Annotated in this window: 45 protein-coding genes and 1 CRISPR repeat array (1 of these 46 running past the window's edge); of the genes, 22 read left to right on the top strand and 23 right to left on the bottom strand. The window is 41.4% G+C overall.

The annotated features are described in order from the left end of the window. The 7 genes from ACEW80_RS14820 to ACEW80_RS14790 form a co-directional block, all read right to left on the bottom strand. Positions 1-2,075, bottom strand: the 5' portion of a protein-coding gene (locus ACEW80_RS14820) for a beta-propeller fold lactonase family protein (RefSeq protein ID WP_373527320.1). Its footprint begins 352 nt before the window's first position; the window shows 2,075 of its 2,427 coding nt (coding positions 1-2,075); its start codon is at positions 2,073-2,075; the stop codon falls past the left edge of the window. A gap of 214 nt (positions 2,076-2,289) precedes the next feature. Continuing rightward, positions 2,290-2,814, bottom strand: a complete 525-nt coding sequence (locus tag ACEW80_RS14815; RefSeq protein ID WP_373527319.1) for a tetratricopeptide repeat protein — start codon at positions 2,812-2,814, stop codon at positions 2,290-2,292. Positions 2,815-2,890: 76 nt separating this feature from the next. Continuing rightward, positions 2,891-3,697 carry a transporter substrate-binding domain-containing protein gene (locus tag ACEW80_RS14810; protein ID WP_373527318.1) on the bottom strand — a complete coding sequence of 269 codons (807 nt, stop codon included), beginning with the start codon at positions 3,695-3,697 and terminating at the stop codon, positions 2,891-2,893. A gap of 12 nt (positions 3,698-3,709) precedes the next feature. Continuing rightward, the gene (rplT, locus tag ACEW80_RS14805; protein WP_373527317.1) at positions 3,710-4,066 is read right to left on the bottom strand and encodes a 50S ribosomal protein L20; all 357 of its coding nucleotides are present in this window, start codon (positions 4,064-4,066) and stop codon (positions 3,710-3,712) included. An 18-nt stretch (positions 4,067-4,084) separates the two neighbouring features. After that, positions 4,085-4,282 carry a 50S ribosomal protein L35 gene (rpmI, locus tag ACEW80_RS14800; RefSeq protein WP_373527316.1) on the bottom strand — a complete coding sequence of 66 codons (198 nt, stop codon included), beginning with the start codon at positions 4,280-4,282 and terminating at the stop codon, positions 4,085-4,087. Between the two features lie 203 nt (positions 4,283-4,485). After that, entirely contained in the window at positions 4,486-5,259 is a 774-nt protein-coding gene (locus ACEW80_RS14795) for a hypothetical protein (protein WP_373527315.1), read from the bottom strand. 197 nt (positions 5,260-5,456) lie between these two features. Then, positions 5,457-5,864 carry a hypothetical protein gene (locus ACEW80_RS14790; protein WP_373527347.1) on the bottom strand — a complete coding sequence of 136 codons (408 nt, stop codon included), beginning with the start codon at positions 5,862-5,864 and terminating at the stop codon, positions 5,457-5,459. Positions 5,865-5,931: 67 nt separating this feature from the next. Here ACEW80_RS14790 and ACEW80_RS14785 point away from each other — a divergent pair, with 67 nt between their 5' ends. Next, complete coding sequence (locus ACEW80_RS14785) at positions 5,932-6,597, top strand: class I SAM-dependent methyltransferase (protein ID WP_373527314.1); 666 nt, start codon at positions 5,932-5,934, stop codon at positions 6,595-6,597. A 236-nt stretch (positions 6,598-6,833) separates the two neighbouring features. Here the strand turns inward: ACEW80_RS14785 and ACEW80_RS14780 are convergent, their stop codons facing one another. Next, positions 6,834-8,507: a fasciclin domain-containing protein gene (locus tag ACEW80_RS14780; protein ID WP_373527313.1), complete on the bottom strand. Its 1,674-nt coding sequence runs from the start codon at positions 8,505-8,507 to the stop codon at positions 6,834-6,836. A 472-nt stretch (positions 8,508-8,979) separates the two neighbouring features. Continuing rightward, complete coding sequence (locus tag ACEW80_RS14775; protein ID WP_373527312.1) at positions 8,980-10,005, bottom strand: cyanophycin synthetase; 1,026 nt, start codon at positions 10,003-10,005, stop codon at positions 8,980-8,982. Positions 10,006-10,628: 623 nt separating this feature from the next. Here ACEW80_RS14775 and ACEW80_RS14770 point away from each other — a divergent pair. Beyond that, the gene (locus ACEW80_RS14770; RefSeq protein WP_373527311.1) at positions 10,629-10,865 is read left to right on the top strand and encodes a hypothetical protein; all 237 of its coding nucleotides are present in this window, start codon (positions 10,629-10,631) and stop codon (positions 10,863-10,865) included. A gap of 372 nt (positions 10,866-11,237) precedes the next feature. Here the strand turns inward: ACEW80_RS14770 and ACEW80_RS14765 are convergent, their stop codons facing one another. Further along, positions 11,238-12,374 carry a cob(I)yrinic acid a,c-diamide adenosyltransferase gene (locus ACEW80_RS14765; protein WP_373527310.1) on the bottom strand — a complete coding sequence of 379 codons (1,137 nt, stop codon included), beginning with the start codon at positions 12,372-12,374 and terminating at the stop codon, positions 11,238-11,240. 240 nt (positions 12,375-12,614) lie between these two features. Between ACEW80_RS14765 and fraC the strand changes: the two genes are divergently transcribed. The 3 genes from fraC to ACEW80_RS14750 all read left to right on the top strand — a co-directional run bounded on the left by fraC (position 12,615) and on the right by ACEW80_RS14750 (position 15,034). Beyond that, positions 12,615-13,154 (top strand): filament integrity protein FraC, encoded by a 540-nt coding sequence (gene fraC / locus ACEW80_RS14760; protein WP_373527309.1) that lies wholly within the window; start codon positions 12,615-12,617, stop codon positions 13,152-13,154. A gap of 63 nt (positions 13,155-13,217) precedes the next feature. Further along, the gene (fraD, locus tag ACEW80_RS14755) at positions 13,218-14,225 is read left to right on the top strand and encodes a septal junction protein FraD (protein WP_373527308.1); all 1,008 of its coding nucleotides are present in this window, start codon (positions 13,218-13,220) and stop codon (positions 14,223-14,225) included. A gap of 29 nt (positions 14,226-14,254) precedes the next feature. Further along, positions 14,255-15,034, top strand: coding sequence for an ABC transporter permease (locus ACEW80_RS14750; RefSeq protein ID WP_373527307.1), 780 nt, complete (start codon positions 14,255-14,257; stop codon positions 15,032-15,034). A gap of 31 nt (positions 15,035-15,065) precedes the next feature. Here the strand turns inward: ACEW80_RS14750 and ACEW80_RS14745 are convergent, their stop codons facing one another. The 3 genes from ACEW80_RS14745 to ACEW80_RS14735 form a co-directional block, all read right to left on the bottom strand. Continuing rightward, entirely contained in the window at positions 15,066-15,722 is a 657-nt protein-coding gene (locus ACEW80_RS14745) for a pentapeptide repeat-containing protein (protein WP_373527306.1), read from the bottom strand. A gap of 382 nt (positions 15,723-16,104) precedes the next feature. Next, positions 16,105-16,671, bottom strand: a complete 567-nt coding sequence (gene rimM, locus ACEW80_RS14740; protein ID WP_373527305.1) for a ribosome maturation factor RimM — start codon at positions 16,669-16,671, stop codon at positions 16,105-16,107. Between the two features lie 83 nt (positions 16,672-16,754). After that, complete coding sequence (locus ACEW80_RS14735) at positions 16,755-18,041, bottom strand: valine--pyruvate transaminase (protein ID WP_373527304.1); 1,287 nt, start codon at positions 18,039-18,041, stop codon at positions 16,755-16,757. A 281-nt stretch (positions 18,042-18,322) separates the two neighbouring features. Here ACEW80_RS14735 and ACEW80_RS14730 point away from each other — a divergent pair, with 281 nt between their 5' ends. The 6 genes from ACEW80_RS14730 to ACEW80_RS14705 all read left to right on the top strand — a co-directional run bounded on the left by ACEW80_RS14730 (position 18,323) and on the right by ACEW80_RS14705 (position 25,864). Beyond that, entirely contained in the window at positions 18,323-19,432 is a 1,110-nt protein-coding gene (locus tag ACEW80_RS14730) for an S-(hydroxymethyl)glutathione dehydrogenase/class III alcohol dehydrogenase (protein WP_373527346.1), read from the top strand. Between the two features lie 483 nt (positions 19,433-19,915). Continuing rightward, positions 19,916-20,413, top strand: a complete 498-nt coding sequence (locus ACEW80_RS14725; RefSeq protein ID WP_373527303.1) for a DUF29 domain-containing protein — start codon at positions 19,916-19,918, stop codon at positions 20,411-20,413. 73 nt (positions 20,414-20,486) lie between these two features. Beyond that, complete coding sequence (locus tag ACEW80_RS14720) at positions 20,487-21,074, top strand: Uma2 family endonuclease (protein WP_373527302.1); 588 nt, start codon at positions 20,487-20,489, stop codon at positions 21,072-21,074. A gap of 778 nt (positions 21,075-21,852) precedes the next feature. After that, positions 21,853-22,191 (top strand): hypothetical protein, encoded by a 339-nt coding sequence (locus ACEW80_RS14715; RefSeq protein ID WP_373527301.1) that lies wholly within the window; start codon positions 21,853-21,855, stop codon positions 22,189-22,191. Between the two features lie 321 nt (positions 22,192-22,512). After that, entirely contained in the window at positions 22,513-24,972 is a 2,460-nt protein-coding gene (locus ACEW80_RS14710) for a filamentous hemagglutinin N-terminal domain-containing protein (protein WP_373527300.1), read from the top strand. 103 nt (positions 24,973-25,075) lie between these two features. Then, positions 25,076-25,864, top strand: a complete 789-nt coding sequence (locus tag ACEW80_RS14705) for an Rpn family recombination-promoting nuclease/putative transposase (RefSeq protein ID WP_373527299.1) — start codon at positions 25,076-25,078, stop codon at positions 25,862-25,864. A 74-nt stretch (positions 25,865-25,938) separates the two neighbouring features. Here the strand turns inward: ACEW80_RS14705 and ACEW80_RS14700 are convergent, their stop codons facing one another. Further along, on the bottom strand, positions 25,939-31,629 hold the full coding sequence (locus ACEW80_RS14700; RefSeq protein ID WP_373527298.1) for a translocation/assembly module TamB domain-containing protein: 5,691 nt from the start codon (positions 31,627-31,629) through the stop codon (positions 25,939-25,941). Between the two features lie 265 nt (positions 31,630-31,894). Between ACEW80_RS14700 and ACEW80_RS14695 the strand changes: the two genes are divergently transcribed. From ACEW80_RS14695 to ACEW80_RS14675, 5 genes are all read left to right on the top strand, one after another. Continuing rightward, a complete protein-coding gene (locus ACEW80_RS14695) occupies positions 31,895-32,341 on the top strand; it encodes a DUF3110 domain-containing protein (protein WP_373527297.1) in 447 nt (148 codons plus the stop codon). Between the two features lie 70 nt (positions 32,342-32,411). Beyond that, entirely contained in the window at positions 32,412-33,338 is a 927-nt protein-coding gene (gene murQ / locus ACEW80_RS14690; protein ID WP_373527296.1) for an N-acetylmuramic acid 6-phosphate etherase, read from the top strand. Between the two features lie 534 nt (positions 33,339-33,872). Next, positions 33,873-34,619 (top strand): Crp/Fnr family transcriptional regulator, encoded by a 747-nt coding sequence (locus ACEW80_RS14685; RefSeq protein WP_373527295.1) that lies wholly within the window; start codon positions 33,873-33,875, stop codon positions 34,617-34,619. Between the two features lie 407 nt (positions 34,620-35,026). Then, a complete protein-coding gene (locus ACEW80_RS14680) occupies positions 35,027-35,437 on the top strand; it encodes a response regulator (RefSeq protein WP_373527294.1) in 411 nt (136 codons plus the stop codon). 258 nt (positions 35,438-35,695) lie between these two features. After that, the gene (locus tag ACEW80_RS14675; RefSeq protein WP_373527293.1) at positions 35,696-36,364 is read left to right on the top strand and encodes a peptidoglycan-binding protein; all 669 of its coding nucleotides are present in this window, start codon (positions 35,696-35,698) and stop codon (positions 36,362-36,364) included. 115 nt (positions 36,365-36,479) lie between these two features. Here ACEW80_RS14675 and wecB read toward each other — a convergent pair whose 3' ends face one another. Next, positions 36,480-37,610: a non-hydrolyzing UDP-N-acetylglucosamine 2-epimerase gene (gene wecB, locus ACEW80_RS14670; protein WP_373527292.1), complete on the bottom strand. Its 1,131-nt coding sequence runs from the start codon at positions 37,608-37,610 to the stop codon at positions 36,480-36,482. Between the two features lie 337 nt (positions 37,611-37,947). Further along, positions 37,948-38,322, bottom strand: coding sequence for a hypothetical protein (locus ACEW80_RS14665; protein ID WP_373527291.1), 375 nt, complete (start codon positions 38,320-38,322; stop codon positions 37,948-37,950). Positions 38,323-38,877: 555 nt separating this feature from the next. Here ACEW80_RS14665 and ACEW80_RS14660 point away from each other — a divergent pair. The 3 genes from ACEW80_RS14660 to ACEW80_RS14650 all read left to right on the top strand — a co-directional run bounded on the left by ACEW80_RS14660 (position 38,878) and on the right by ACEW80_RS14650 (position 44,783). Further along, the gene (locus tag ACEW80_RS14660; RefSeq protein WP_373527290.1) at positions 38,878-40,152 is read left to right on the top strand and encodes a type IV pilus twitching motility protein PilT; all 1,275 of its coding nucleotides are present in this window, start codon (positions 38,878-38,880) and stop codon (positions 40,150-40,152) included. Positions 40,153-40,386: 234 nt separating this feature from the next. After that, positions 40,387-41,154: a circadian clock KaiB family protein gene (locus tag ACEW80_RS14655; RefSeq protein ID WP_373527289.1), complete on the top strand. Its 768-nt coding sequence runs from the start codon at positions 40,387-40,389 to the stop codon at positions 41,152-41,154. A gap of 350 nt (positions 41,155-41,504) precedes the next feature. Then, positions 41,505-43,631: a CRISPR direct-repeat array (repeat unit 37 nt; unit sequence ATTGCAATCAACCAAAATCCCTATTAGGGATTGAAAC). Between the two features lie 192 nt (positions 43,632-43,823). Then, the gene (locus ACEW80_RS14650) at positions 43,824-44,783 is read left to right on the top strand and encodes an NAD-dependent epimerase/dehydratase family protein (protein WP_373527288.1); all 960 of its coding nucleotides are present in this window, start codon (positions 43,824-43,826) and stop codon (positions 44,781-44,783) included. A gap of 280 nt (positions 44,784-45,063) precedes the next feature. Here the strand turns inward: ACEW80_RS14650 and ACEW80_RS14645 are convergent, their stop codons facing one another. After that, positions 45,064-45,597: a DUF2085 domain-containing protein gene (locus ACEW80_RS14645; protein ID WP_373527287.1), complete on the bottom strand. Its 534-nt coding sequence runs from the start codon at positions 45,595-45,597 to the stop codon at positions 45,064-45,066. 195 nt (positions 45,598-45,792) lie between these two features. After that, positions 45,793-47,904, bottom strand: a complete 2,112-nt coding sequence (locus tag ACEW80_RS14640) for a bifunctional arginine dihydrolase/ornithine cyclodeaminase (RefSeq protein WP_373527286.1) — start codon at positions 47,902-47,904, stop codon at positions 45,793-45,795. Positions 47,905-48,362: 458 nt separating this feature from the next. On the opposite strand from ACEW80_RS14640, the gene ACEW80_RS14635 reads away from it, so the two are divergent. Both ACEW80_RS14635 and ACEW80_RS14630 read left to right on the top strand, forming a co-directional pair. Beyond that, entirely contained in the window at positions 48,363-49,943 is a 1,581-nt protein-coding gene (locus ACEW80_RS14635; RefSeq protein ID WP_373527285.1) for a glycosyltransferase family 39 protein, read from the top strand. 189 nt (positions 49,944-50,132) lie between these two features. Beyond that, positions 50,133-54,107 (top strand): DUF2157 domain-containing protein, encoded by a 3,975-nt coding sequence (locus ACEW80_RS14630; RefSeq protein ID WP_373527284.1) that lies wholly within the window; start codon positions 50,133-50,135, stop codon positions 54,105-54,107. Between the two features lie 240 nt (positions 54,108-54,347). Here ACEW80_RS14630 and ACEW80_RS14625 read toward each other — a convergent pair whose 3' ends face one another. The 4 genes from ACEW80_RS14625 to ACEW80_RS14610 form a co-directional block, all read right to left on the bottom strand. Then, on the bottom strand, positions 54,348-54,716 hold the full coding sequence (locus ACEW80_RS14625) for a hypothetical protein (RefSeq protein ID WP_373527283.1): 369 nt from the start codon (positions 54,714-54,716) through the stop codon (positions 54,348-54,350). 631 nt (positions 54,717-55,347) lie between these two features. After that, positions 55,348-55,794 carry a type II toxin-antitoxin system VapC family toxin gene (locus ACEW80_RS14620; RefSeq protein WP_373527282.1) on the bottom strand — a complete coding sequence of 149 codons (447 nt, stop codon included), beginning with the start codon at positions 55,792-55,794 and terminating at the stop codon, positions 55,348-55,350. After that, positions 55,791-56,030, bottom strand: a complete 240-nt coding sequence (locus ACEW80_RS14615; protein ID WP_373527281.1) for a hypothetical protein — start codon at positions 56,028-56,030, stop codon at positions 55,791-55,793. The genes ACEW80_RS14620 and ACEW80_RS14615 overlap by 4 nt, the downstream gene beginning before the upstream one ends. Positions 56,031-56,205: 175 nt before the next feature. Beyond that, complete coding sequence (locus ACEW80_RS14610; RefSeq protein WP_373527280.1) at positions 56,206-56,574, bottom strand: hypothetical protein; 369 nt, start codon at positions 56,572-56,574, stop codon at positions 56,206-56,208. Positions 56,575-56,685: 111 nt separating this feature from the next. Here ACEW80_RS14610 and ACEW80_RS14605 point away from each other — a divergent pair, with 111 nt between their 5' ends. Next, the gene (locus ACEW80_RS14605) at positions 56,686-56,886 is read left to right on the top strand and encodes a hypothetical protein (RefSeq protein WP_373527279.1); all 201 of its coding nucleotides are present in this window, start codon (positions 56,686-56,688) and stop codon (positions 56,884-56,886) included. On the opposite strand, the gene ACEW80_RS14600 is transcribed toward ACEW80_RS14605, so the two are convergent. After that, positions 56,873-57,671 (bottom strand): calcium-binding protein (locus tag ACEW80_RS14600; RefSeq protein ID WP_373527278.1); only part of this gene is annotated, 799 nt, incomplete at its 5' end. The genes ACEW80_RS14605 and ACEW80_RS14600 overlap by 14 nt on opposite strands.

Raw genomic sequence — 57,671 nt, 5'->3', positions numbered from 1 at the left:
ATATCTGCTGTGCCATCGCCGTTGGTGTCAATACCACCACTCGCATCAGCTATTTCATAGAAGCCTACATAGTTGTTGAAAGAAGCTTCTCTGTTAACTGTAACCTTAGCTGTTATCGATTGTGTTACACCCCGTAAATCAATCAGTTCGCCTTCGTCCTCTCCTTGCAAACTTGTACCCAAAGGTAAGGCTTGATCTGTGGACTGAACATTCACAACAAAATCCTGGAAGTTGAGAGAAAACCCTCCATCTTCTGCGTTGTTATTTGAGGAAAAAAGGACATTTGATAAGGAGGTTTTTCCAGACAGCACATCCTCACGACTACCCTTGGATACCTCATAGAATCGCAGTTTGGTATCAGAGTCGAATTCTAAGATGTTTGTCAGGTCAGCGGTATTAAAGCCATTGGGCAGATTGCCAAGGACATATGAAATCACCTGGGAGCGCGAAAGAGCCGCTAGGGTATAGCCTTCTGCACCAGGGGCTATGCCGTTAATCTTACCTTGTTCATCGTCAACGAAAAATACACCCAGTTCATTCACCTCTTTGGAGGTGCTGGTTTTAATCTTGATTGAGAGTTTTCCTTTATCACCTTTAATGTTCAGCTTAGTCTTGACAGTAAAGATATCGCCTGTAATTTTTGTTAGTAGAGCAGTCCCATCAGCGATCGCTAGTGTAAACACATCACTAACTTTAGCTCCAGTACTATCTTGAGCAGTGACTTTGATGTTTAAACTACCCACATCCTCACCAGAGGGAGTGCCAATGAAGGTTTTGCTAGCAGTATCGAAGTTCAACCAAGTGGGTAGGAGGTCATCATTTTCCAGGGTTGCAGTGTAAGTCAGGATGTCTTCAACATCTGCATCCGTAAAGGTATCATCTGGAACTTTAAAGTTGAAGACACTATCTTCAGTAACTCCTTGGTCAGCAATTTCTTTTACCAAAACTGGCGCATTGTTGGGAGAGCTATCAAACACTACTACTGCCGAGTCATCATATCCAGCTGCATAGACGAATTTGCTGTCGGGGCTGACTGTGACGGAGTAAGCACCAGCAAGCCCATCAACAACGCCTACGCCATCTTTTTGAACTTTTAAGAAACTCAGCTTGCCTGTTTCTGCATTCCGTGCAAACACTGCTACTGCCGATTCATCTACTCCAGCTGCATAGAGGAATTTACCGTCAGGGCTGACTGTGACGGACTCGGCACCATCAAGCCCATCAACAACACCTACGCCATCTTTTTGAACTTCCACAAAAGTCAGCTGACCGGTAGTAGCATCCCGTGCAAACACTGCTACTGCCGAGTCATTATATCCCGCTGCATAAAGGAATTTACCATCGGGGCTAACGATAAGGGAGTTGACGCCATCAAGCCCATCAACAACACCTACGCCATCTTTTTGAACTTCTACGAAAATCAGCTTGCCGGTGGTAGCATCCCGTACAAACACTGCTACTGCCGAGTCTTCATATCCAGCTGCATAGAGGAATTTACCGTCGGGGCTGACTGTGACGGACTCAGCACCAGCAAGCCCATCAACAACGCCTACACCATCTTGTTGAACTTCCACAAAAGTCAGCTTGCCAGTGGTATCATCCAGCGCAAACACCGCTACCGCCGAATCATCTACTCCAGTTGCATAGAGAAATTTATTGTCGGGGCTAACTGTGACAGAACTGACACCACTAAGCCCATCAATACCAGGCGTATCATCTTTTTGAACTTCCACAAAAGTCAGCTTGCCGGTGCTAGTATCCCGCATAAACACCACTACTGCGGAGTTAAAATATCCAGATGCATAGAGGAATTTTCCGTCGGGGCTGACTGTGACGAAGGTGGGATTAGCAAGCCCATCAACACTGTTTATGCCATCTTGTTGAACTTCCACGAAAGTCAGCTTGCCTGTTTGTGCATCTCGGGCAAACACCTCCACTGCCGAGTCAGAATATCCCGATACATAAAGGAATTTACCGTCGGGGCTGACTGTGACGGAGTTGGCATTAGCAAGCCCATCAACACCCTCTGTGTCATCTTTTTTGAATTCTACGAAATCCAGAATTTTGTCTGCCATGATCTTACTGATTAATACTTACTATTTGCTCGCCCCAAATTATCGGATAAAATCAGTAGTTGGCTTCAGTAAATTTACTGGCTTAATTATTTAGTTAATTTAATAGAGAAGCATAAAAAACCCCAACTAATTTGTTAATAGTTGGGGAATGGGGATTAGGGGGGCAGTTAAGACAAGGAAAATAACCCAATTACAAATGACAAATGACCTTAAATTATGCAGAAACCAAACGGCGTAAAGATTCAGCACGGCGTTTAGCGGTAGAGTTATTTGGAGCAAATTTCAGTACTTCTTCGTAAGTTTGTAATGCCTGAGAAGTTAATTTTTTCTTCTCGTAAGCATGACCGAGATTATTCAATCCTGTCACGTAGTCTGGTTTAGATTTGAGAGCTTCTTTATACTGACGAATCGCTAGGTCATATTGGTCTTGGGTAAAATAAACATAGCCTAGTCCGTTATAAATGGGGGCGATATTTTCTTCTCCCTCTTCTTGGGCAGATTTGAGAGCTTTTTGAAACAGTGCGATCGCTAGAGAATAGAGTTTTTTTTCTGAATAAATACTGGCTAACTCATAATATTCTTGAGTCGTACCCTTTTCTTTTTCTAACTTCTTTCGCAATCTTCCAAAAGAGCCTTCAATCTTGCGAGTTTTGAAAATCTGGCGAAAAACACCCACAGCAACAACTGTGAGTATACCCACCAAGATTGAGAGATAAACAACGACTAGATTATTATCCATTACCTGCAAATACAAATATTAAAAGTTGCTTCTCTATCTATTATCAGTTGTCTTTTGTTATTCACTAAGAACAAACTTACGGTAAACCCCAATATTGAATACGTTGTTGGAGCCAACCTTCTGCTATGTAACGAGCGATCGCTTCATTTACATTTCGTCTTAACTCATCGTACTGCAATCCCTTGGGCATTACTACAGATAAGGGTTCAGTTGATAGTTTGATTGGCAGTAGCCGATATTGGGGATATTGTTGCACCCAACCGCTCAAAACGCTAGCATCTGCGGCAAAGGCTACGGCGGCACTACTTTCTATTTGCTCTCGCGCTTCTTCATAAGAATCCACTCCTACTAACTCGGCGTTTGGCACATAGTACCGCACTTTAGCAATGGTGCTGGAGTTATTCAGTACGGCAATTTTTTGTTTTGCCAAATTACTCAACTTTTGTACAGAGGCATCTTTTGTAACTAATACAGTGCTATCCAAGTAGTAGGGAACACTGAAATTAACTATGCGGGTGCGTGAAGAAGTTGCTGTCACCCTAGCGATCGCCAAATCAACTTTCTTATCTAAGACTACAGATAAGCGATCGCGATTCGCTACAGGTTGAAATTTGACAGCCTCGGCTTTACCAACCAAATCAACTGCTAATCGCTGCGCTAAGTCAATTTCTAAGCCTTGTAAGTTGCCTTTGGCATCTTTAAATCCCAAGGGACGTAAGTTATCTTTAACTGCAATAGTTAAATAGCCCCGCCGCTGAATTTCTGGCATTTCGGCAGCAGATGCACTCAATCCTGTCCCCCCAATGGAAAAGCAAAAAAAGATGGCGGATAATACCAGATGTAACTGAGTAATTACTTGCCATTTGTTACATCTGTTATACATCCCTTGCCACCTTTATCCTTGAGCTTGAGTTGCCAATTCAGCAACTTTGCTGAAGCTAGCTGGATCGAGGACTGCCAATTGCGCCAACATCTTGCGATTTAGTTGGATATCAGCTTTTTTCAAATTGCCGATCAACTGGCTGTAACTCAAGCCGTGTTGCCTTGCAGCAGCATTGATGCGGGTGATCCAAAGGCGGCGAAAATCGCGCTTTTTCTTTTTGCGATCGCGGTAGGCACTGCGTAGCGCCTTCATTACTTGTTGGTTGGCGGTTCTAAACAGGGTTGAATGAGAACCACGAAAACCTTTAGCTAGTTTGAGAATTTTATTGCGGCGCTTCCGAGCTACATTACCGCGTTTTACCCGTGTCATAACTTATTTCCTGAGGACTTACAAATATGGGAGCATCAAGCGCACGTTAAGTTCATCGCGTTCATGTACAAGTGTACTCTGACGCATACTACGCTTTTTGTTAGAAGACTTGTGTTCTAAAAGGTGGCTTTTGAAAGCTTTACGACGGACGATTTTGCCGGTACCAGTGGCACGGAATCGCTTCGCTGCGGCTTTACGAGTCTTTAGTTTAGGCATGGTCTAACTTTGATTCGACACGATCCATTATTATATACTATTAAAATGGCTCAAATGGCTATTTAAGATTTGACTTGTGTGGTTTTTAAATGAGCTATTGCCATACCAAGAGGTTTTAGGTATAAGACAATACAGTTCAGTTCAGCAATTTTTTTCTTTCTTCTCTCTGTGTCCTCTGGGCTTAAATCTAGCTTAGAACTGAATTAGGCTGTTTTAAAGAATCGAATAATTTCACGCACATGATCGAGAAATTGCCCGTCAGTGGAAAGTTGAGCGATCGCAGTTCGTGTTTCTCTCCCCAAACGCTCATGTTCAGTTTGATTTGTCGCCCGTAATTCCTCTAAATTTGCCGCCATTCGAGCTAAATCTTTGCGAGTTTCTTCGGCAAAACGTTGTTGAGTTGCTGGCAATGAATAGGGTTGTTCTGGGTTGAGTTGATCCTCGAAAGACTGGATTTTTTGTTCCAATATAAAGAAGCGATCGCGCAGTTCAACAATATCTTCGCGGGGATACTTCCATTCTTGGCGAATCGTCGCTAACCGCGCATATAAATACTCGTAAGCCCGAATCGCTGGACGTAAAATAGTTAATAGTAAAGCTGCACCGGAACTGATATACCCAACCGTACTAACACCAGTGGCAGCCAGGGTATAAAGACCAACGGCTGAGAATAAGTGTAAGGCAATGGCAACCCAGAGCGATCGCTTTGCCAAAACTGTAACGTACTTCACTTGTTTCTCATCAACCGGAATTCCTTTCTCCGTTGATTGTGCTGCTTCTGCTAAGACTTCTTTAGCTTGAAAATGCACATTCCACGGGACGGTAACAATTACCAACAGCCACCAAAAACTGGCACCACCAATTACCCAATCGAGAAAATTACCAGCAGGTATGTGCAACCATTGCAATAAGCCAAAAGCCGCTAGCACCACAACTACAATTCCAGTAATGGAACTGATAAAAAAGTTAATATACATTTTGCCTTGTCTCCAGTGAAATTATCACCTCGATCATGACTGTAAAGCAGCAGTTATACGTAAATCATTGTGATGGTTTTTCTATCTGCACATACCAGCTTTTCGATAAGATAGCTACGCCAAATTGGTTTACTACCCTTTTGGGCAAAGTAGCAACGCTAAATACCTGTGATGGTTTTTATAGTTGCACGTAGCAATTACTGGATAAGATAGCTACGCCAAATTGGTTGAGTATCTTTGCTACTCTTCTGTGGAAGTAGCAATCGCCAAGTTTTACCTTCTTGCTGAATTTGTAGATAAACGTCAAACGGTTTTGTCGGTTCCGTCAAGCGTCTTTTTGGTAACTTAACAATCAAGTCGTAGGTTCCGCGAACATGGAAAGCTGGTAAACTTTCAATCGTTAGAGGTTGTTCCTCGGTAATTGATAGCCGCTTGATTTCAAATCCTTGAAAATCTAAATCCAACTGTTGACTAAGCTTTTGTTGAGTTTGTTCTAGCTTAAGTGCGATCGCTTTCTGCACTAAATCTCTAGTCGGTAGCAGTCCAATACTGCCACAAGCTGTTACTAGCAATAGCAATATTGCTGTCAAAACTAACCGCACCATGTTATTCCTAAGATTCCACTTATCAGCGATAGTATAACTGTAGATTGTCTCAATTCTCTCATCTACCATGCCAAAACAGTCTATAGGTCTTGATAACCAACTCTACAATTATCTTTTATCCGTTTCACTGCGGGAACCGGATATTCTTTTAAAGTTACGCCAAGAAACCGCCAGCCATCCCCGGAGTGGAATGCAGATTTCACCAGAACAAGGGCAGTTTATGAGTCTTTTGGTACAGTTAATTGGAGCGAAGAAAACCCTAGAAGTTGGAGTGTTTACGGGTTATAGCTCCCTTTCTGTAGCTTTGGCACTACCTGCTGATGGGAAGATTATTGCTTGTGATGTGAGTGAAGAATTTACTGCGATCGCCCGCAGATATTGGCAGCAAGCCGGGGTTGCTGATAAAATCGAGCTGCGATTGGCACCAGCCTTGGAAACTTTAGATGGACTATTGGCAACTGGACAAGGCGAGACATTTGATTTTGCTTTTATTGATGCCGATAAAGAAAATTATGATGGATATTATGAGCGATCGTTGCAATTAGTGCGTCCGGGTGGATTAATTGCTATTGATAACGTTTTATGGTCAGGACAAGTTGCTAATCCGCAAATTCAAGATGCAAGTACCCAAGCAATTCGTGCACTCAACAATAAGTTACATCATGACGAACGGGTAACGCTCTCCCTAGTCCCCATTGCAGATGGACTAACTTTAGCTATCAAGCGACCTTAATCCAGTTTGACTCAAACTTAGTACCCCATTTAATTACTTTCTAACGAATTCTCTGCATGCCTCTGCGCTTCCCTCTGCGTCGGCAGTCACTCATGGGGGAAACCCCCTTCTCTACGAGACGCTCCGCGAAGGCGCTAGCCTCTCCCTTTGGGAGAAGACCGCGCTGCCTCTCCTTTGCGTTTAAATTTCAACCCCTGCTAAAGAAGAGACGCGATTAATCGCGTCTCTGCCAATGCTTAGAAGTTGTAGCCAAGTCCGAGTAGCAATCCTACATCAGTTTGATCCATAAAAGCAGCATTTACAGCACCTGTCACCGTAAATCGAGAACCTATAGGAACGTCTACACCACCAGTTAGCAGTAATCCAAAATCAGTATCGAGATTAGCTTCAATCGCTACGCCAGCACCTAAATAAGGAGATATGCTGAAGGTTTGTTCACCCACGGAAGCTGCTCTGCGTGGATTGAAATCAAAAGTCAAGGGAACCAGAAATATTGTATCGTCCCCAAAGATCACCGATGGTCGCACTGATATAAAGTTTGTCAGACCAACTTTACTAATCACCGCAAAGTTACCTTCGCTCAGAGCTGTATCGTTGCCGCTCAAACCAATGTTACCAGCAACTCCGAGATAGCTTCTGCCACCACGAGTAGCTCTACCGGGCGTAACATCGGGGATTGTAGCATTTGTTGGCTGATTTAACTGACTAATATTAATATCGGGCGGAATCAGGACTTGGTTAATTGCATGGATAACACCATTGCTAGCTCTGACGTCCGCCTGGATAACTCTGGCACTATTCACCGAGACTTGATTATTAGCGGAATCGATTTGAATATTTACAGGTCTTTCTTCGACAGTTTTCAATTCGCCATTTGTGAGTTGACTAGAAGTTACTGCACCAGGAACCACATGGTATGTCAAAATCTTAACTAATGCTTCTCTGTTCTCTGGTTGCTGTAATTGCTGTAAGGTAGCAGCAGGCAAAGCAGCAAATGCGTCATTAGTGGGAGCGAAAACTGTATAAGGCCCAGCCTGTTGCAGAGTGTCTACTAGACCGGCTGTCTTTAATAATGAAGTCAGAGTTGTAAAAGAATTACTGGATGCAGCCAAAGAAACAATGTCAGTGCCAGTTTGAGTTCCGCCGACAATATACTGAGTAGCTGGAAGATTGCTAGCAATGGGTTGCAACTGTCCTTGCTTGACTAAGGCTTGATATAAAAGTGCTGCTGCTTCAGCACGAGTCAAAGATTGTTGCGGATTAAGTTGTTTTACATCTGGATAATTGACAACAATATTAGATTGCGTTGCTGTTGTCACACTACTAACGGCATAGTCTGGGATAGCTGAAGCGTCGTTATAATAGGTGCTAAGGTCAGTACTTGTTCCAGTACTGCTACTAGTTAAACCTAAACCATTTGTTAAAGCAACGATCGCCTGTACCTTGGGTATTTGTTGACTTGGTGAAAACACGTTTCCAGGATAGCCTGCCAAAAATCCAGTTTCGTAAGCGAACTGAATTGCAGAGGACGCCCAATAGCCAGCAGGAACATCTTTAAATCCACCAGAACTCAATTGCCGAATTCGGTTTTGGTTCCTGAAAGCTTTTTGAATTAGGGCGGCAAATTCAGCACGAGTCACAGATTGATTCGGCTTAAAAGTACCATCAGGAAAGCCGGTTATCACGTTATTGTCAGCTAAAACTTGAATGAAGGGACGCGCCCAATAATCTGAGGAAACATCAGACAAGTTAACTGTTGAAGTCGGCGATGGTGTTACAGATGGAGTAGTTGGAACAGTATTTTGAGATGAAGCTGGGGCAGAAATCACCATAGGAGTTACTGTAGCAGCGGTCATTCCCAGAACTAGCAAAATGCTCCTTGCTGATGACCAACGAAATAAACTAGACATGAAATTATCCTCCAAAGAAAATTAAAGCGATTTCTCAAATTTTTTGATTGATTATTGGCAAACACAGGATACGAGGTTAAATCCTCACAAATATCCAGATGATTGTTCAGCTTGCTTCGTCAATCAAACTACGAATGCAAATTGTCAAGCTTTATCCATGATCATACTTATTACTTTTTAACAAAAGAAAATATGTATTGACAAGATCATTATTAATGATAATCTTTTATCGAAATTACACAACTAACTAATGGTCAGATTATCAGGGAAAACTTTCACTCTTTAGATAGTTGTCTATAATCGTAAATTTGAAAATGCTAGACTGTAAATCAGCGATCGCAATCAAAAATTTCGAGCATGATTAATCAAACTGAACGTCTGGTATAGCTTACAAGCTGAATTTGAATCCCTACTAGATAAAAACTGTTAAACAAAATCCTCACTCTAGACGAGGATTTTGTCTGATATCTTGTTAATGAGCAGCAGTGGTACAATTAACCATTGCTAGGCTTTGCTGATTTTCTAAAGCTTGAAGAACTTTGAGATATAAGTTTTCTACTCTCTGAGTTTGGATCTCTCCAAGTGACATATAATGACCTAAACCAGGGGCGCTATTGACTTCAATCACAGTATAATCTACCAATGGCTTAGTAATATCAGTAGTAATGATATCTACCCCTGCCAATCTCAAGCCTAAATCCTTAGTAATCTTAATAGCTAACTTTTGAAAATCAGGATGAATACTATCAGTGAAATCTACTGAATGACCTCCATTGGATAAATTAGCATTATCTAAAAGATAAACTAAACTATCTTCAGGAAGTACAGTTTCCAAAGATAGATTTTGTCTGTGTAATTTTCGATGAATGCGGAAATCTTCTAAATCAATAAGTATTTTTTCATTATTTTTTACAAACTTTTGGCGTTTATTTTCTACTAATTGCATAATAGTGGAATTACCATCACCGATCACAGATAAAGGAATTCTTTGATAAGCAGCAACTACTTCATCATCAAAAGCTAAAATTCTGAAGTCATTACCACTATAAAATCTTTCTACAAGTAAACCTGATTGAGTCTGCAAAATTTTCTCAGCTACTTGATAAAATTCTTCTTTTTCATACACCTTAACTACCAAAACTCCTAAACTCAGACTTAATGGTTTAACAATAACTGGTAATCCTAATTCCTGAGCATAATTCCAGCCATCATGGATGTTTCTAGGATTGGGAATGTAAGCACATATTTTTTCATTAAAAAATGTTTTTCCTTCTGTAACTGCATAACCAAATTGTTTTAGAAAATAATTACAATAACCTTTGTCGCTAGCTAAATGTGAAGAACCAAAGCCATTAATATCTAGTCTAGTATTATTAAAAACTGATTTTTTTCCGTTTTTAAATGTAATATGTCCAACTAATTCGTATTCTGGTTCTATGAATACAACTGCTCCCATTTGTGTAGCTAATTTTTTTAAGATTGATGCTGTTGCTCTCATCTTTAGTGGCCAAGAATCTATTTACGCAGGAATTGTATCGAATTTAGTAGCAATCGTCAAGAACAGCTACTTGCTTAAAAGATTTAACTAATTTATAGCTATTAGTCAAGATACTAAAATTTTAAAGTTGTATATTTAGGTATCTTCGCAGCTATCCTAAAAATATCTTCAAATGACTAAATCAACTTGAAAATATTAAGTATTTTTCCACTAACTATAAAAAACGCAATACCAGCAACATAGCTTTACTGTGTGTACTCTTTAGCCTATGCACGTTATTGTACATTTGAAATTTAATTTTTAATGTATACAAAACTTACGCAAATAATAGCCGAAACCCTGATTTTTAAGTAGGGGCAATTTATAAATTGCCCTTTAGGGTGTACTTTTACGTAACTAATCGTATAATTTAGAACATGGTTGTTTATTTGTTCCCCGTTGTGGGCTTTACTTAAGTGTATTAAGAAAAATCGCGCAGTTGGTCTAAAATATAGCGCTAAGTGTTGACAATCTATAAATAATCGAATAACAAGGTGGCAGAAGCATTAAAAAAAAGCGTTAATGCGTTCCTACCTAGAAACTAATTAACGCCCTTCATGAAACTTCATACGGTTAACATAATTATGCCAGAAAATACGGATTACAAAGCTTCCAACTCAGATAATCAAGCGATCGCCTATAAAGAGCGACTCAATTCTTGGGCGATCGCTCGTATAATTCCTAATACACAACGGGAAATTGTTGCTCGCTTCCGCAGCCGTTCTGATGCCGATGGCTATATGCGGCATCTTCCTCAGGAAATACCAAATGCTTCCTACATGGTTGTTTTTGATTGTCAACGCCAAGAAGCTGTGATTTAAAGTATAAGTATAAGCAAAATAAACTTATCTTGAAAATAGGCAACAGCTTACAAGTGACGGGGAATAGGGAAAGAGATTTTTGTTCTTAATTGTGCTATTGTAGCGGGCACTTTGTACTGACTCTGTTCATGGGAGTCTTTTGCAAAAGGGACTTTTAAAACTTTTGTGGTGAAAAGCAAAGGGTTAAGGGGAAAAAGCAAATTCAATCCCTTTAACCCTTTTTCTTAATTTCCACTATTTACTGAACTATTAAAACGAGTATCTACTGAATTAAAAAACAAAACTTTATGAAGTTAATCTGAAGGAAATGAGAAGGAAAAAGTTTAATTTGGAAAATTTTCCCAATCAAGCGGAGTATTAATTATACATCATTTAAAAATCCACCCCTCGTTTAAGTTCTACACCTTGATTAGCATAGTGTTTGTGGCAGTAAACCTCTGAGTGGACGCTAGCCAAGTCGAAGTACGCGGGTGGATTTTGGCAGCGACCGGTGATAATGATTTCGGTGTCGCGGGGTTTGCGGAGCAAGGCTTGGACAATGGGTTCAACGGGGAGTAATTCTAAGTCAACGGTGGGATTTAGTTCATCAAGAATAATAGTTTTATACAGTCCAGAAGCGATCGCAACTTTCGCAATTTCCCAACCCCGTTCGGCTTCTACATAATCTAATTCTTGCCGAGAATTTCGCCAGACGATCGCATCTCGACCGCAGCGTTGATGATCTACTACTTCTGGATATGACTGCTGCAAGGCAGCGATCGCTGCGTCTTCTGTGTAGCCACTACCACCTTTGAGCCACTGCATAATCAACACACGGGTAGACCCGGGATGATTGATTCCCCTACCAATCGCTTGCAAGGCTTTACCTAAGGCGCTGGTAGATTTACCTTTACCAGCACCAGTATAAATTTCAATCCCTTCAAGTAAGAGGGCTTTAGCTGTTGGGTGGTGGTGGGGTTTCATTTCAGAGTGCAAATCTGCAATATCGAGCAACTTTTGCGGCGCGGCGCGTCCGGTAGCGATGATTTCTAACTCTTGGGGTTTGGATTTTAATGTCTTCACCACTTCATCTACTGGTAGCAAACCCAAATCCAGGATGGGGTTAATTTCATCGAAGACCACAACTGAATATAAACCGCTAGCGATCGCACCTTTGGCCACATCCCAACCCCGCGCTGCTTCTTCTCGGTCAAAGGCGGTAATTTCTTCTGGCCCAAAAAATTCGGCTCTCCCAGTGCGAACCTGGTCAATTAAATGGGGAAAGCCACGCTGTAAAGCTGCGATCGCGCCATCTTCATCATAATCTCGTTCCGGGCCTTTTAAAAACCGCAGCAGTAAAACACGGTTGGAATTGCTAGGTGTATTTATCCCCAAACCAATCGAGCGCAAGACCACCCCTAAAGCCGCTTGGGACTTACCTTTGCCTACACCATCGTAGACGTGAATTTGACCAATAAGCCGTTCATGACGCACTTGCGCCGTGCGAATACCGATACCGTTCCTTGTCATTTATCAAAAAGCTATAACGTGGCAGTCTTTAATCTTATCGAACGTCTTGTACTCTTAGGGAGAAACTGCCTCTTTAGCGCGTCTGTGCAAAAGTCTGCTTGATGTACTAACAATATTAGTAAGTAAATAAATACTGGTATACCAGCATGATAAAGGACAAGAACAGTGTGATAATTTCCCCATCATCCTTACTATCCCAGTTATACTCTCTACAGTTAACCTTTATCGGTGATCATTGATATGCCTGAAAATTGGATGCTTCCCAGGATTTTTCCGATTGGTGGAATTCTATTTGACTTTTTATTTGTACTGATTGCCATCCCTATCGAAGCGTATGTTTTTCACAATCGACTAAAATTTGACAAAAAAACTAGTACTTTTTATGCTATTTCCATCAATTTATTTTCTAGCGTAATTGGTTGGTTAATATTTTTTGTATCAGAGCCAATGGTGCCGATACAGGTAAAATCAGAATTAATTAATTATATGTTTTTTAATAATTTCAAATCGCCTAATACACAAACTTTAATTGTCTTAACTGCTTTTGTAATTTTCTTTGCTACTTTTTTAATGAAATTTTTCATTTTAAGAGTTTTACTACTATCATTAAATGAACCAGTAGCTAAAAAAGAAGAAGAGCCTCAAACATCTCAGCGTCAAAAATGGCGTCGTTTTAGCAATATTAAATTACAAAATACTTATTTAGTTACTACTGTATTAATAGCAAATTCCCTGAGCTATAGTGCTATAACCGTTCTTTTATTTTTTCGTTCAAAGTAGCAATAATTTACTTTTTTAATTTAGAGGAAATCTAGTGATTAATTAATCAGGTGTAGGAAAAATATGAATACGCTACTTAAAGATGTATTTGGGCTTTTTAAATTTACTGAAGGGCTTTATGCAGGAATTAGAAAGATATTAATTCCACCAAAAGCTTATTCTTGGCAGACATTTGTTTATCTAAGTGTTTTTTCTTTGATACTTTCATTTTTTGCTACAGGTTATATCAAAGATATAATTGCCTTTTTTGGTTGGTTATTTTTAATTGCTGGTACAGCTTGGTATACAACTGAAGATCCTTTGAGGGTTCCTGGTACTTTTATGCCAGTTGGGGCAGTCATCACTGGATTCTTAGTGAGTGTTTTTGCATTTGGAAATCAGGAGGATGTAGTTACACCAAGAACAATAGTTTTTTGGCCGACAATTTCGGCACTAATTACAGCAATACCAGAATTTATTGAAGGAAATGACACCGACGCTAAAGCTCGAATTCCTAAGCCAGAAGACCGCCAAAGAATTATAGTTTTAGTTGCTAGTAGTATGCTGCTAAGTTGCTGGATTCAGTTTTATTTTGTGATGAATAATTGGTTACGACAATATCCAAGCTTGCAGGCAGATACTTTTCAACGTAGTGCCTTTGTTGTAAGAACAGAAGAACGAGTAAAAATCCCACGAAATGGCGTTATAATTCTAGACAAAATTCAACCAATAGTAGTAGAACAAATAGCTGAAAGACCTTGGTCGGAAGTAGAGAAATGGCTGCTAGATGCGAAACAACGGGTAGGAACTCTAGGTAGGGAAATAATTCAAAAAAACCTAAGTCAATATGAAGAGAAGGAATTATGGCGCGTTGAACCGCGTGTAGCTAATACTAAGTCTGGATACATATTAGATTTATTAAGTATTTGGATAGGCCCGAGTTCTAACCCACGGGGCTATTACTTAAAAAAATCTTGTCGGATTGAACCAGTTGCAGCAACCAATGGTTCAGGAAATAAGATTACAGTTGCAGAAATTGAATGCGATCGCATTACTAAATTGATTGCTGGAGCGCCACCTCCACAGCAGTAAGGGAGACCATGCACAATGACAAATAACAAATGAGTATTAACAGAATTTTTGTATTAGCAAAGAATGTGTTTCAGGAAGTGGTACGCGATCGCATCTTATATATTATTGGTTTTTATGCGCTAATACTCGCCACCGCCTTCCGCGTCCTTCCTGAGTTTGCAGCTACAACTGAAGACAAAATGTTTTTAGACTTTGGGATGGCGGCCATGAATGCCATCGGGTTAATTGTGACGATATTTGTTGGTACGGGACTAGTTAATAAAGAAATTGAAAAACGCACTATCTTAATGTTAATTGCTAAACCTGTCAGCCGCAGCGAAATTATCATCGGCAAATACTTGGGTTTATCCGCAATATTAGCTCTACTTGTCGCCATGATGACAGCAATTTATCTAGTATTTTTGCAAATTGGTAATATTCCTCATCCAACGGCGAGCATTTTAATTGCTGCAATTTTTTTATTTTTGCAGTTATCATTAATAACCGCTTTAGCTATTACATTCGGTGTTTTTACTGCTTCTCTGCTAGCGACTGTTTTAACCTTTGCGGTATATTTAATCGGTAATGTTACTCAAGATTTAGTACAACTTGGTCGTCTGAGTCACAACCCTGGTATGGAACGTCTAACTCAAGGCTTGTTTCTAATTTTGCCAGATTTATCTAGATTAGATTTAAAAAATGATGCTGTTTATGGTCTGCAAGCACTACCTGATGTAACTGGACTGATTACCAATGCTGGCTATGGCTTAGTTTATAGTGCCATGTTGTTAGCGATCGCTATCCTTCTCTTCTCACAACGCGAGTTTTAGTGATTGGTCATTGAGAGAAAATGATAAATGACTAATAAATCACTATCTGAGGTTGCTCAACTGTACCATCAGGCATGATAGTATCCCGTAACTTCGCATAAATCAGATTTGTTTCTGAAAGGTTTGTCTTACTCAAGTTTGCCTTAGTTAAGTTTGCCCATGTCAGGTCTGCACCCATTAAATTAGCTTCAGTTAAATTAGCTTCTAATAATATTGCTCCACATAGCTTTGCTCTGGCGAGATTTGCAAAACTTAAGTTAGCTTCAATCAGCGATGCTTCAATTAATTGGGCTTCACTTAGGTCTGCTTCTCTCAAATCCGCAGCACATAAAGAAGTTCCCCAAAGGTTACTACCTGTGAGTTTTACCCGCCATAAGAAAGTTCCACATAAATTTGCTTGTCTTAAGTCAGCATTAATTAAATTAGCTTCACACAAAGAGGCTTCATACAAATTAGCTCCACGTAAACTAGCTTGCATTAAATTTGCGCCACTTAAATTAGCACGAATCAGGATAGAACCGCATAGATTTGCACCACGTAAATCAGATCCTATGAAGTTAACACCACTTAAATCAACTCCTTTCAGATCGATTTCTCTTAAATCACATCCACTCAAATCTTGGTGCTTAAAAGATTTATTTGTGATTTGATTTAATATAAATTCCTGCTTGTCAGCATAATTTTTCATAGTATTCACCTCTGGGTGTAATTTATCTCAAAGGTTGAGTATGAGAGCTACCGTATCTTGAGAGTACACCCCAAATGTAGATAAGTTCGGTAAATAATCAAAAATAAATTCCCCAAAAATCGCCAATCACTTGAAAAACCGTTCTTTAAGTAGTTTTTAAAACAAAAAATCCTGACTTAAGTCAGGAAATATTGATAACAAGACTTCAACAAAAAGAAAATAAAAACAGGGTATAATGCTTTACTAACGTAAGTTTCACATTCAAGTAATTTCAACATGAAAAAGATCAGCCATCACGCCTAAAAGATTGCATATTAAATTTTCTTCACGTAAGGTTTATGATAGAAAAAGGTGGTCATTGGACATTTAAAGTACAAATGACCTAGTTATTAATTTCCAACAACCCAGGTGGCGGCGTAATTTCAATGCGACCAGATGTTAAGTCTACTACTGGTGCGATCGCTTGCACAAATGGAATCAAAACAGTCTTTTGTTTTTTGTCAGCAGTAAATGATTCATCCAGCTTTACTTCTAACAAATCATTGCCGGCGGCGATGATATCTACCACCGTACCAACGAGTTCGCCAGATGCTTGCATAAAGACTGACAAGCCAATTAAATCGAGGACATGATATTCATCTTCGCCTAATTGGGGGCGATCGCTTGCTGCCACCATTAACTTACAACCGCGCAACGCTTCCGCCTGATCGCAATTTTCCACACCAGCTAATTTGATTACATATAAGTTTTTGTTACTGATATAACGTCCTGTCAATAATTCCATTGGTTGTGGTTCGGTTTCACCCAAACGCAACAACCAACGTTTTCCCGGCACCTCAAATCTTTCGGGAAAGTCAGATACAGGATAAACCCGTAATTCTCCAGATAATCCTTGAGGAGCAACAATTTTACCAATTTCTAGCCAATCATTTGATTTGTCATTTGTCATTTGTCATTTGTCATTTGTCATTGGGCATTAAACATTAATTATTAATTCTTCTCCCTCATCTCCCACTCAGCACTCCCCAGTCACTACTCAGCACTCACTACGGCACGTTGATAAGCTTCTTCAGCTACTTTTGCTAAACGTTTCATAGCAGTGGCAATCTCCTCATCGCTACCTGTAAGACTGATGCGGAAGCATTGATGCTTGTGCGCCCACTCTTCCTCTAAACCAGGGAAGAAGGTATTTCCAGGTACAATAATTACACCTACTTGCTTTAGTCGCTGGTAAAATTCCCAGTCACTGATGGGTAAATCCTCTAACCACAGCCAAGCAAAAATTGCTCCTTCACCGCGATGTAGAAACCAAGGTAAATTCTTGGGCATCGCTTGTTCTAAGTTGGTTTCTAAAACGGCAAACTTATTTCGGTAAAAGGGACGAATGACAGTTTTAGAAATTTCCACTAAAGCACCAGAATTAATTGCAAGGGCAGTGATCGCTTGGCCGTAACGTGAAGAATGGAGACTTATATTTGCCTGGAAGCACTCTAGCACTTCAATCCACTTTTCATCCCCAATAGCAATACCAATCCTTTCTCCTGGTAATCCGGCTTTCGATAAACTCATGCAGTGGAGGATATTATCACCAAACACTGGTGTCATGTCGGTAAAGTTCAATGCTGGGAAGGGAAGTCCATAAGCCGAGTCAATTAACACGGGCACATTGTAAGGTGCAGCCAGAGCAGCAATCTTTTTCACCTCATCATCGGTGAGGACGTTACCAGTGGGATTACAGGGGCGAGAGAAGATCACACAACCTGTATTTTCTGTAATCGACACTTGGCTGAAGTCGGGGCGATATTTAAATCGGTGGGCAGCTACATCAATATCGAGAGTTGGTTTGTAGGCGATTAAAGCTTTTGGAACTAAGCAGATACCGCCGTAACCTGTATAGTCAGGACTGAGGGGCAAAACGATTTGTTTTAACTTGCCGCTGGAAGTGTAGCCACCGAAGGTATTTGCAGCGTAGAAGTAAAGAGTTTGACTACCGGGAGTAATGAGAATATTACGTTCGGTTAAGTTTAACCCGTAGCGTTTGTTAAAATCATTAGCGATCGCTTCAACTAACGGTGCATAGCCCTGACTTGAACCGTAGCGGCAAACTACCTCACCATATTCAGAGCTAGCTAAAAGCTGTGCAGTACAATCCCGCCACAACTGCTCTACCTCTGGCAAAATCAACGGATTACCAGCACTCAAATTAATAAACTGCTGCCCTGCACCCGCTCGTAATGTTTCGATAATATCCTTCATGATTGCTCTTACGCCAGTCAGGTTAGACATTTGAGCGCCAATTTGTGTTAGGGCAGGGTTCATAAGCTGTGACAAAATTTATTAATTGAGGATGGACAAATTATCTGGGAATTGCTGCTGACATCAAGTTTACATCGTTGCCAAAACAGCTATTGCCGCCTTTAACTAATTTAGCTAGAGAATAATACTTTAACAAAGTATATTTATTGTTATGGCGGCGATCGTGCTTAGTAAATACGATGAAGTGATACAAAAGTGTATCATGCGCTCAATATATTTAAGTGAAACAATCCCCTGCTTTAGCATTGGGGAGAACATTAAAAAACTATACAGGAGATCTGACATTGCAAGTTAAAGCAGCAGTAGCTTATAGTGCAGGTAAGCCGTTGACTATTGAAACCGTTCAACTATCAGCACCGCAAGCTGGGGAAGTGTTAGTTGAGGTTAAGGCCACCGGAGTTTGCCATACTGATGCCTTTACCCTATCTGGTGAAGATCCCGAAGGTTTGTTTCCGGCAATTTTGGGACATGTAGGTGCTGGTGTGGTAGTAGAGGTAGGTGCTGGTGTCCCCAGTCTCAAACCAGGGGCTCAGGTGATTCCTCTGTACACTCCCGAATGCCGTCAGTGCGAATATTGTTTGAGTTTCAAAACTAATCTTTGTCAAGCTATTCGCTTAACTCAAGCACGCGGTGTCATGCCTAATGGCAGCAGTCGCTTTAGTATCGATGGGCAAATGATTCATCATTACATGGGTACATCCACCTTTGCTAACTATACGGTGCTGCCGGAAATCGCCCTGGCAAAAATTCGAGAAGACGCGCCATTTGATAAGGTTTGTTACATTGGCTGTGGTGTCACTACTGGTATTGGTGCAGTTATCAATACTGCCAAGGTAGAACCGGGAGCAAATGTCGTAGTTTTTGGCTTGGGTGGTATTGGCTTAAATGTCATCCAAGCAGCGCGGATGGTAGGGGCGAATATGATTGTCGGGGTAGATATTAATCCCAGCAAACGTGCTTTGGCAGAAAAGTTTGGCATGACACACTTTGTTAATCCTCAAGAAGTAGAGGGTGATTTAGTTCCCTATCTAGTTGATTTAACAAAAGGCGGTGCTGATTATAGTTTTGAATGTATCGGTAATGTCAAACTTATGCGTCAAGCATTAGAATGCTGCCACAAAGGTTGGGGTGTTAGTGTAATTATTGGTGTTGCTGCTGCTGGGCAGGAAATCAGTACTCGTCCTTTTCAATTAGTAACTGGGCGTGTTTGGAAAGGTTCAGCATTTGGTGGTGCTAAAGGACGTACAGATGTGCCGAAAATTGTTGATTGGTACATGGAAGGTAAGATAAACATTGATGATTTGATTACCCATGTGATGCCCATTGAGCAAATTAATCATGCTTTTGAATTAATGCACAAAGGCGAATCAATTCGCAGTGTAGTAACTTTTTAGCATTTCTAGTCGGAGCCTGGGAACGAGAGAATCTAATTCCAGTCCACTAAATCGGATATTTTATTGTCAAGGATATTTGCTGATTACTTGATCAAAATACTTAAATGCTTTCACCAAATGGCATTTGACTTACTCAAAATGCCATTCGACTTACTCATTTTGGTGTTTTACGTAAGCAAAACGTTATTTGACTTACTCAAAATGCCATTCGACTTACTCATTTTGGTGTTTTTTGTAAGCAAAACGTCATTCGACTTATTCAAAATGCCATTCGACTTACTCATTTCAGTGTTTTCCGCAAGCAAAATGGCATTCGACTTACTCTTTGGGCATATCACGCACTCATTTTAGTGTAAATAGGTGGGCGTGAATAATTAAAGGACTGCTGATCAAGTATTCAATAAGTCAACTTAAGCTTAAATTGAGACGCATGACATCTGTGCGCTCTAGAATTAAGGAAAGTTCACTAGGTTTGAACCCACTATGCAAACACCACAAACCAGACAAACAGAGGGAAACCTAATGCCAAACTTCTATGAAGCAGACTTCTACAGTTGGACTCAAGAACAAGCTAACCTACTGCGTCATCACCAATGGAATCAGCTTGATTTGCCAAATTTAATTGAGGAAATTGAATCTTTGGGAAGAAAGGAACGCCAAGAATTGAGAAATCGTCTTAGTATATTAATTGGACATTTGCTCAAGTGGGAATATCAAGTAAAGCAACGAAGTCGTAGTTGGTTAGCGACAACTAGAGTACAACGACGGGAGATTCTCAAGTTGCTAAGTGAAAATCCTAGTCTGAAACCTTACCTTGAAGAAGCACTCCAGGAATCATATCAAAACGCTAAGGATTTAGCATCGGGAGAAACAAATCTGCCACTCTCAACTTTTCCCAAACAATGCTTGTATCCTTTTGAGGAAATTCTGAGCGATCGCTTTTATCCAGGTGAGCCTGCAACAGATGATTTAATGGAATAATGTAAATGTCCTTAATAACGGCTGCTTGTTTATTCATAACGCACCCATTACCTTATTTTGTGAGTTAATTAATATGGTTTTACAAACAGAAAAGCGCAACTATACTCCACAAGAATATCTGGAATTAGAAGACAATGCTGAATATAAAAATGAATACAGAGACGGAGAAATTATACAGATGACAGGGGGAACAACTAACCACAACAAAATTGCACTTAATTTTTGTAGAAAATTTCCTCTGACAGTGCAAGAACAAGATTATGACATATATATAGGCGATGTTAAATTATCAATACCTCGTTATCATATTTATACTTATCCTGATGTGATGGTCATCAAAGGTAAGCCTATTTATGAGGGAATAGGTACAACAATTATTACTAATCCCTTGTTAATTGTTGAAGTATTATCAAATTCAACTAAAAATTATGACAAAACAGATAAGTTTAAATATTATCGTTCTCTTGCTGATTTCCAGGAATATATTATGATTGACCAGTATAGTTTTAGTGTAGAACAATTTGCAAAACAAGCAGAAGGGCAATGGATATTTAAAGAATACGAAGGTGAAGAGGCAGTTTTAATTCTGAATTCTATCGACTTTCAAATTGCCTTGCGAGAAATTTATGAGCGGGTTAATTTTGAGTTAATTGAGGAATAAAACAACAAACAAAATTTTAACATCTAATGCGATCGCAAAGTCAAAGCAATACTTGCACACTTACCACTAGAGCGGTATGGACTTCTTTGGTTAACACCGTTAAGTTGTTGTCCAATACCGAAACTTAGAAAAATACTGAGTAAAAACCCGATAAGTTAATGTGATTTGCGTCATGAACGTAGATAGAAGACGCAATTCGTTCATGTACCTTAACCTTGGATACCCTATAGTCTACAACTAAACGCCGCTATTTAACAAGAATTACTTTATACAAGCGATCGCCCTTTATATTTAATTCAACTGTAGGAAGCTACGCATAGCGTTCCGCAGCAAAGGTGTCGCGGATTCTATCATCCTCAACACCGACACAAAAAACATATTTGATTTTATGGCGGGATGAGAAAGATGAAACGGTTAATGGTAAAGTTTTAGCCTGTGGCCTTATCCAAACCCTAACCAGAGTGTCAGAGTTGAGGAGGTATCAATTACTCAATCTTCTTGCATGATCAACGGTCAGTAGCCAGATTCATCAGTGCTTTAAGGAAATCCAACAGAAATATATGAAGTTTTGTTACACAATGCGTAATTATTACTAGCCAAGATGATGTCATAATTATGGGAGTTCGCAAGAGCTTTAGAAACCTAATGCTTTCGTGCCACACCAGACTATGTATCTTTGATTCCTTTGTTACCAAAGTGTACTAATTGAAGCCAGGTTAATTTAGTACATCACAAGATAAATTCACACATTTACCAGTCTGCAAGGAGAGCAAAACTCATGGATTCTCAAACAGTACAGTCAATAGTTATAGATTCTCAAACATTACAGCAATTAGAAGACGAGATTAAGAACGAATTGAGTAACATACTGAATAACTCTAACTTCGGCGAATTACTCAAAAAATACGGCATATCAGGGCAAAATATTTTAAAAGTTCAGTGCTTACTCGATTTAACTAAAATTGAAGTTAGTGATACTGATGATAATCAGCAAACCAAGAATTTTTTACAAACAATTAATAAAGAACAAAAACCAACAGTTAAAACACTTTCTATGAGTGGTTTTTGTAAACCTTGCCCAGTACCTGGCTATCCTAGTGGCTGCTGGGTAGGTTAGATATAACTAAATTCACATCTAGTGATGTTGGTGAAGGTAAGTAAGACAAAGAATTTTCATAACTAATTTTGCAACAGGAAACAATGCTAGTGGAATTGTGATACTGAAAACCTTGCTTGCTACCTTCGTATATTCAAGATTTGTAGTGCTAAGTAATATAACTGCTCCTGCTAACAATAGCTTCTTTAGTGAGTATGAAAATGGTAATTTATTCACTTATTAGCTAGGCTCTATAGTTCACGTTGGATTCTCATTGTTTTTAATAATTAATTAAGCAGTATTTCAGTATTAAATCATTATTTATAGGGTGCAAATTTTGTTATGGCTCAAAACAGCAGTGTTTGGTGCTGGCAGTTAAGTTTAATGAGTTCTTTAGCAATTACTGGAACACTCGCCTTATCTGAGTATTGTGCCTTCGCACAGGTTAAAGAGGATGTTACTCTCGGAGCTAATAGTTCAATAGTTACACCTACGCTGATTAATGGTCAACCTACTGACCAGATCGATGGTGGGGCAATTCGTGGTACAAACTTGTTTCACAGTTTTGAACAGTTTTCTGTTCTCACTGGCAGTACAGCCTACTTTAACAATGCGGCAAATATTGAGAATGTCATCACTCGTGTAACGGGCAAGTCTATTTCTAATATTGATGGCATACTTCGAGCTAACGGTAGAGCCAACCTCTTTCTAATTAATCCCAACGGGATTGTTTTTGGCCCCAATGCTTCTTTAAACATCAATGGTTCATTCGTAGCAAGTACGGCGAGTAGTCTGAACTTTGCCGATGATACTAAATTTAGCGCCACAGCTTCCCAAACTACACCCCTTCTTACAGTTAGTGTTCCCGTTGGTTTACAATTTGGAGCTACACCAGGAACCATCCGCAATCAATCCCAAGCAAGTCCAGGTGGCGCAATTAATGCCTTGGGAGAGCCTGTTGGTTTACAGGTGCAGCAAGGTAAAACATTGGCACTTGTAGGCGGCGATCTTGTGCTGGAGGGAGGAAATTTAACAGCAAAGGGAGGACGAATAGAGCTAGGAAGTGTTGCTCTTAATAGTCTTGTTCAAATGAAGCAAACAGACCAAGGTTGGGACTTGGGATACGAAAGTGTAAAGAATTTTCAGGACATCCAACTAATTTCGCGAGATGAAATCCCTTCTTATGTAAATGTCAGTGGCGAGAGTGGAAGTAATATTGTGGTGCAAGGCAGGCGCGTTCTCATAACTGGTTCTTCACAGATTTTGGCTAATAGCCTGAGCGCGCAACTAGCAGCAAATTTGACGGTTACTGCTTCAGATGTTGTAGAACTAATTGGCCCTGGTAATCCTTTAACGGTTGGGACTTTTGCTGGAGGAGGCGATGGAAACTTAACCATCAACACTAGGAAGTTAATTGTCAGCAATGGAGCACAAGTGTTGCTTGATACTTCTATCTCCGATTCAGTGGGACAATTAACCGTGAACGCCTCAGATTCTGTGGAACTAATCGGTGGTTTGTCCATTCCAGCCTCCTCTTTTTTCCCAGATGGTAGTTTTATACGTAGTGGATTATTTAGCGCAACTTATGATGTTGGAAATGCTGGTAACATCACGATTAATACTCGGAGGTTAAGTATCCAGGAAGGGGCAGAGGTGTCAACAAGGTCTGACGGACAATTAATATTTGCTGATAACCAATTTAAACCTGCTACGGGACAAGGAGGGAATTTGACTGTGAACGCCTCCGAGTCTATAGAATTAATTGGAACCTCACCAGATGGTACTAAGCTCAGTAATTTGTCTGCTTCAACTAAAGGTTCTGGATCTGCTGGAAATGTAGATATCACAACAAGACTATTAATTATCCGCAATGGAGCTGCAATAAATGTGAGCAGTGAAGCTCAAGAGGGTGTAGCCAATTTAGGGAAAGCAGGTGATCTCAATATCACCACTCGCTCCATCCTGCTCGACAAAGGAACACTCACATCTAACAGTGAATCAGGACAGGGCGGAAATATTTCGCTCAACGTGCAAGACTTATTACTGATGCGCCGTAACAGCCAAATATCTACTGACGCCGGCGGTAATGGAGATGGCGGTAATATCACCATCAACGCACCTTATGGTTTTATCGTTGCTTCTCCTTTAGGAAATAGCGATATCACCGCCAATGCCAACTCTGGCTCTGGTGGTAAAATTATAATCACTACTAAAAAGATATTTGGATTTCTGCAACGCACAGCGGCAGATGTACAGAGGCTTGATCCAACAGGTGAAATTCACCCGAATAACCTGCAAACAAATGACATTACGGCATTTTCTCGGCAAAACCCTTCATTAAGTGACGTAATACAAATCAACTCACCAGATGTTGACCCCAGTAAAGGATTAGTAGAATTGCCCGTAAATCTGGTTGATGCTTCGCAGCAAATTGTTGCTGGTTGTAATTCTGATGGAAAAATAGGAAGGGGTTCATTTATTGCTACTGGCCGTGGAGGAATAGTATCCGATCCCACGGAGCCATTGATAGCTGATGATGCGGTGCTGGCAGATTGGATTACTCTGGAACCAGAGAGTGAGAATAATGCTGACGGTGTTGAGAACAGAGTGGTTACTCAGGAGCAGCAAAATACAGAAGAAAAATTACAGAAAGTTAATTACATCAATGAACCTACTCAAATTGTAGAAGCCCAAGGGTGGGTTATAGATGCCAATGGGAACGTGGTTCTGGTTGCTCAAGTACCGACTGCAATGCCCCATAAATCCTCAATTACCACTGCATCTTGCACTGTTAATAATTAGACGTGAGTTTGACAAACCTCTCCTTCTTAGCTCAAAGAGGGGTAGGCGTAGCCAGCCGTAGGCATCGCCTTGCTACAAAACCCTCATTTGATATCCAGAGTGCATGAAAACAGACACGATTTTTTACACTTTATTCCAAACTCTCCCAGGTGTCTTATTTGAACTTTTAGAGCAATCCCAAGCCCTGGCGTTGCACTACCAATTTACCTCAGTAGAAATCAAAGAACTAGCACGTCGCATTGATGGTTTATTCTTACCTAAACCTGACTTTCCAGAAGACACAATCTATTTTGTTGAGGTACAGTTTCAGCGCGATGATGATATTTACTGGCGAATAATAACAGAAACTTTTTTGTATATAAATCAATATAAACCTCAACGTCGTTGGCAAGCAGTATTACTTTTTGCTCAACGCAGTCTCGACCCAGGTGTACCATTCATTTATCAAACATCATTAGCTCAACAGCAAATTCGTACAATTTATTTAGACGAGTTAGACAATGTACCATCATCTTCGATTGGGCTAGGCGTGATTAAGCTAGTAGTTGCAGCAGAAGATAAAGCAGTACAGCAAGCGAAAAACTTGATAAATCAAGTACAACAAACGGATGAAGCTAACCGTAGCAATCTCTTAGAATTAGTAGAGAGAATGCTTATCTATAAATTTGTAAACAAAACTCAGCAGGAGTTGGAAGCGATGTTTGGATTAACAGATTGGAGACAAACTAAATTTTACCAGGAAGTAAAGGAAGAAACAAAGCTGGAAACTTTACCCCGTCTGCTTAAGTTTGGTTTAAGTATAGAGCAAATCGCCGAAGCATTAGAATTGGATGTTAAACAGGTACGACAAGCTATTGAGAAGCAAGGAGAAGAAGGAACAGGAAGTAAATAAATTTGGGATAATGGTAAAGCGATGCCTAAATTGCTCTGCATCTACGCACTTTCAGCACCTCAATTATTTTTTATTTAAAACCGCGTTTGATACTCCACTACTGCACGACTGTCATCGGTTAAATTAGTGGAAGCACGCACACGAAATTCGTCGTTTATCCGGTAGTTAATACCCCATTGGAAAGGGTCATTTGTTGTTAATATTTTGATACTAGAAACAGATATTTTGGACGAAATATCAACCCCAGCCTCTGCTGCTAATTCCAAAGTTGAATTGCTTCTTCCCGCTCTGGGATTCTCAGAAATAACTGTAGGAAATATTCGCAATTCACTTAAGCCAAAGGTACTCCCAATCAGGTTAAAAGCTGACTGAAAATTGTTTAACACAGCTGAACCTGCGATGTTAATCAGACCCAAAGTACTGTCGCCACGTCCTTGGGTGTCTACAAACCCACCTCCTAAAAGAGCAACAATTTCGGTTTGACTACGTGACGGACTGCTTGTTAGTTCTAGATTTTCATTTAGTTTGCTGGCGAGACCGTTGATAGTAGCTTCGACTCGCACACTCTCTAAGGCTGATAAACCCGTGGTATTTATCCGGCTGAAGTCATTACTTTGAGTTACGTCTACCACCTTGGCAAACAGCCGAATATCTAAGTCGGGGTCGCGGGGTTGAGAAGGACTAAACGTTGCGGTGTGTGTATAGCCACGAGCAAGGTTAAATTGAGTAGTAAATAAATTAACCCCACCTTTTTCTAAGCGAATAGTGCCATCGGGTATGGGCTGATTGATTGAGCCGTTAACTATAAGATTACCAGTTGCGCGGAAACTGAGAATAGGGGGACGGGTAATTTTGACGTTTTTGCCTAGTTCTAAATTTAGTTTATTAAATCTGGCACTTGTATTTCCCACCCCATTCCCAATTTCAGATTTGCTCTGCTTATTGACTTTTGTCGGTGATACACCAACACTACTATTTGCAGATGTAGTGGCATCGGTAGATTCTGCTAGCAATACCTGACCATCAAATAAATTTACTTTACCGCCAATTATGGGGCTAAGGGCAGAACCAGTAATCTGCAAATTACCGCTAGCGCCTCCTTGATAAAGTCCCTTGAGATTCAACGCTAGTTGGTCAAGGTTAACGGTCAGGGGATTGTTGATAGTTGCGTTCTGATTGTCGAAAATGGGAATTTCTCCAGCAGCTTCTACCTTCCCACGGCTAAATCTACCCTGAAGATTCTCTACTAATATACGATCAAAATTAAACAGCACTTTACCTGTGACATCTCTAAGCTTACCTGGCAAAGCCTGGGCTGAAAAAGTAGCATTATTAATAGTAGCAATTCCATCTACTTCAGGTTTTTGCAATGTTCCGCGTACCTTGAGGTCTACTTCTCCTTCCCCTTTCTCAAATACTATCTGGTTAGTTAATGCGTTTAACAGTCCCAATCCTTCATTTTCCAACTTCATATCCAAACTGATTTGCTCACTGTCTGATGCCACGGAAGCAAAAGGCAATTTATAAGGTATGCTGCCAGTAATATCAACAGGTTTTGGACTACCAATTGCTAGAGTACTACCAAAGTTTAAGCGCCCGTTGGCATAGCTGAAACTCGCCGTCGCTGACTCTATTGCCTTCTGATTCAGTGACCCTTGTATGATTTCCAATTCGCCTCTAGCTTGGGGATTAGCAATGCTCCCTGCTAAGGCTGCTGTAGCGTTAAGATTACCTGTGATTCCAATTGGCAGTTTGACAAAATTATTCAGTACTTGTACCGGAAAATTATTCACTCGTAGCTGACCAGACTGTTCTTCACCGCCAACGTTACCCGTGAAGGCAATCAGCCTGTTTTTAGACTCGATTCGTAAAGGTCGCAAACTTAAAACACCGTTTTGAAAGTTACCTTCGGCAATCACGTTTTCGGCAGTATAAAAACGACTTTTTTCTTCCTTTCTACCCCAGGCAAGGTTTTGTGCATTCAAATTAAATTCCACTGACAATCCATTGGCTCTAGCTGTATCTACAGCGACTTCCCCGTTAAAAGTCCCCTTTAAGTCTGCCAAATCCGGTATTGGAGTGGAATCAAGGCGCTGTTGTTCCTGTTCTGCTACCAGGGCTTCGATTTCAGAAAATCGTTGGATTTGAGTTAATAAGGGCTGATTTAACGACCCTTGGGGGTTGGTGGTTAGATCCGCTGCTGTGCCGTAAATTTCTGGTGAACCACCTGGCAAATTTTGTAAATCAAATATCTGCGTTACAGTTAGAACATCTTGGATCTCTCCCTGGTTGACGTTCAGTTTACCTTGTAGTTGAGGGACTTTAGAGGTTTGATCAAAAGTACCAACAAAGGCGTAGCTACTTTTGCCTTTGACAAATTCACTACTGACGAGTGTGGCTTTACCGTTACCGTAGCGGAATTGAGCAGCTAAACGATCGCCTTTAACCCGGCCAATTTGCGGTTCGGCGATCGCTAAATTACCTGTTGCTGCCAATGTCTGCTGATTAAAGAGCAAATCCCCAGTTAACAATCCAGCGATCTTACCAGTACCTAAACGAGTAATTGGTGGCGGAGTCAAATTCAATATTTGCAAGGGGAAATTTGCGACTTTGAGCGTCCAATCATTTCCTTGAGCATTACCTGTGGCTAATGCTTGCTGCCATTTTACTAAGAAGGATTTGGGGCGATTATTGGCATCTAAATTGAAAGTCAATTTATCGCTATTACCCGCCAAGTTCAAATTTAAACCGCGTCCCTGTGCTGACTCGATATTTCCAGTTAACAACGGCTCAAAAGCAATATCTTGAACAACAAAATCTCGTAAGTTGATTTGCCCTACTACATTTGGTAAGGGCAACTTACCAGTGATTTGACCATTAAAATCTAGTCTCCCCGCCACAGCAACCTGATTAGGAAGATTGATCGGTAACTGTTTTAGGTTGTAATTCTGTGCCTGGACGTTGAGATTTAGGGCAGTAATTTCCGGTATACCAGCCTTTTTTGCATTGGCTAATATGTTACCAGTAACATTTAAACCGGGAGCAGTTGCTCGCTCAATAGTCAGTCTTTCACCACTCCAAGCGATCGCAGCTGTCAGGGGTTGTTCAAGACCAGGGATACCTTGAGATAACTGCACCTGTCCAGCAGCACGCACATCAGCTAACTTGGATGATCCTAGACTGCCAGCTAATTGCAACTGACCGCCAAATTGACCACGCAATTGCTGATTTAAGCGATTTAATTCCACACCGTCAGCATTAACTACAGCTTGATAGCGACCATTGGACAATTGGATATTAGAGGCTGCGATCGCCCCACCGAGAATATCCAGCCGTCCCTGACCACTGGCTTGGATAGTTTGCGGTTGGAAGGATTCAACAGAACCCGCTACATTGAACTGACCATTTAACGCCCCTTGAAACTGCTTTGGTACTGCTACCAACTGCTGCAACGGGACATTATTTACTTGAAGTTGCGTTTGATATAGACCATTAGTCACTTGAATATTAGAGGCGGCGATGGCACCACCCGCAACATTTATTAGTGCCTGACCGCTAGCTTGAATAGTTTGCGGCTGGAAGGACTCAACAGAACCCGCTACGTTGAACTGACCATTTAACGTTCCTTGGAACTGCTTTGGTACTGTTGCCAACTGCTGTACAGACACATTCTTAGCCTGAACTTGCGCCTGATATAGACCATTAGCCACTTGAATATTAGAGGCGGCGATTGCACCCGCACCAATAGCAAGGCGACCCTCACCACTGCCACTGAGGGTTTTGAGACTGAAATTATCTCTGTTGCCTGTTATTTGGAATGTACCCGCCAATGGATTATTGAAAACTGGGAGAGACTCTTGCAATATCCGCCCCAGTCGCACATTATTAGCTACAAGTTGAGCAGAAAAGCTTTGGTCTTGCAGTTGAATATTAGACACTGCAACTGTGCCGCCAGCAATTTCAACTCCTGCGCCATCAGTGCGAATCGTGGCAATTTTAAATGGTGCTGTGCTACCTGAGAGGATCAGACGACCATTAAACTGTACCCCAGCCAAAGAGACATTTTCTAGTTGACTTTTATCTACAAATGGTTCTAATTTTACCTCAGAGGCAACAGCCACAGATTGCCAACGCTCATTGGCATAACTACCAGTTGCTCGTACCGTACCACCACTGACATTCAAAGCTACATTACGGAAAGAAACAGTACGATCGCTAGCGATCGCAACTTCACCAGTTCCGGGGTAAGTTCCGTTAGGAGCTTGGAATTGTACCACAGTTTGGACATTAGTAGCAACGCCTGTTAGTTGGGCTGTACCTGAGACATTGCCGATTTGGAAATTGGGTGTTGTTTCGTAAACTTTGGCGATCGCATCCCCTGGAACATTCTGGGCAGCAAAATTTAAATCTAGTTGGGGGATGATACTGAGTTCAATTGTGCCAGCGCCAGTGATTTCACCACCAGCTTTGGCTTTACCTTGAATATCTTTCAGGGTAAGTAAAGAAGAAGAAGAAGAAGAAGAAGAAGAAGCATCAGTAGTAAGCTCAAACTTACCACTGATGTTGTTAAAATCAACTTTATCAATCCGGGCAGTTTGGAGCGTGGTAACTGTGCCTGAGAGAATTGGCTGGGTATTTGATCCAGTAAGCTGCAAATCTGCTCGTACTTGTCCAGCGATCGGTACAGGTAGTTTTACTTTGAGAGTCTCTTGGGCATTAACCAAACTCACCGAATTTACACGCCCCGCCAACTTAAAGCCAGCGAGAGTGTCAATGATTCCCGTAACCACTACAGGAATTTTGCCGTAATTGGTAGTAGCATTATTTAACCGCAATTCCGTTCCCTGGAAGTAGAGGTTTCCTTCGCTATTGGTCAACAGTTGCGGAACTTTCGGAATTTTAACCGTTACGCCTTGCACAGTAGCGTTGCCAAACAATAAAGTCTGCTGTTTTGGTATCAACCGAATTAATAAATCGCCATTGGCTCGACCCGCTTGTAAGTTCACTGGTAACTTGATCAACCGAGAAATATCCTCAGCTAGCAAATCTTGCGATCGCACCTGAAAGTTACCTGCTAGAACCTTAGAAAGTGTCTCTCCCTGAATAGAAATATTGCCACCACTGTCTGCTTGACCTCCGATATCAAACCTGATCAACCGTTCGTTGGCTAAGAGTTGGGCAGTTCCGTTGACTTGAGAAAATGTGACGGGGGATGAGGAGGATGTTGCTTCCCCGGCTCTCTTTTGCGGCATCAACGCCAGCTTGGCATTGCGAAACCGCAGTTTGTCCAAATCGGTTTTAATGGCGCTGCCTTTACCTGACGGCGCTATTTTAGTGGAAACCCAGCGCACTGGGTCATCCTGTTCAATGTAAATATCTGGGTTGACTAAGGTGACATCTAGCTTTAACTGGCGACTAAAGATGAGGTTTAACAGGTCAAAACCCACCTCCACAGTTTCGACTGCGACCCGATCTGAATCTGTGGGTGTAGCTGGGATAGCTGAAGCCCCAAACTGCACTCCCGTCAACGAAAATTGTGTGACTTTTCCGAGTTGTACTGGACGGTTGAGTGTAGTCGTGAGACTTTTTTGTGCCAACGGTGTTAACTCTGTTTGAACAAAAGTCCATAACCGCCAAATACCAACGACAACTCCTAACAGCAAAAGTCCGCCCAAGGCAATGCTACCCCGACTCAACACCAGCAACCACGGACGCTTGCTGATCGGGTAAGGAGAGTGGTGATCTTGATTGGGAGATTTAGTCATTTGCTTTCACTTTATTAATCGCCGGATGTCGCTGGCACGCACAAGCATTAACTGGCACATAGATTCAGTATGCCATTTCCAGGATACGCCAACTAAACCGAAGACATCATTAGTTGAGTTACGGTATTTGCTTAATCCAACACTTATGCTTAATAATATTGGCGTTTTCAGGAAAATCTGATCTGAATAGAGTGAAAATTCTTACTGTGACTTTCCCTGGGGCACAAACTAGAACTTTAATATGAATAGACCTTAAAAAAGACAGATGATTACACCAATGCGTGTTTTTGTATTAGTTTTTAACGCTCGAACGGAAAATGAGGGGATTCACACGATTCGAGAGGGCGATGCCTACGGCGGCAAGCTACGCAATAAAATTCTGATGTTCGAGTCAGAAGACGATGCCACGCGCTTTGCCCTGATGTTGGAAGCTCAAGATTTCCCCGCACCTACACCAGAACCATTCGATGCAGAGGAAATCAAGGAATTTTGCGAAAGTGCTGGATATGAATGGGAAATCATCCCGGAAAACAGCAATTTAGTTGTCACTCCCCCAGAACTTAACGTGGAAGAAACCGACTGGCAAGCAGACGCTAAGAAGGAGGATACTGTTGAAGACACCTTCCCTTTCAATCAACAGCCGCTAGAAGAACCAGAATTGTCTGATTCTGAACTAGAGAAGATTCGTCGCAAATTGGAAGGATTGTTGTAATTAATCATTAGTCATTAGCCATTGGTCAATGAAAAATGACAGAGGACAAAAGAAAAATGACAGAGGACAAATGACAAATTTGCAGGAACGCGGACATCTTTTAACTGAGATGGTAAATCCTAACAGTCTTAACTTAGACCAGCTTAGTTCTCTGGAATTGGTAGAGCTGTTTAATAGTGAAGACCAAAAGGCAGTTGCAGCGGTTGCAGCAGCGAAAATTCAGTTGGCACAAGCAATTGATCGCATCGCAGAGCGTCTGCGCCACGGAGGACGCTTATTTTATATTGGTGCGGGTACAAGTGGTCGGTTAGGAGTGTTAGATGCTGCTGAATGTCCACCTACTTTTTGTACGCCCCCAGAGTTAGTACAGGGGATTATTGCTGGTGGTGCGGGTGCGCTGGTACGCAGTTCTGAAGATTTAGAAGATAGCATCGAAGAGGGCGAGGCGGCGATCGCTGGGCGACACATTACCCAACTAGATGTCGTAGTCGGCATTACTGCGGGTGGTACAACACCATTTGTCCACGGTGCGCTCCATGCTGCTCGTCAGCGGGGAGCCACTACTATTTTTATCGCCTGTGTTCCGGCTGAACAAGTTAGCTTTGATGCCGATATTGACATTCGCCTATTGACAGGGCCAGAAATAGTTGCCGGATCAACTCGCCTGAAAGCTGGTACAGCTACGAAGTTAGCTTTAAATATCCTTTCAACTGGGGTGATGGTAAAGCTAGGCAAAGTCTATGGCAATCGAATGGTGGATGTGGCGGTAACAAATCAAAAGTTACGCGATCGCGCTATGGGAATTTTGCAAGACCTCACTAGTTTAAATCGGGAAGCTGCTGGTTTTTTATTAGAACGTAGTGGTAAGTGGGTTAAATTAGCGTTATTGATGCACTGGACTGGTTTGGAAAAAGCCGAGGGCAATCAGCTTCTTTCAGAACACCAAGGTAATCTTAGAGCAGCTGTTGTCAACTATCAAAATCACAAGCAACCTTGAAGAAACTTTCTTAAATAAATACTCTATATAGGTTGTGTTAGGCGCATATTTTGAGATAATTTTTCACGAGAAATATCAGGATAAGCGCCTAACGTCCCTACTTAATATTTACTTTATTAATGCTCCCTTAAATAAGAAATGCTTTAGCAACTTATCCTAACTTTTTTGATTTCCAACTAGATTTATTTGCTCGTAGGAAATACTTTATAAGTATGTTACATTATAGATGTAACTATAAAAGCATCAATTTTTTATTGGCAAATTTGTTACGCAGCAGGCAAAGCGATCGCACACATCTATTTTATTAATCAGGCAATGGTTTCTATCGCGCTGGTGTAATTGAAGCAGATAGCACCCTGAGCCAAGCCGCAGTGATCAGCTACTAATGTAGTCAGATTAACATCCTGATTAGATTGTCCTCAAACATCTTTAGCGAATACACCTTTTGAGATTCGGATCAGATCCTTAAATCCTTTCCTTATATCCTGAGTTGGCTTTTCTAAAGTCACCTACCTCTAAGGAGAGTGACTTTTAATGTCATCAGATAAAAACCTCTTTCAGCCGCCAGCAAATAAGCTGCTTGCAGCTCTACCAGCCAACGATTATAAGCGTCTTGTTCCCCACCTGAAACTGGTTCAGCTCCCAGTTAACCAAGTCATTTACAAAGCAACTGAACCCATCACACACATCTATTTTCCTGATCAGGGAATGGTTTCTATAGTCAACACTATGGAAGATGGCTCGACAGTGGAAGTTGGTATAGTGAGCAATGAAGGCATGGTGGGTATCCCAGTAATTTTAGGAGACGGCATCACAATCACAACAGCGTTTGTACAGGTTTCGGGTACTGCCTTGCAGATAGATGCAGATGTACTTAAAGCCGAATTGAATCGGGGTGGAGCTATTCAAACCCTACTGCTGCGCTACGTACAAGCTGTATATGCTGAACTGGCGCAAGGAGCTGCCTGTAACCGCCTGCATACATTAGAAGAACGGCTAGCTCGCTGGCTGCTCACAGTCTCTGAACGTCTAGAATCAGAGGATTTTCTACTTACGCAAGAATTTATCTCACAGATGCTAGGTGTACGTCGCTCTGGCGTTACAGTGGCGGCTAGCACCTTAAGTCGAGCCGGAATGATCAGCTACCAACGTGGTCATATTAAGATCCTGAATCGAGAAGATTTGGAAGCAACTTCCTGCGAATGTTATCGAGTTATACAAAATGAATTTACTCGCTTACTGGGCTTTTTGCCCAGTAAGCGATCCGATAAATTTTTTTGATATGCAAATGCATCAAGTACGAAATGTAGAGGCAATTCATGAATTGCCCCTACGGTAAATCAAGGCTTTCACTGCATTTTTGCGTAAGTCCTGTTTGAGTTACAGCAGTCTCCAAGTAAATGAAGTACAGATTAGCATCGTGGATCGAAAGGTTTTGGAAATAACCTCCTGTGAGTGTTATGGGAATTAATACGAGGCGAATTTGCTCGGTTGCTAAGAAAGTGATCAGCGCGCGATCGCGGATAAATATTTGAAGCTCTTATGTCCGAAACCGGACAGACGCTTGCTAGCTAGTACCTTTATTCTTTGGTAAATGGTACATTTTTATGCAATTTACAAACTAACTAAGTCTGTTTTAATGCAATTGCTATTCTTCTAAGTATTTGAGCTAGACGGTGGTGAGAATAATGTCTAATGAATCAATGTCTTTTAAAGGTCTGCGATTACTTGTTGTCGATGATGACCTTGATACGAGAACGCTACTTACCTTCCTGTTTGAATTAGACGGAGCAGAAATTCTCACAGCTGCTTCGGCAGCCGAGGCTCTAGAAATAATCTCATTTTTTAAACCAGACATCCTCATCAGTGACATTTGCTTACCAGATGAAGACGGCTACTCATTGCTCGTGAAGATCAGAAATATAGAAGCAAAACGAGGCAGAAAGATTCCAGCTATTGCTCTAACGGCATCTGCTTACGACGAAGACCGTAAACGTGCATCATTAGCGGGTTATGATATATATCGATGCAAGCCGATAGACTTAGACGAGTTAGCTTCTGTGGTTGCTAGTTTAGCTGGACTGGAACAATACGTTTGACATATTTGGGTGCAACAAAGGGCAAGCCAGAAAGCTTTAACTAAATTTTATTTTGAGAATGGGTAGACGCTATTAGCAGCTTGTCGCCAGACATGGCATTTTCTCAGCAATCTTTTGAATAATTTTATTTTTTCTTAATTTTGCTACCAGTAAAAATCTTTTAAAGTGCAGTGATATAAAATATACTAAGAATAAATACAGAGAACGACTAAGTTATTCTCTGTGAGCACCCATTTTTTCATATATCAGGAGCGCATTATGGAATATCTTGCTTATTCCCATATGTTTATTGCCCAAGAAGAGGCATCTGCAAACACTAAATATCATCCCCCTAAATCTCAATTCAAAGGGGAAAAACCTTTTAAAGCTTCTGACATCGTTATTACTCAAGAAGAGACATCTAGAATCACCAAATCTAAATTCAATTGGAAAAAACTTCTTAAATCTTCAGCTTGGTTAGCTTTAGCTGGGGTTGGTGTATTACTTGTTGCTGTTACCCAAATTCAAATGAGTTCGGCTGCATATGTAAAGACTAACGGCAGTTGTTTACGTATCCGTACAGGCCCAAGCACTAGCTATTCATATGTGGACTGTGTACCAAATGGCGCAACACTTCCAGCGATTGAAAGGTATGAAAACGGTTTTGCTAGGCTTTCTACGGGTAGATACATTTTTGCCCGATGGATTGGTGATAAACCTAACAATCCTCTTATGGCTAGACCTGGTGGTGTTGGCGGTTCGGTGATTCTTAACCCTGGTTCTAGAGGTCAGCTGGTGAGAGATGTTCAAACAGTTTTAGGCAATCTCAGAGTTGATGGAGTTTACGGTCAAGAAACTGTTAGCCGAGTCCGAAGCTTTCAGGCAAGTAGAGGTCTACTTGTAGATGGTGTCGTGGGACCCCAAACTCGAGCAGCTTTGGGTATTTAGCCAGAAGCTACTCTTTGAAAATCTCCTTTTCAAGTTCTATCTGTTTTCTTGTGGGATGGAGAGAAGTCAGAAGTTGAGGAACTTAGATGGTTGCGCCTTCCCCTACTCTAAGTTCCTAAGTTGATGTTTTTGACGAAAGACTCAAGTAATTTTGCACAATCTCCAAGATGCGCTCTGCTGCATGACCATCTCCAAAGGGATTAATCGCATTTGCCATTGCTTCATAAGCAGCTTGATTACTGAGTAACTCACTAGCGGCTGCAAAAATATTCTTACTTACAGTTCCCACAAGTTTAGCTGTACCTGCTGCAACCGCCTCTGGTCTTTCTGTGGTGTCTCTCAAAACCAGTACTGGTTTTCCCAAACTGGGGGCTTCTTCCTGCAAACCACCAGAGTCAGTGAGCAAAAGATGCGATCGCCCAATTGCTCCCACCAGTTCGCCATAATCTAAAGGTTCTGTCAAGAAAATTCGGGGATGATTCCCTAAAAGCTCCTGCAACGGAACTCGCACTGTCGGATTGCGGTGTAATGGTAGCAGCAAAGCTGTATCAGGAAACTTATCTAAAATTTCTAAAAAGCTCTGAGCGATCGCTAACAGAGGTTCTCCCCAATTCTCCCGGCGATGAACTGTTGCTAACAAAACACGATATGATTCCCAGTCTAAGCCTGGTATATTGCAGACTGTTTGGGTTGCAGCTACATTCAATAGCGCATCAATTACCGTGTTACCTGTCATGTGAATTTCACCCAAAACACCAGAACGGTGCAAATTTTCTACAGCCCAAGGAGTTGGCGCAAAGTGCAACTGAGTAATTTGAGAAATTAACCGCCGATTAGCTTCTTCTGGGTAAGGATTGAATATATCATCAGTTCTTAACCCTGCTTCTACGTGACCGACAGGGATTTTTTGATAAAAAGCTGCCAAAGCTGCGGCAAAAGCCGTGGTAGTGTCTCCCTGCACCAGCACTAAATCAGGCTTTTTTTCTTGAAATAATGCTTCTAACCCTTGTAAACTGCGGCAGGTAATATCATTTAGAGATTGTTGAGCCTGCATAATTTCTAAGTTATAATCTGCCTTGATATTGAACAGTTGCATAACTTGTTCAACCATCTCCCGATGCTGTCCAGTTAGAATTACTTGCAACTCAAAATCTGAAAACTTTTGGAAGACCTGAATCACCGGAGCTAGTTTAATCGCTTCAGGACGAGTACCCAAGATAATACAAACCCGCTTTTGATTAGTCATTAGTCAATGGTTAAGGGTGAATAGTTAATGGTAAATCATCACAGAAACCACAAACATAAAAGCATAAATTACACAAAATATCAAAAAACCCGGCTTAACCGGGCAGATACACTCTCAATACTTTTTGGGTTTTGGGGGAAAGGGTTTGAATTTACCTTTTCCCTTTTCCCAGGACAAAAGAGAGATTATTAGGCGAAGTCCGAAAGTATTGGATGCACTCTTTGTCCAATTCACCTGTAATCATTACACTTTAATTTCACAAATAAAATCTCAAAGAGCATGAAAAAACCCGGCTTAACCGGGCAGACACACTGTTTGTCGAATTCAACTGTAAGAACTACATTTTAATTTCACAAGTTAAAGGACAAGCAGCGTAAACACTAGTCTGCGTTTGGTCTGCCTCTCCATGCAACCAATTTAACCATCTGACTTCCTGAGGATGAATTCCTTTAATAGTCAATACACCCGCAGCAAATACAACAGCCATGACATTAAACATTATTAAAGCGCCTGCTACAACCAAAACAGCACTAACAGGCATCACAGATTGCAAAACAATTGACAGTAGGCATCCGACTGTAGCCATCAAAAAGACTAGTGGAAAACCAACAACTAGCAAGCATACTGCCAATGTGAAAGTCCAGATTAAAAAGCTTTTAATCATTAATAAGGAGTACGTCTTTCCTAGATTAGAGCTTTGAGCAGAAACCATGACATTTTCCTCCCAAGATACACAACAAGTTTTAATTTTCAGTTATATCTCGTTTTTGCGAGCAAACTGAATCATTTATTGATCTTTAGTATATAAAAACTAATGGGAAAAATGAGCATTTATTTACTAAAGTTTACAGTTAATTTTTTGTAATTATGAATATAAAGTCAGGTTTATGTGTATTCAAAAAACTCGTTTTCTGCATCTACCTTCAGATATATAAACTAAAATACATCAGCTTTTAACCTTGATCCCCTGAACATTGCCCCGATTCAATTTAACATTTCTTATAAAACTACTAAATTTTTCTCATAATCTATAAATAGGCTGAATAAATGAACTGCTAGTGTTTGTGCTGTTAATTGCTAGCAATTCCTATTGATGCGTGGAATAAATTTCTTATTTAAGAGTTAGGATACTTACGACAAAATAAATGCGTTAAATACTACTTAACAGAAGTAAGGGTATTTACTGGGATGTTTTGAGGCATTGTGTGTGTTAAACCAGGTTAGATAGATTAAAAAACTTCTTTTTAACTACCAAATTTGAAGATATATGACAGAATCACAGTCTCCATTAAAGTCTAACTCTGCTGCTGGACATAACCTACCACCAATGCCGCCACCACCGCCAACGTTTAATACGCAGCGGCAGATGACACAAACAATGGATATGTCAATGGATAGAGGCACCAACGCGCCTGTTGCAGGTCATCGTCCGGGAACTCCACCGCCACTACCTAGTGCACTCAGCTCTAAAAACAGCATTCCGCAACTCACTTTAGCGAAGTTAATCAGGGAAGCTTACGATCAGGGATATTCTGACCTTCACCTGGGTGTAGGTGAAGTGCCCCGCTTCCGTAGCCGAGGAGAAATTCAATCAACGGATTATCCAGAAACCGATAAAGAAACTTTAATGAATTGGTTGCGGGAGGTGATGAGTGAGGCAGAAATTCAACGTTTTGAAGAAAACTTAGAATTTGACGGAGCAACTCAGTACGACTTTGCTCGTGTGCGGATCAACGTTTTTGGCTCCCTTAAAGGGGCAGCAATGGTGTTGCGGTTGATTCCGCTGAAAATATTAACTATGGAACAGTTAAACTTACCCCCAGTTTTTCGGGATATTTGCCATAACCACAAAGGTTTAATTTTGGTGACTGGTCCGACTGGTTCTGGTAAGTCCACGACAATGGCAGCGATGGTTGACTACATCAATAAGGAGATGGCCAAGCATATCATCACCATTGAAGACCCGATAGAATTTGTCCACCAAAGCCGCAAGTCTCTGGTCAAACAGCGAGAAGTGGGAATGCATACCCGGAAATTTGATAACGCTTTGAAAGCAGCTTTGCGAGAAGACCCAGATTTGATTCTGGTAGGGGAAATGCGGGATAAAGAAACAGTCAACACCGCCTTAAAAGCCGCTCAGACTGGTCACTTAGTTATGGGAACCTTGCACACCAATAGCGCTGTCAAAACCATTGAGCGGATTCTCAACCTCTACTCTGGTGAAGAACAGGATGCCATGCGGGTGGCAGTTTCTGAGTCTTTAGTGGCAGTAATTGCCCAAGGCTTATGCCGCACAACTGACGGTAAGCGGGCTGCTTTCCACGATGTGCTGATTAACACTGAAGCTATCAAAGAATGGATTAAAGACGGTAAGTATGATGAAATTGGCGAGTTGATGAAACAAGCCGGTTTTGACGGCATGATTACGATGAATCAGTCGCTGCTCAATCTCTATCAAGAGGGTCGCATTACTGAAGAAACTGCTTTGGAAATGTCCCCAACTCCTAACGAAATGGCGCAGTTTCTCCGAGGTCGAGTTTAAGATTGGGGGCTGGGGATTAAGGACTGTCTCGTTCTCAGTTGGAGACTGGGAATGCTTATTATGAGGCTGTACTTCCAGTTCTAGGGCAGAGCTGCAATCAAGAGCATTTCTAGTCAGAGAGTGGAAACGAGATTTACGAGATTTTTAATGGGTTTCCAATTTTTTAGCTGATCCTAGTTGCGGTTATAGCTAAGGTAAAAAGAGAATTCTTTACTTTTTAGCTCCTCAACCTGCGTGACTAACTTGACGACAAACAAACTATCTAGACCCCAGTTATTTAAAGGCATTGCGCTATTTACACCTGGAGGAGATTTAATTTACTGCATCGACCCTAGTAAGCAAGGTCGATGGCATTTACATTTGTGTTCTGCTTTGCAGGAAATCCTCGATTTACCAGAAACACCACATTTTTTAGTGCCTTGTTATACTGCAACTATTGACCACTGGTTAGATCCACGCACTCAAGAGGTGCAAACTTTTGCTGAGGCTTATCCGGCTGTAATTAGACATCAAGCTTTGCTGAATGCAATTTTTGGCACAGAGGAGTTAGTATGGCAAGCAGCTCTTTGGCAAGAGGGGTTGTGCGATCGCATGGTGTTAACAACTTATCGCTCCTTATTCCCGCAGCTTTGGGAGGATCACGATTTAATTGTCCGCTTAGACCTTTCTGAACCTATGCCAAAATACCATCAGCCTGTAATAGTCCAAAAAGAGCAAGTAACAACGCAAGGCTATGTCCTCCGCTTGTTTGTTGCCGGACATAGCGGCACTACCGAACGCATTCTCCAGAATTTACACGAGTTGTTAGAGCGATCGCTGGGACATCCTTATACTCTGAAGGTAATTGATGTTTTAACTCATCCAGAACAAGCTGAAATTAATCAGGTTTCTGCTACTCCTACCCTTGTCAAAGTTTGGCCTCACCCAATTCGGCGAATCGTTGGAGAGTTGGATCATGTAGAAAAGATTTTACAGATGTTAGCTATTAAGGAAAAATCCTAAATATTATCACAATATCATCATGTTGGGAGGGCAAAGGTATGGATTGACCCAGGCGATCGCCTTTAAGTCAACTAAACTTATTGATAATGAGCAGCTTTGCGATTAGACTAATTTCCTTGTCGAATGCGCGGATGGGTAGGTGTTTGTGGGAGGGTAACTACAAAAATGGCTGAATTGCCCTGTATACAAGAGTTTGACAGCAGTAACATCTTTAAATCATCCGCGCACCTTGTATAGTCTAGCTTTCAGCGATTTGCATCTAGTAAAATCACAAATCCTGTGTTATGATTTTTCCATCCGCGCAACAGAACCTTGAAAACCAAATAAGGCACAGCTTTCAGACGCCAGCGATTGCAATCAACCAAAATCCCTATTAGGGATTGAAACAAATACGCCAGTCCATCCACTTCCGTTGTTGAAGATTGCAATCAACCAAAATCCCTATTAGGGATTGAAACGATCAGTGGGCTAACCGTAAGTTTTCTGAGATAACATTGCAATCAACCAAAATCCCTATTAGGGATTGAAACATTAGAACTTCAAAATCAGAAACTCAAAAACCAAAATTGCAATCAACCAAAATCCCTATTAGGGATTGAAACAAATAATCTAGGTGGTAGTGTACGCCTAGCTTGCATTGCAATCAACCAAAATCCCTATTAGGGATTGAAACAACTACATTTCAGACCGAAAGCACCGGGGTATCATTGCAATCAACCAAAATCCCTATTAGGGATTGAAACATGACTAAAACACAAGACGCATTGGCATCTCAATCATATTGCAATCAACCAAAATCCCTATTAGGGATTGAAACAAAAAAGCTATCCCTGCATATATTGACCAGTTCAGACGCAATTGCAATCAACCAAAATCCCTATTAGGGATTGAAACAAAAAAATACTGGGGGACAATGTGGAACGCATACGAAATTGCAATCAACCAAAATCCCTATTAGGGATTGAAACTTCGCTTAATAGTGCTATCAACATCTAGTCCCGCATTGCAATCAACCAAAATCCCTATTAGGGATTGAAACGTACTCTACCGTAATGACTGGACGAATCCCCGCTATTGCAATCAACCAAAATCCCTATTAGGGATTGAAACAGATATTCCTCAACTTCCTAAAGAATGGCAAACACTATTATTGCAATCAACCAAAATCCCTATTAGGGATTGAAACACAGACGCGATCGTTGCATTCGCCGAATACAGAATAGGATTGCAATCAACCAAAATCCCTATTAGGGATTGAAACTTTTATAATAGCGTTTCTCAGCCAACTGTTAGATTGCAATCAACCAAAATCCCTATTAGGGATTGAAACCTCAGTAATCCCACATTTTCAGATTATTACAATATTGCAATCAACCAAAATCCCTATTAGGGATTGAAACGTATTGGATACGCCACAAGGGGAAACTTATCGGATATTGCAATCAACCAAAATCCCTATTAGGGATTGAAACCAGTGACTAATGATTTAAGAATGATACTTCCTTCGATTGCAATCAACCAAAATCCCTATTAGGGATTGAAACCTAACGATAATCCTGGATGATTTTGGTGGATTCTGATTGCAATCAACCAAAATCCCTATTAGGGATTGAAACGTTGAATCTGTAGCTATAGAAATACGCTTACTACCAAATTGCAATCAACCAAAATCCCTATTAGGGATTGAAACATTATGATGGCACTCGTTATATTCCCAAAGGTGTATTGCAATCAACCAAAATCCCTATTAGGGATTGAAACGACTGGATAAGCTTTGACGGCATTGCTCAAAGCTTATTGCAATCAACCAAAATCCCTATTAGGGATTGAAACAAACTCATTGTATGGGAATGCTGGTAAAAAGTGGATTGCAATCAACCAAAATCCCTATTAGGGATTGAAACACAGGCATATTGTAGCAGATGAAATCATTAAAAATTGCAATCAACCAAAATCCCTATTAGGGATTGAAACTAAAGATCCTGCAATGCTTCATCTAACTCCTGCATTGCAATCAACCAAAATCCCTATTAGGGATTGAAACATTTTAGCCCCTACGGCACGAGTAGGCGCAAATCCGATTGCAATCAACCAAAATCCCTATTAGGGATTGAAACATAATTCCGGCGGCATTGTTGCCAATCATGCCACATTGCAATCAACCAAAATCCCTATTAGGGATTGAAACCGCGAACGACTTTAGAACAAATGCCATTCCGTGCCAAATTGCAATCAACCAAAATCCCTATTAGGGATTGAAACAACGAAAGATGGTCACCTGCTGACCAACTACAGAAATTGCAATCAACCAAAATCCCTATTAGGGATTGAAACCCCCATCAGCTCCGTCTTTTAAATAAACACTAGATTGCAATCAACCAAAATCCCTATTAGGGATTGAAACAACAGAGAAACTGCCATCTTCAGCCGCTTTAATTGTATTGCAATCAACCAAAATCCCTATTAGGGATTGAAAAGTATTGTTATTAATAGCAATACTCAATAAATATACTGAGACGCGTTAAAACTATGTATTGATTGAAACATTTGTTATATTTTAATTATTGCAATAATTTAGTTAAAAAACTTCCTCAAGTAATTGCGATTATTGATTGCAAGCATTAACCTGTGAATATACAGATTCACAAAGATGTCAAAAAATAGACAATATGTCCAAAATTATCGTTACTGGAGCCGCAGGCTTTATTGGTTCTCATCTTGCAGAAACATTGCTGCAACAAGGAGAAGAAGTGATTGGGATTGATGAATTTAACGATTACTACAATCCGATGTTCAAGCGTAAGAATATTACACACTTACATCAGTCACCTGGCTTTACATTAATTGAAGGAGATATGCAATTTTTAGATTGGCAGAAACTCTTAAACAATGTTGATGTAGTTTACCATCAAGCGGCACAAGCAGGAGTCAGAGCAAGTTGGGGTAAAGCTTTTCGAGGTTACACAGAACGAAATGTTAACGCTACACAAGTTTTACTAGAAGCAGCGAAGGATGCTAAACACCTGAAAAGGTTAGTATTTGCCTCTTCGTCGAGTGTATATGGTGATGCAGAAACATTACCTACCCACGAGGGAATTTGCCCAGAACCAGTTTCTCCTTACGGCATTACGAAGCTAGCAGCAGAATTTTTGTGTAAACTATATTACAAAAACTTTGGCGTGCCCTGTGTCACATTGCGTTATTTTACAGTTTATGGCCCCAAACAGCGCCCAGATATGGCATTTCATAAGTTTTTTAAATCCATTTTGGAGGATGAAGCAATTCCTATTTACGGTGATGGACAGCAAACGCGGGAGTTTACGTTTGTTAGTGATGTCATCGCTGCCAATTTAGCTGCTGCGATCGCACCGGAAGCAGTAGGAGAAATCTTTAATATCGGTGGTGGTAGCACGGTAATTTTAGCAGAAGTCTTGGAGATAATTGAAGAAATTGTCGGTAAATCAATCAAAAGAAACCACATAGAAAAGGCGATGGGAGATGCTCGTCACACTGCTGCTGATGTATCTAAAGCGCAGAAAATTCTGGGATATCAGCCGCAAGTTTCTCTAAAAGATGGTTTGACACAGGAATGGGAGTGGGTAAAATCTTTGTATTCCCTATCCTCCTAATTTTCCTCATCCCCTGATCTTCTTAACCTTGACTTTTGTTGTGTAAACCGTGAAGAAACACGTTGGCAAACAGAAGTTTTAATATTTCCAGTTGAGTCACCTGAATCATATCTTCTCGGCAGTGAGATAAAAATAACCATTTAACGGATCTCCCAGGCGCGAGCAATTCTGCAATGGACTAGGAACGAATTCGTCGATATATTAAGTCTAGTAGAAATCTCCAAGCTCTTGCGATCGCTTCATTTCACTTCGTCACACTCGCAATGAGATTGTATAACAATTACTTCTGCCGTCTACTGATCACGTCCTGCCACCCGTGTAAGATGGGCATGGTAAATAATCCCCATGCCAAACCCGTAATCAACCCAAAAGGCGTGACTACATAGTTATTAAAATTCCACAAACCAAAAACCTGTGCCGCCAATTCCAAAGGATAAGCCATCATTAGCACACTAGCTAAAGCCGCACCATTCCAGCCATACTGACTTAACCAGTAAAATCCCTTACCATCACTTACCCCATACAACAGACGAGTAATCAGCAAACCCGTGACAGTGCCGTAGCAGCGCATACACACAGCCATAATAAACGGTGGTGCTAAATCTAGCCCCATAGCTGGCTGCGGACATACATGATTACCCATGAAATAAATGATGTCCGCAATCCCTCCAAGCAAAGACACCCCAGAGGCAGCCAGAAAGGGGGCAATTGGCGGGCCAAAAACCATCCCTACTAACAAGAAATCAGCAATTAAACTCACCCAATTAAGAGTTTTGGGAACCTGTAATTGCATGGCGGAAACAGTTTTTTCCATAAAATACCCTTAGTAATTATTCAATGGATTAGATAGTAGAAGATGATGAGACAAATTCAAGTGATTATCTTTATATGTTCCCCACATCTAATTAATAGTTAACCAAGTTAATCACAAAAGCAGTAGAGTGGACATTGCCCACCCTACTTTTATCTCTTTTGCTCCCTTTCTCTGCGCCTCTGCGTGAAACCTTCCTTAACCTACCTTATTAACATAAGGACTCGTCAACTTATCCAACTGCTGAATCAATAAACTCAGAAACAACCCCACATCAGTCACCACACCCACCGATTCTACAGAACCGCGATCGCTTAACTTAGTCACCACAGCTGGATTAATATCCACACATACCATTTTCACCCCCGCCGGAGTCATATTACCCACCCCAATGGAGTGCAGCATTGATGACAGCATCAAAATCATCTCCGCACCTTCTAGGTGTTTGGCGTATTCCTCTTGGGCTTTAATCAAATCCATTTGGGTATCAGGCAAAGGGCCATCATCTCGAATTGAGCCAGCAAGGACAAAAGGAATATGATTGTGGACACATTCATACATCACACCATTTTTAATCACCCCCGCCTCCACAGCTTTGTGAATGCTGCCGTAGCGACGAATGGTATTAATTATCTTCAGGTGATGGCGATGTCCACCATGTACGGCGATACCCCGCTTCATGTCCATACCAAGGGAAGTGCCCATGATATTTTGCTCGATGTCATGAACTGCGATCGCATTACCACCCAGTAACACTTGGACATATCCTTCCCGAATTAGTTGCGCCAGATGTTCGCCGCCACCAGTATGAATCACCACAGGCCCAGCCGTGACAACTACCTTACCACCAGCATCGCGGATTTTTCGCAATTCCCAAGCCACTTGCTCAACCACCAATTCCACGCGCCGTTCACTGGAAACGCCTGACGACATAAAGCTGAATTCTTGAGTGCTGCGGAGTTCCCGCGATTCAGTTTTGCGGATGGTGCGGATACCTAGCACATCGACAATTACCTGCTCGTCAACTTCTAAATCGCGGAGGATTTTACACCGAGCAACTAAGCCAGTGGTAGTTTGAGTAATGGCGATCGCGCCATCCATCCGTTGATTTTCCACCTTCACCCACTGACCATTAATTCGCACTTCGGTAGGATAAATCGTACTGACGTAGAAATCATCAGGTGCAACACCAGCTTGAATCACAGGCTCAAGTTTGGCATCTCGCTCATCTTCGGGTAAATTTACAGCCCCCAAATCAATCAACAGCGAGATAATTTCTTCCATTACCTCATGGGATGGCGCTGATACCCTGACTTCGGCGGCTGAGGTACTTTGTCGTTGTTCTCCCAAGTTGAAATTCAGGACTTGGAAACTTCCCCCGGCATCTATAATCAAATCCAAAGCGCGGTTAATTAAGCCTGCATCAAGCAAGTGTCCTTCCATGCGAATGACGCGGCTTTCTACCGAGACATTGGCATGAACTTCATCTCTAACTGGTTCCGTCACCCGCAGAGTTAAGCATTTAGCTGCGCCTCCAGCTTTGAGAAATTCGGTAAGGGGCGTTTCCAGCACTTGAAAACCTGCATTTGCAAGGCGGGTTTTCAAACCATCGCTTGTTTTGTTCATGATCACGATGCTATCGACATTCACCGCATTACAAGCGAAGTTGACTGCATCAGCTTCGGCAATTGCAATCCGCTTTTCTGGTGCGACTCGCATTTCGATTAAGCGGTTGGAGTAAGCATCAAAAGCGCCGGGATAGTAGAGCAAATAGCCGTTTGTTAGAGGACAAAAGCAGGTGTCCAGGTGATAGAAACGTTCGTCCATGAGTCGTAGGGAAAGCACCTCAATATCTAGCCATTTAGCTAGGTAAGGGTGAGAATCTAACTCAGAGCGGAAACCGTATCCTGCCCATAACCAGCGTCCTTCCCGATCCAGCAGTGCGTCTCCTGCGCCTTCAAAGGGCAAATCTTTGGGAAGTTCGTTAACTGTATAACCATTTGCCTTAAACCATTGTTTGAAAAAAGGCTCTTCTCCCTGACGTTCTTTGTGCAGAAAGCGACTGAGGACGACGTTATTCCCCAGTACTAAGCCAGCGTTGGCAGTAAAAACCAAATCAGGCCAACCTTTTTCAGGTGGTACTAAGTCTACAATGGCGTGTTCTTTAAGGATTTGGTGTAGTCCCTGCCACTGTTCCACGGCGCGATCGCGCGATGATTTGTGAATATTCCCTTCCATCCAGGGATTAATCACGTAGTCTACATCGTAGTAATCAGGGGCACACATCAAAAAGCGAATACGGGAAGTCATAAAAATCTTACAAGCGTTTTAGATGCTACAAGCTTACTTTGAATACAGATTTTGGCTTTTTTACTCAATTGTGTAAATATCACTACAACTTCTATCTTTTCATAGGTTGAAGGGTTTACAAAAGCTTTGTTATTAATTCTATTACTGGAAGAGACAAAGTGAAGAGAAGAAATACAGAAGGTGACAAAGTAGTGTGGGGTGTGCGGTACAATGATGACGCTAAGAACAGAACAAGCCAGATAAGTGATGAATAACACAATACCTAGACTATGGGGCGATCGCCGGCTGAATCTGCTCGATCAACCAAACTCAGCATATTCTGCTCAATTAATTTATACTGTAAAATAATTTACTTACATATTATGAGTAGCATTAAAACTAAAATGCCTTCTCAGAAACAATTGATGAGATAAAATTTTATCGCTGTTTATTAAGGCTTTGAGGTAATTGAAAACTGCATGAAAAAGCAATTGTCACGGAACTGGCTTATTTCTCAATCTTGGCTACGCTTTTTAATCATTATTCTATTAGTAATAGGTGTGTTTTTTCGTTTCGTAAATCTGGACAAAAAAGTATATTGGCTCGATGAAGTTTACACATCGTTACGCATCTCTGGCTATCTGAAATCAGAAATGGAGGAGCAGTTACGGACTGGTCGTTTACTTAGCATAGAAGATTTACACAAATACCAGTTTCCTAATTCGGAAAAAACCACAAATGATACGATTAAAGGGTTGGTGTTAGAAGAATCGCAGGTTGTACCGCTATATTTTGTGATCCTCAGGTTTTGGGTAGAGTGGTTTGGCGATTCCGTAGCAGTGATGAGAAGCCTTTCAGCATTCATTAGTCTGCTGACCTTTCCTTCTATTTATTGGTTATGCCAAGAACTATTTAAGTCTTCACTAATCGGGTGGATGGCTATGGTCTTGGTAGCTATTTCACCTGTTCATGTTTTGTATGCACAAGAAGCACGATCTTACAGTTTATGGATAGTTGCTATTTTAATGTCGAGCGCAGCACTACTGCGAGCTATGCGCCTTCAAACAAAGGTTAGTTGGTGCATTTATGCAGCAACATTATCACTAGGATTTTACAGTCAATTATTTTTTACCTTTGTCGCTCTGGCACAGGGAATTTATGTAGTTACAATCGAACGCTTCCGATTAACTAAAACATCAATATCTTACCTGCTATCAGCGCTTACAGGGTTTCTGATTTTCATACCTTGGTTTTGGATTATTATTACTAACCCTACTCCCGAAGGAGTAAGTTGGACAAATACTAAACAAACATTATTTCAATCAGCTATCAGGTGGGTTGGAATTATTAGTCGTGGGTTTCTTGATTTAGGTATTAGCCCTAATGACCCAGGAAAACTTAAGATAGCCTTAATTCCTGGGATTTTAATGATTTTAATTCTAATTATCTACTCAATTTATGTTCTCTGTCGAAGAACTTCTAAAGAAGTTTGGTTATTTGTCTTAACCTTGATTGGGTCTGTAGGTCTTCCCCTAATGCTGTTGGATTTCGTCTTAGGAAAGCGATATGGGACTACTCGATATATACTTCCATCTATTTTAGGTATGCAGTTAGCGATCGCTTACTTGTTTACTACTAAAATCACATCTGTTTCTAGTAAGATTTGGCAGAAAAAGCTCTGGTCACTTGTAACATCCATAGTAATTCTCAGCGGAATCATATCTTGCTCACTCAGTTCTCAAGCCCAGATGTGGTGGAACAAAGTGCCGGAAGTAAACCAACAGTATCCCCCAATTGCTCAGATAATTTCTCAAGCTAGTAAACCGCTTTTAATTAGTGATAATAATATAATTTTAATCCAAACACTTGGTCATTTACTTGATCCAAAAGTGCAACTTCAAATCGTATATCCAAATCAGTTACCACAGATTACTACTGGTTTTACTGATATATTCTTGTTTAAACCCTCTAAGTTCTTGAAAGCTGGAATTGAGAAAATTTATAACTCTAAGTTACAGCAGATAAACAACTCACTCTGGAAAATCTCAAAATCGACTTAAACCAAGGATACGGGCGGATCTACTAATTGAGAGACTGGAAAGAGGAACCTAAAAGCAGACAGTTAATCTTTGAATATTGATCGCAGGTTAAAAATTAATATTAATTAGCCTCATAAGTGGCACAATTATGGCCAAAATATACTTTAATTAAACCAATAATTTAAGTATATAGTTATACTGCCGCCGCTTATGTCATCGCCTCTTGAGCGCCCGCTGAAAATTGAAATCAGGCTGCCATCTTCCCATCCTCAGTTATTAGAAGGGTTAGATATATGGCTGCGCTTAGGTCTGATATCCGATACCCAAGTCAAGCAGCTATGTCGAGAGTTTCTTGTGTGTACGGTGGTGTTGCAACCCCAGCCGGAAGCTGAACCAAAAGTAGTATTTGCAACTCTCGATCCTGTGCAACAGTTGCCCGTAGCAGCTTTCCAATCTAGTAACCTTAGAAAACCGCCAGAACAATCAGCTAAACCCAACTTTATCAGCACAATGTTGCAGTCTTTGGGAGCAGAACTGAGTGTCCGCTGGCTGCTTTTTTTAGGTGTATTCCTAGTAGTGGTGTCCTCTGGAGTACTTGCTGCTAGCCAGTGGAAGATGTTTCCCGCCTCTGGGCAGTATGGAGTTTTATTTGCTTATACTTTAACTTTTTGGGGGTTAAGCTTCTGGGCAATTAGGCAAAGCAACCTCAGATTGACGGCTCAAACATTACTGATTGTCACCCTTTTGTTAGTGCCCGTGAACTTTTGGGCGATGGATAGCTTTCGGTTGTGGCAAAATCCTGTGGATTGGATTGTAGTTGCGATCGCCTGTCCTACTCTCACTGCTATAACTATTTTACTCTCCAAAAATCGGACTATTTTTGCCAATTTATCTACGGGCATTTTACCTCTAGCAAATATTTTGGGGCTGAGTTATCTGCATTGGGGTTGGCAATTTCCCGCATTTCCCTTAATTGCTGTTTATGTGGCCATGATCGGCACAACCATCATTACTATTTATCACAATCGTTACCAACAGCCTAATACTGTCAGGGAGGAAGATCGGGGCGATGTCTACGACGGGCTACGCCTACGCCATAGCTTAAGTATTAGTTTACCTGCTGCGATAATTATTTATGCTTTGATAGTGCTGCTAGTGCGGGCGATTTTTGTTGCCAGAGTAGATGTCACGCAGTTGGGGTTAGCTATTGGCATTTGCGGCTGGTTGGTAACTTGGTTAGCAAGAAGAGTCGGTGAAGCAGAGGAAGTAACAGTAATATTCTCCTCATCTCCTTTGTCTCCCCCATCTCCCTTACTCTGGGAAAGACTTGGTGCAATTTTACTCTTGCTGGGTTGGGTGGTTTCAGTAGTTAATCATCCCTGGCAAGCGATCGCTGTGAGTGGTTTTGGTTTGTGGTTTGTGGGAAATCGCTTGCAGAGGTACAGTTTCAAGGCTGACTTAGCAGCAGTTTTTTTTATCGGCTTACAGACGATTTGGCTTTTTTGGCGGTTAGTGCCTGATAACTTACAGAAATGGGCGATCGCAATTGGCACCCAACTTACCAATTCTCAAAATGAACCTTGGGCTTTGCTGGGTGTAGCTTTATTTCCCTACGTAATTTTGATGGTGGCGCTCACAGATAGCTTGTATCGCCACCAAAAGCGAGAATTGGCTCAATCTGGGGAATTGCTCACCCTCTTATTTGGAACTTTCTTAACAACGATCGCTCTCATAAATCCTACATTGCGATCGCTAAATCTGCTATTTTCTACAATTACTCTCGCATTCGTCACTCAACGCCGCTCCCCCTCCTCTCTTCCCCTGGTATATCTAACTCACATCATCGGGGTGCTGACGTTTTGCTCTACCATTAATTGGTTCTTACCAACCCTGAGCCAACAAGCCTGGGCAAGTATTTTATTGGCTCTGATGGTTGCAGAGTGGGGATTTAGCCTCGGCAATGGCCTATGGCGACATAGTGCAAGAGATATCGGTTTAGGACTAGCCGCCGCTAGTTTTTTCCTATTATGGATAAACGCAAAATCATCTTGGTATGGCATCGCTGATAGCCAAGCTGATTGGGGAGTCTTATGGCTAGTTACGCCTTTAGCTCTCACGGGTGTTGCCAATCGGACAACTGGTGAGCGTCGCACCATAAACAGTTACTTGAGTGTTTTAGCTGTGGGAGTTGCCCAATTACTAACTTTACAACTACCAGGAACCAGATTAATCGGTTTGGCTGTGGCTGCGGCACTGATGTTCGCAAATACGCGCTATTTGCGAAACCAAATATCTGCGGTAATTACAGAAGGATTTGCTCTGAGTTTCATTGGGGCGTTGCTATGGGCAGGTGTGCCTGGTTTACCTCGCCTCGCGGTAGCAGGTTGGTTTGTCGTAGGAGCGATCGCAACCCTAAGTTTATGGTTAGCACGGACAGCACTGACGCGGCAAAATAACGAATTAGCAGTTATATATGCAGCCGCCAGTGATAAATGGGCGATCGCCTTGTGTGGTTTTGAGTTGTTGGGTTTAACATTGCACTCAGCGCTGATTTACGTAGGGTTTATTACTTCGGGCTTTTTGTACTTAATTGCTACTGCGATCGCCTTGACAGCTATTGTTTATCGCAGTTGGCGCGAACCGACAAATTGGGCATTTTATGGCATCGGTTGGTGTTTAGAATTGTTGACTGCTGAGGTACTAGGGTTTGGAGAGGGATCGACTGTTAAGATTGCGGTTGCAAATATCGCCTTGGGTTTAATTGCTCAACTTGTCGGCGAGTGGTGGCGACGACGACATCAATTAGAAAGGCTTCCTAGCAGCTTTCATATTCTGCCATTAATTTATGGTGCATTTAGTGTATTACTACGTTTGGACACATTCACCGAGTGGACAGGTTTGTATTCCTTAGGTGTAGCTTTAATCATCATTGGCGTGGGGCGACGGCACGAGAACTTTAAACCCCTGCTGTACTTAGGAATCATTGGCGGATCAATTTCTGCTTATGAACTTTTGTTTTATCAAATGTTACAAGCTTCAGGAGGAGCATTAGGTGATGGATTGATTGCCATGTCTGCACTTGGCGCAAGTATCATGTATGCTTACCGTATTTTGTCGCCTTGGCTTGTCAGCTATTTACGCCTAACTCCCCAAGAATTGAAAGGAATTGCCCATATTCACTGGGCTTGGAGTAGCTGCTTATTAATGGCTGCCCTTGTTACTCCCATTGGAGTTAACCGTTTGGTGGGATTGGCAACTGGAGTATTTTTGATTCGCTATGCCATGTTTCAGGGAAGGCAATGTCTAACGACAAGCCGCTACGCGTCTACGCCCCAACCATCCTTGGCAACAGCGTCGGCTATAACAATAGATGAAATCTGGGTTTACCTGGGTTTGTTAGAGGCAGGCTTCATCAGTATTTACTTGCAGGATATGCCAATAGGACGTTTATTTACTACCCAATTACTTCCTTGGAATGGTGCGATCGCTTGTGTGGTAGCCTATTTTCTGTACATCCTACCCTGGGAAAATTGGGGTTGGTCTAAAAGACCTTGGCAACAAGCTGCATACATCGTACCACTGATCATTTTATGGCAAACAAGACTGCAAACTTACCCCATTACCTTGCTACTCGCAGCTGGATTCTACATCTTCCTCGCAAAAGTGGGTGAAAACATCCGTTTTACCTATATTAGTGTGGCGTTGATTGATTGGGCGCTTTACCGTTGGTTTAATTCCTTACATCTAACTAACGCTTTATGGTATATAACACCCATTGGAATATCACTGCTCTACATTCCTCAAGTCGATTTTCAACTGAGGCTACCAGAGTATAAAGCCGCGCGTCATCTTCTGAGACTGCTGGGTAGTGGTTTAATTTGTGGGTGGGCAATTTTATTTAATCAACACACCGCTTGGATACCTGGAATCTTCAGCCTCATTGCCATTTTTGCTGGATTAGCTTTGCGAGTCCGGGCTTTTCTCTACATTGGTACAGCCACTTTTTTAATCACTACAATCTATCAATCAGTAATTTTCAGCTTGCAGTACTCTTTCTTAAAATGGGTAGTTGGCTTGCTAGTAGGCATCCTACTAATTTATATCGCCGCCAACTTTGAAACCCGTCGCGCTCAAATAACTTCCCTCATTCGCAGCACCATTGATGAGTTTCAATCATGGGAATAGGGCTAGTAGTCTGTCAATTTGATTTGGGGGATTGTTTGTACTATCTAAAACCTTGTAGAGACGCGAAATTTCGCGTCTCTACATCCATCATTTTTATGTTGACAGACTACTAGTACCGCTTGGCGGAATTCGTGTGCTGTACTAGGGATTAAAAATTTCTAATTTGTAAATGCGTAGTCAGACTTGAACTTTAGTTCAAACCAAGGAGAGGTTTGTCAAACTCACGTTGATATTAGTTTCTCATGATGTGACTAACTTTTTGCGACTGGGACGCTTGTACTCTGATTTTTTCTTCAATCCTACCGCTTGAGCTTGGTCGCTATCTAATCCATATTGCCCGCGCACAACTTCTTTCATCGCTAATACCGCATTATGAAATTCCCATTGTGCTAATCGCGCAGCATCAGCAGCAGCACGGTATAAAGTTTGTTTTTCAGTTTCGGCTTGCTGTTCAGCCAACATGGACTGATAAGCTAGCTGTAAATTTGCAGCAGAGGCATCGACACGGGTTGTATTGTATGTGCTGATGGTTTGCAAACCGTGCCATGAAGTAACATCTTCACTAATTACTTGAGGACTCAAACGGCGGGTTGTATCTTGGGTAGGCATATCAGCATACTGTTGTAGTGTACATATTTAATGTACCCATTACAACTATAAATCTATCAGTAAGTCCAAAAGTTGTCAGTCGCAAGTCGGAAATAGGAACTTCCGACTTCATTCGGGTGCATCAAACATTTTTAACTATGCAACAAAGGTGCAAGCTGATACATCTAAGGTGCAAGCCAATACAACTAAGTTGCAAGCCGATAAATCTAAGGTGTAAGTCGATGCATCTAAGATGCAAGCTGATACATCTAAGGTGCAAGTCGATGCAACTCAATACTTGTCGGTTAAGGAACGAAACTCAACATTTTGCGGGGTTTGTTGGGTTTCGCTATGGCTCAACCCAACCGATGCAATTAAGTACACCTTACTATAAAACAATACAGTTCAGTTAAGGCTAAAAACTAAAGCTGGTGTAGGTTGGGGAGCCTGTGCGTTGCGGGGGTTCCCCCCGTTGTAGCAACTGGCGTTTGAGGAACGAAACCCAACATTATCGAGACTTTGTTGGGTTTCACTGTCGCTCAACCCAACCTACTATTCTCTTAACCCAAGCGTATTGCACTATAAAAAGGTGTGAGAAATAAAAATTACGTAGGCGTAGCCCGTCGTAGACATCGCACTAAACCCCAGCCTCCTAGCTGTTTATGCTATTGGGGTGAACAATAGTAATTCCTTCAGCTTCTACAAAGTCTTTTGGGTTTAAAGTTAGAATATGGCTGATGTTATGGGCAAGCACTACTGCTTGGATGCGTAAATCGTGGGTGCGTTTCCCTGAAACCTTGTGAGTTGTAGCGAGCCTAAACCAAAGGCGAAATACATCTGGTGTTTCTTCTAGCCACTCAAACTGATTTATGAGCATTTGCAACGTTCGTTCAGTTTCTTCTGGTGTCCATCCAAATCCATTTAGAGCTAATTGACGGGTGGCTACAACCCAAAATTCAATTAAAACTTGCGATGTAATAAAACATTGATGCTTATTAGATATTAGATACCTGATTGTGCGATCGACAAGATTATAATCGGGTGAAGCTATATCCCTGGAGCGTAACAGGATATTGGTATCTAATAAATAATCGGTCATACTTGATCATCGTAGATATTTTCTCGACGCAGAGCTTCATCAGAAAGGTTGGCATAGCTTTTTGGTGCTGTATCTATCCACTCCTGCCAAAGTAATAATCTCTCCGATGATGTTTGAGGTTTACTGGTAAGTAACGTTAAATGCTTGTTACTAAGTTTTTCTTGAAAGAGTTTTTGCTCTTCGGGGGAGAGGTTTAGTACCACTTCTACAAGAGAATTAACAAGTTGTACATTCATAGTTGTGTATACCAATTCACTGAGTCCGTCTACGCGATGGGCTTTCGCCCTGCCCTGATGCCGCCTTACTATAATACTGATTCTTGGTTCATAACTAAAATGCGATCGCACTTGATATTATCTGAGAATGCGATCGCACATTATTATGATGTAAAATATGTTAATTTTTCCTAGCTCATGATGCGGCTAACTTTTTGCGGCTAGGACGCTTGTACTCTGATTTTTTCTTCAGTCCCACTGCTTGGGCTTGATCGCTATCTAATCCATATTGCCCACGCACAACTTCTTTCATTGCTAATACAGCGTTATGAAATTCCCATTGTGCTAATCGCGCAGCATCAGCAGCAGCCCGGTATAAAGTTAGTTTTTCGGTTTCGGCTTGTTGCTGGGCTAACATAGCTTGATAAGTTTGCTGTAAGTTGGTAGCAGAGGCATCAGCACGGGTTGTTTCATAAGTAGCGATCGTTTGCAAACCGTGCCATGAAGTAACATTTTCACTAATTACTTGAGGGCGTAAACGGCGTGTTGTATCTTGGATAGACATATCAATATATTGTTATAAGGTACATATTTAATGTACCCATTGCAACGCTAAAGCTATCAGTAAGGTGAAGTTTTTAGATAAAACAAGGTTAAAGAAAGGGTAAGCTCATTTTTGCAGAGCGATGCATCAAAGGTGCAGGGCGATGCAACTAAGGTGCAGGTCGATGCAACTAAGTTGCAGGTTGATGCATCAAAGTTGCAAGCCGATGCAACAAAGTTGCGAGTCGATACATCAAAGTTGCGAGTCGATGCAACAAAGCAATTTGTAGAGTGGGCAAACATTTGCCCACCCAATACACTTAAACAGAGATAAAATTGCTTTGTGTCAGCGTAGTAGTATCAAACGCAGTCAGTATCGCTAGAGTTTGATTGCCTAAACTAATCTGATTACCAGAGAAAGACAACTGATTGAAACTCAAGCCAGACAAACCGATAAGATCGCTTTGACCTAAACTAAAGTCAGTAATTGTTTCTCTACCTGCGGCTTTCTCCAACACAAAGATATCGCTACCAGTACCGCCAGTTAGGTTATCATCTCCCTTGCCACCGTTGAGGAAATCGTTACCCGCACCGCCGACAAGTAAATCTTGACCGTTACCACCAATCAGACTGTCGTTACCGTCACCGCCATAAAGTTTGTCATCACCGTTATCACCTTCGAGATGATCATTACCAGCATCACCATAAAGTGTGTCTTGACCATTACCGCCAAAGAGATTATCGTTGCCAGTACCGCCATAGAGTAAATCGTCACCATTGTCACCGACAAGGTTATCATTGCCAGCATTGCCGGAGATGGTATCTTGCCCATTGAGTCCGTTAATGATGTCGTTGCCGGATGTACCGTTGAGGTTATCGTTATTGTTAGTGCCGTTAAGGTTTGTCCCGATTGCTACCGTTACCATCCCTAAATCAGTGCCACCATTGCCATCGCTGACAGTATAGTTAAAGCTGCCATTGCCAGTGAAATTGGTTGTGGGAGTAAAGACGACATTGCCACTGCCATTTAAGGCGACAGTACCATTGACACCGTTACTGACAGCAGAGATGCTTAAAGCACCGCCGTCTACATCGGTATCATTTGCTAACAAATCAGTA

This window comes from Nostoc sp., from assembly GCF_041747015.1.
Lineage (GTDB): Bacteria > Cyanobacteriota > Cyanobacteriia > Cyanobacteriales > Nostocaceae > Nostoc.
Note: the sequence above shows the minus strand (reverse complement) of the source record. Positions and strands in the feature narration are given on the sequence as shown.

Coding starts and splice junctions, on each gene's coding strand:
- ACEW80_RS14815 (WP_373527319.1), bottom strand. CDS start 2,814: ATGGATAATAATCTAGTCGTTGTTTATCTCTCAATCTTGGTGGGTATA.
- ACEW80_RS14810 (WP_373527318.1), bottom strand. CDS start 3,697: ATGTATAACAGATGTAACAAATGGCAAGTAATTACTCAGTTACATCTG.
- rplT (WP_373527317.1), bottom strand. CDS start 4,066: ATGACACGGGTAAAACGCGGTAATGTAGCTCGGAAGCGCCGCAATAAA.
- rpmI (WP_373527316.1), bottom strand. CDS start 4,282: ATGCCTAAACTAAAGACTCGTAAAGCCGCAGCGAAGCGATTCCGTGCC.
- ACEW80_RS14795 (WP_373527315.1), bottom strand. CDS start 5,259: ATGTATATTAACTTTTTTATCAGTTCCATTACTGGAATTGTAGTTGTG.
- ACEW80_RS14790 (WP_373527347.1), bottom strand. CDS start 5,864: ATGGTGCGGTTAGTTTTGACAGCAATATTGCTATTGCTAGTAACAGCT.
- ACEW80_RS14785 (WP_373527314.1), top strand. CDS start 5,932: ATGCCAAAACAGTCTATAGGTCTTGATAACCAACTCTACAATTATCTT.
- ACEW80_RS14780 (WP_373527313.1), bottom strand. CDS start 8,507: ATGTCTAGTTTATTTCGTTGGTCATCAGCAAGGAGCATTTTGCTAGTT.
- ACEW80_RS14775 (WP_373527312.1), bottom strand. CDS start 10,005: ATGAGAGCAACAGCATCAATCTTAAAAAAATTAGCTACACAAATGGGA.
- ACEW80_RS14770 (WP_373527311.1), top strand. CDS start 10,629: ATGCCAGAAAATACGGATTACAAAGCTTCCAACTCAGATAATCAAGCG.
- ACEW80_RS14765 (WP_373527310.1), bottom strand. CDS start 12,374: ATGACAAGGAACGGTATCGGTATTCGCACGGCGCAAGTGCGTCATGAA.
- fraC (WP_373527309.1), top strand. CDS start 12,615: ATGCCTGAAAATTGGATGCTTCCCAGGATTTTTCCGATTGGTGGAATT.
- fraD (WP_373527308.1), top strand. CDS start 13,218: ATGAATACGCTACTTAAAGATGTATTTGGGCTTTTTAAATTTACTGAA.
- ACEW80_RS14750 (WP_373527307.1), top strand. CDS start 14,255: ATGAGTATTAACAGAATTTTTGTATTAGCAAAGAATGTGTTTCAGGAA.
- ACEW80_RS14745 (WP_373527306.1), bottom strand. CDS start 15,722: ATGAAAAATTATGCTGACAAGCAGGAATTTATATTAAATCAAATCACA.
- rimM (WP_373527305.1), bottom strand. CDS start 16,671: ATGACAAATGACAAATCAAATGATTGGCTAGAAATTGGTAAAATTGTT.
- ACEW80_RS14735 (WP_373527304.1), bottom strand. CDS start 18,041: ATGAACCCTGCCCTAACACAAATTGGCGCTCAAATGTCTAACCTGACT.
- ACEW80_RS14725 (WP_373527303.1), top strand. CDS start 19,916: ATGCAAACACCACAAACCAGACAAACAGAGGGAAACCTAATGCCAAAC.
- ACEW80_RS14720 (WP_373527302.1), top strand. CDS start 20,487: ATGGTTTTACAAACAGAAAAGCGCAACTATACTCCACAAGAATATCTG.
- ACEW80_RS14715 (WP_373527301.1), top strand. CDS start 21,853: ATGGATTCTCAAACAGTACAGTCAATAGTTATAGATTCTCAAACATTA.
- ACEW80_RS14710 (WP_373527300.1), top strand. CDS start 22,513: ATGGCTCAAAACAGCAGTGTTTGGTGCTGGCAGTTAAGTTTAATGAGT.
- ACEW80_RS14705 (WP_373527299.1), top strand. CDS start 25,076: ATGAAAACAGACACGATTTTTTACACTTTATTCCAAACTCTCCCAGGT.
- ACEW80_RS14700 (WP_373527298.1), bottom strand. CDS start 31,629: ATGACTAAATCTCCCAATCAAGATCACCACTCTCCTTACCCGATCAGC.
- ACEW80_RS14695 (WP_373527297.1), top strand. CDS start 31,895: ATGATTACACCAATGCGTGTTTTTGTATTAGTTTTTAACGCTCGAACG.
- murQ (WP_373527296.1), top strand. CDS start 32,412: ATGACAAATTTGCAGGAACGCGGACATCTTTTAACTGAGATGGTAAAT.
- ACEW80_RS14685 (WP_373527295.1), top strand. CDS start 33,873: ATGTCATCAGATAAAAACCTCTTTCAGCCGCCAGCAAATAAGCTGCTT.
- ACEW80_RS14680 (WP_373527294.1), top strand. CDS start 35,027: ATGTCTAATGAATCAATGTCTTTTAAAGGTCTGCGATTACTTGTTGTC.
- ACEW80_RS14675 (WP_373527293.1), top strand. CDS start 35,696: ATGGAATATCTTGCTTATTCCCATATGTTTATTGCCCAAGAAGAGGCA.
- wecB (WP_373527292.1), bottom strand. CDS start 37,610: ATGACTAATCAAAAGCGGGTTTGTATTATCTTGGGTACTCGTCCTGAA.
- ACEW80_RS14665 (WP_373527291.1), bottom strand. CDS start 38,322: ATGGTTTCTGCTCAAAGCTCTAATCTAGGAAAGACGTACTCCTTATTA.
- ACEW80_RS14660 (WP_373527290.1), top strand. CDS start 38,878: ATGACAGAATCACAGTCTCCATTAAAGTCTAACTCTGCTGCTGGACAT.
- ACEW80_RS14650 (WP_373527288.1), top strand. CDS start 43,824: ATGTCCAAAATTATCGTTACTGGAGCCGCAGGCTTTATTGGTTCTCAT.
- ACEW80_RS14645 (WP_373527287.1), bottom strand. CDS start 45,597: ATGGAAAAAACTGTTTCCGCCATGCAATTACAGGTTCCCAAAACTCTT.
- ACEW80_RS14640 (WP_373527286.1), bottom strand. CDS start 47,904: ATGACTTCCCGTATTCGCTTTTTGATGTGTGCCCCTGATTACTACGAT.
- ACEW80_RS14635 (WP_373527285.1), top strand. CDS start 48,363: ATGAAAAAGCAATTGTCACGGAACTGGCTTATTTCTCAATCTTGGCTA.
- ACEW80_RS14630 (WP_373527284.1), top strand. CDS start 50,133: ATGTCATCGCCTCTTGAGCGCCCGCTGAAAATTGAAATCAGGCTGCCA.
- ACEW80_RS14625 (WP_373527283.1), bottom strand. CDS start 54,716: ATGCCTACCCAAGATACAACCCGCCGTTTGAGTCCTCAAGTAATTAGT.
- ACEW80_RS14620 (WP_373527282.1), bottom strand. CDS start 55,794: ATGACCGATTATTTATTAGATACCAATATCCTGTTACGCTCCAGGGAT.
- ACEW80_RS14615 (WP_373527281.1), bottom strand. CDS start 56,030: ATGAATGTACAACTTGTTAATTCTCTTGTAGAAGTGGTACTAAACCTC.
- ACEW80_RS14610 (WP_373527280.1), bottom strand. CDS start 56,574: ATGTCTATCCAAGATACAACACGCCGTTTACGCCCTCAAGTAATTAGT.